This window comes from Kribbella sp. NBC_00382, assembly GCF_036067295.1.
Lineage (GTDB): Bacteria > Actinomycetota > Actinomycetes > Propionibacteriales > Kribbellaceae > Kribbella.
In genome coordinates, this window is the sequence record NZ_CP107954.1 from 561,825 (window position 1) to 617,011 (window position 55,187).

60 protein-coding genes (2 of these 60 cut by a window edge) are annotated in these 55,187 nt (G+C 67.5%); 21 read left to right on the plus strand and 39 right to left on the minus strand.

What is annotated here, in order from left to right:
- The 3 genes from OHA70_RS02760 to OHA70_RS02770 all read right to left on the minus strand — a co-directional run.
- On the minus strand, positions 1-780 hold the 5' portion of the coding sequence (locus OHA70_RS02760) for a sensor histidine kinase (protein ID WP_328328143.1). The gene continues 426 nt to the left of window position 1, outside the view; only the first 780 of its 1,206 coding nucleotides appear in the window; it begins with the start codon at positions 778-780; the stop codon falls past the left edge of the window.
- 10 nt (positions 781-790) lie between these two features.
- On the minus strand, positions 791-1,198 hold the full coding sequence (locus tag OHA70_RS02765; RefSeq protein ID WP_328328145.1) for a hypothetical protein: 408 nt from the start codon (positions 1,196-1,198) through the stop codon (positions 791-793).
- A gap of 467 nt (positions 1,199-1,665) precedes the next feature.
- Positions 1,666-2,175 carry an HAD domain-containing protein gene (locus OHA70_RS02770; protein WP_328328147.1) on the minus strand — a complete coding sequence of 170 codons (510 nt, stop codon included), beginning with the start codon at positions 2,173-2,175 and terminating at the stop codon, positions 1,666-1,668.
- Positions 2,176-2,233: 58 nt separating this feature from the next.
- Here OHA70_RS02770 and xseA point away from each other — a divergent pair, with 58 nt between their 5' ends.
- From xseA to OHA70_RS02785, 3 genes are all read left to right on the plus strand, one after another.
- Positions 2,234-3,448 (plus strand): exodeoxyribonuclease VII large subunit, encoded by a 1,215-nt coding sequence (xseA, locus tag OHA70_RS02775; RefSeq protein WP_328328149.1) that lies wholly within the window; start codon positions 2,234-2,236, stop codon positions 3,446-3,448.
- Positions 3,445-3,675 (plus strand): exodeoxyribonuclease VII small subunit, encoded by a 231-nt coding sequence (locus OHA70_RS02780; protein ID WP_328328151.1) that lies wholly within the window; start codon positions 3,445-3,447, stop codon positions 3,673-3,675. Before xseA ends, OHA70_RS02780 begins: the two co-directional genes overlap by 4 nt.
- Before the next feature lie 86 nt (positions 3,676-3,761).
- Positions 3,762-4,289 (plus strand): GNAT family N-acetyltransferase, encoded by a 528-nt coding sequence (locus OHA70_RS02785; protein ID WP_328328153.1) that lies wholly within the window; start codon positions 3,762-3,764, stop codon positions 4,287-4,289.
- 112 nt (positions 4,290-4,401) lie between these two features.
- Here OHA70_RS02785 and OHA70_RS02790 read toward each other — a convergent pair whose 3' ends face one another.
- Positions 4,402-5,043 (minus strand): TetR/AcrR family transcriptional regulator, encoded by a 642-nt coding sequence (locus OHA70_RS02790; RefSeq protein ID WP_328328155.1) that lies wholly within the window; start codon positions 5,041-5,043, stop codon positions 4,402-4,404.
- 41 nt (positions 5,044-5,084) lie between these two features.
- On the opposite strand from OHA70_RS02790, the gene OHA70_RS02795 reads away from it, so the two are divergent.
- A complete protein-coding gene (locus tag OHA70_RS02795; RefSeq protein ID WP_328328157.1) occupies positions 5,085-5,684 on the plus strand; it encodes a flavodoxin family protein in 600 nt (199 codons plus the stop codon).
- Positions 5,684-6,004 (plus strand): DMT family transporter, encoded by a 321-nt coding sequence (locus tag OHA70_RS02800; RefSeq protein ID WP_328328159.1) that lies wholly within the window; start codon positions 5,684-5,686, stop codon positions 6,002-6,004. The genes OHA70_RS02795 and OHA70_RS02800 overlap by 1 nt, the downstream gene beginning before the upstream one ends.
- Before the next feature lie 117 nt (positions 6,005-6,121).
- On the opposite strand, the gene OHA70_RS02805 is transcribed toward OHA70_RS02800, so the two are convergent.
- Together OHA70_RS02805 and OHA70_RS02810 are read right to left on the minus strand one after the other, a co-directional pair.
- Positions 6,122-6,796, minus strand: coding sequence for a nucleotidyltransferase family protein (locus tag OHA70_RS02805; protein ID WP_328328161.1), 675 nt, complete (start codon positions 6,794-6,796; stop codon positions 6,122-6,124).
- Between the two features lie 120 nt (positions 6,797-6,916).
- A complete protein-coding gene (locus OHA70_RS02810) occupies positions 6,917-7,534 on the minus strand; it encodes a DUF4245 domain-containing protein (protein ID WP_328328162.1) in 618 nt (205 codons plus the stop codon).
- Positions 7,535-7,596: 62 nt separating this feature from the next.
- Between OHA70_RS02810 and glpX the strand changes: the two genes are divergently transcribed.
- From glpX to OHA70_RS02825, 3 genes are read left to right on the plus strand one after another with little or no spacing between them, the layout of a single operon-like run.
- The gene (gene glpX / locus OHA70_RS02815; protein ID WP_328328165.1) at positions 7,597-8,631 is read left to right on the plus strand and encodes a class II fructose-bisphosphatase; all 1,035 of its coding nucleotides are present in this window, start codon (positions 7,597-7,599) and stop codon (positions 8,629-8,631) included.
- A complete protein-coding gene (locus OHA70_RS02820; RefSeq protein ID WP_328328167.1) occupies positions 8,628-9,578 on the plus strand; it encodes a carbohydrate kinase family protein in 951 nt (316 codons plus the stop codon). The genes glpX and OHA70_RS02820 overlap by 4 nt, the downstream gene beginning before the upstream one ends.
- Before the next feature lie 4 nt (positions 9,579-9,582).
- Positions 9,583-10,101: a hypothetical protein gene (locus OHA70_RS02825; RefSeq protein WP_328328169.1), complete on the plus strand. Its 519-nt coding sequence runs from the start codon at positions 9,583-9,585 to the stop codon at positions 10,099-10,101.
- Here the strand turns inward: OHA70_RS02825 and OHA70_RS02830 are convergent.
- Together OHA70_RS02830 and OHA70_RS02835 are read right to left on the minus strand one after the other, a co-directional pair.
- The gene (locus tag OHA70_RS02830; RefSeq protein ID WP_328328171.1) at positions 10,088-10,540 is read right to left on the minus strand and encodes a hypothetical protein; all 453 of its coding nucleotides are present in this window, start codon (positions 10,538-10,540) and stop codon (positions 10,088-10,090) included. The two genes, OHA70_RS02825 and OHA70_RS02830, sit on opposite strands and share 14 nt — an antisense overlap.
- 75 nt (positions 10,541-10,615) lie before the next feature.
- Complete coding sequence (locus OHA70_RS02835) at positions 10,616-11,317, minus strand: DUF1707 SHOCT-like domain-containing protein (protein ID WP_328328173.1); 702 nt, start codon at positions 11,315-11,317, stop codon at positions 10,616-10,618.
- 147 nt (positions 11,318-11,464) lie between these two features.
- Here OHA70_RS02835 and OHA70_RS02840 point away from each other — a divergent pair, with 147 nt between their 5' ends.
- Positions 11,465-13,135 carry a fumarate hydratase gene (locus OHA70_RS02840; RefSeq protein ID WP_328328175.1) on the plus strand — a complete coding sequence of 557 codons (1,671 nt, stop codon included), beginning with the start codon at positions 11,465-11,467 and terminating at the stop codon, positions 13,133-13,135.
- A gap of 2 nt (positions 13,136-13,137) precedes the next feature.
- A complete protein-coding gene (locus tag OHA70_RS02845; protein WP_328328177.1) occupies positions 13,138-13,350 on the plus strand; it encodes a helix-hairpin-helix domain-containing protein in 213 nt (70 codons plus the stop codon).
- A 44-nt stretch (positions 13,351-13,394) separates the two neighbouring features.
- Here OHA70_RS02845 and OHA70_RS02850 read toward each other — a convergent pair whose 3' ends face one another.
- The 5 genes from OHA70_RS02850 to OHA70_RS02870 form a co-directional block, all read right to left on the minus strand.
- Positions 13,395-13,559, minus strand: a complete 165-nt coding sequence (locus tag OHA70_RS02850) for a hypothetical protein (RefSeq protein WP_328328179.1) — start codon at positions 13,557-13,559, stop codon at positions 13,395-13,397.
- 79 nt (positions 13,560-13,638) lie between these two features.
- Positions 13,639-14,100 (minus strand): hypothetical protein, encoded by a 462-nt coding sequence (locus OHA70_RS02855; protein ID WP_328328181.1) that lies wholly within the window; start codon positions 14,098-14,100, stop codon positions 13,639-13,641.
- A 9-nt stretch (positions 14,101-14,109) separates the two neighbouring features.
- Positions 14,110-14,958 carry an SAM-dependent methyltransferase gene (locus OHA70_RS02860; protein ID WP_328328183.1) on the minus strand — a complete coding sequence of 283 codons (849 nt, stop codon included), beginning with the start codon at positions 14,956-14,958 and terminating at the stop codon, positions 14,110-14,112.
- Positions 14,959-16,295: 1,337 nt separating this feature from the next.
- Positions 16,296-16,985 carry a DUF402 domain-containing protein gene (locus tag OHA70_RS02865; RefSeq protein WP_328328185.1) on the minus strand — a complete coding sequence of 230 codons (690 nt, stop codon included), beginning with the start codon at positions 16,983-16,985 and terminating at the stop codon, positions 16,296-16,298.
- Complete coding sequence (locus OHA70_RS02870) at positions 16,982-18,385, minus strand: class II fumarate hydratase (protein ID WP_328328187.1); 1,404 nt, start codon at positions 18,383-18,385, stop codon at positions 16,982-16,984. The genes OHA70_RS02865 and OHA70_RS02870 overlap by 4 nt, the downstream gene beginning before the upstream one ends.
- A gap of 79 nt (positions 18,386-18,464) precedes the next feature.
- On the opposite strand from OHA70_RS02870, the gene OHA70_RS02875 reads away from it, so the two are divergent.
- The gene (locus OHA70_RS02875) at positions 18,465-18,863 is read left to right on the plus strand and encodes a DUF3224 domain-containing protein (RefSeq protein ID WP_328328189.1); all 399 of its coding nucleotides are present in this window, start codon (positions 18,465-18,467) and stop codon (positions 18,861-18,863) included.
- Here OHA70_RS02875 and OHA70_RS02880 read toward each other — a convergent pair.
- From OHA70_RS02880 to OHA70_RS02890, 3 genes are all read right to left on the minus strand, one after another.
- On the minus strand, positions 18,848-19,492 hold the full coding sequence (locus OHA70_RS02880; protein ID WP_328328191.1) for a hypothetical protein: 645 nt from the start codon (positions 19,490-19,492) through the stop codon (positions 18,848-18,850). The two genes, OHA70_RS02875 and OHA70_RS02880, sit on opposite strands and share 16 nt — an antisense overlap.
- 8 nt (positions 19,493-19,500) lie before the next feature.
- Entirely contained in the window at positions 19,501-20,199 is a 699-nt protein-coding gene (locus tag OHA70_RS02885) for a hypothetical protein (RefSeq protein WP_328328193.1), read from the minus strand.
- A gap of 174 nt (positions 20,200-20,373) precedes the next feature.
- Complete coding sequence (locus tag OHA70_RS02890; RefSeq protein WP_328328195.1) at positions 20,374-21,708, minus strand: PhoH family protein; 1,335 nt, start codon at positions 21,706-21,708, stop codon at positions 20,374-20,376.
- Positions 21,709-22,106: 398 nt separating this feature from the next.
- Between OHA70_RS02890 and OHA70_RS02895 the strand changes: the two genes are divergently transcribed.
- Both OHA70_RS02895 and OHA70_RS02900 read left to right on the plus strand, forming a co-directional pair.
- A complete protein-coding gene (locus OHA70_RS02895; RefSeq protein WP_328328197.1) occupies positions 22,107-22,412 on the plus strand; it encodes a hypothetical protein in 306 nt (101 codons plus the stop codon).
- 12 nt (positions 22,413-22,424) lie between these two features.
- Positions 22,425-23,201, plus strand: coding sequence for a hypothetical protein (locus tag OHA70_RS02900; RefSeq protein ID WP_328328198.1), 777 nt, complete (start codon positions 22,425-22,427; stop codon positions 23,199-23,201).
- Here OHA70_RS02900 and OHA70_RS02905 read toward each other — a convergent pair.
- Positions 23,158-23,937 carry an isoprenyl transferase gene (locus OHA70_RS02905; protein WP_328328199.1) on the minus strand — a complete coding sequence of 260 codons (780 nt, stop codon included), beginning with the start codon at positions 23,935-23,937 and terminating at the stop codon, positions 23,158-23,160. The genes OHA70_RS02900 and OHA70_RS02905 overlap by 44 nt on opposite strands.
- Before the next feature lie 221 nt (positions 23,938-24,158).
- Here OHA70_RS02905 and trhA point away from each other — a divergent pair, with 221 nt between their 5' ends.
- Entirely contained in the window at positions 24,159-24,890 is a 732-nt protein-coding gene (gene trhA, locus OHA70_RS02910) for a PAQR family membrane homeostasis protein TrhA (protein WP_328328200.1), read from the plus strand.
- On the opposite strand, the gene OHA70_RS02915 is transcribed toward trhA, so the two are convergent.
- Complete coding sequence (locus OHA70_RS02915; RefSeq protein WP_328328201.1) at positions 24,891-25,391, minus strand: MarR family winged helix-turn-helix transcriptional regulator; 501 nt, start codon at positions 25,389-25,391, stop codon at positions 24,891-24,893.
- Positions 25,392-25,510: 119 nt separating this feature from the next.
- On the opposite strand from OHA70_RS02915, the gene OHA70_RS02920 reads away from it, so the two are divergent.
- Positions 25,511-26,695 (plus strand): phosphotransferase, encoded by a 1,185-nt coding sequence (locus OHA70_RS02920; RefSeq protein ID WP_328328203.1) that lies wholly within the window; start codon positions 25,511-25,513, stop codon positions 26,693-26,695.
- Here OHA70_RS02920 and OHA70_RS02925 read toward each other — a convergent pair.
- A complete protein-coding gene (locus OHA70_RS02925) occupies positions 26,688-27,158 on the minus strand; it encodes a nitroreductase/quinone reductase family protein (protein WP_328328205.1) in 471 nt (156 codons plus the stop codon). The two genes, OHA70_RS02920 and OHA70_RS02925, sit on opposite strands and share 8 nt — an antisense overlap.
- 44 nt (positions 27,159-27,202) lie before the next feature.
- Here OHA70_RS02925 and OHA70_RS02930 point away from each other — a divergent pair, with 44 nt between their 5' ends.
- Positions 27,203-27,706 (plus strand): hypothetical protein, encoded by a 504-nt coding sequence (locus tag OHA70_RS02930; protein WP_328328207.1) that lies wholly within the window; start codon positions 27,203-27,205, stop codon positions 27,704-27,706.
- A gap of 3 nt (positions 27,707-27,709) precedes the next feature.
- Here OHA70_RS02930 and OHA70_RS02935 read toward each other — a convergent pair whose 3' ends face one another.
- The 4 genes from OHA70_RS02935 to OHA70_RS02950 form a co-directional block, all read right to left on the minus strand.
- Positions 27,710-29,128, minus strand: coding sequence for a M20/M25/M40 family metallo-hydrolase (locus OHA70_RS02935; RefSeq protein WP_328328209.1), 1,419 nt, complete (start codon positions 29,126-29,128; stop codon positions 27,710-27,712).
- Positions 29,129-29,203: 75 nt separating this feature from the next.
- Positions 29,204-30,784: a M4 family metallopeptidase gene (locus OHA70_RS02940; RefSeq protein WP_328335023.1), complete on the minus strand. Its 1,581-nt coding sequence runs from the start codon at positions 30,782-30,784 to the stop codon at positions 29,204-29,206.
- Positions 30,785-30,970: 186 nt separating this feature from the next.
- On the minus strand, positions 30,971-33,034 hold the full coding sequence (locus OHA70_RS02945; protein WP_328328211.1) for a M4 family metallopeptidase: 2,064 nt from the start codon (positions 33,032-33,034) through the stop codon (positions 30,971-30,973).
- A gap of 224 nt (positions 33,035-33,258) precedes the next feature.
- Entirely contained in the window at positions 33,259-35,298 is a 2,040-nt protein-coding gene (locus OHA70_RS02950; protein WP_328328213.1) for a thioredoxin domain-containing protein, read from the minus strand.
- Positions 35,299-35,429: 131 nt separating this feature from the next.
- On the opposite strand from OHA70_RS02950, the gene OHA70_RS02955 reads away from it, so the two are divergent.
- Positions 35,430-35,996, plus strand: a complete 567-nt coding sequence (locus tag OHA70_RS02955) for a Uma2 family endonuclease (protein WP_328328215.1) — start codon at positions 35,430-35,432, stop codon at positions 35,994-35,996.
- Between the two features lie 14 nt (positions 35,997-36,010).
- Here the strand turns inward: OHA70_RS02955 and OHA70_RS02960 are convergent, their stop codons facing one another.
- The 3 genes from OHA70_RS02960 to mca all read right to left on the minus strand — a co-directional run bounded on the left by OHA70_RS02960 (position 36,011) and on the right by mca (position 38,454).
- Positions 36,011-37,048 (minus strand): copper resistance D family protein, encoded by a 1,038-nt coding sequence (locus tag OHA70_RS02960; RefSeq protein ID WP_328328217.1) that lies wholly within the window; start codon positions 37,046-37,048, stop codon positions 36,011-36,013.
- 223 nt (positions 37,049-37,271) lie between these two features.
- Positions 37,272-37,550: a hypothetical protein gene (locus tag OHA70_RS02965; RefSeq protein WP_328328219.1), complete on the minus strand. Its 279-nt coding sequence runs from the start codon at positions 37,548-37,550 to the stop codon at positions 37,272-37,274.
- 40 nt (positions 37,551-37,590) lie between these two features.
- Entirely contained in the window at positions 37,591-38,454 is an 864-nt protein-coding gene (gene mca, locus OHA70_RS02970; protein ID WP_328328221.1) for a mycothiol conjugate amidase Mca, read from the minus strand.
- Positions 38,455-38,489: 35 nt separating this feature from the next.
- Between mca and OHA70_RS02975 the strand changes: the two genes are divergently transcribed.
- Together OHA70_RS02975 and greA are read left to right on the plus strand one after the other, a co-directional pair.
- Positions 38,490-38,966 carry a DUF4307 domain-containing protein gene (locus OHA70_RS02975; RefSeq protein WP_328328223.1) on the plus strand — a complete coding sequence of 159 codons (477 nt, stop codon included), beginning with the start codon at positions 38,490-38,492 and terminating at the stop codon, positions 38,964-38,966.
- A gap of 193 nt (positions 38,967-39,159) precedes the next feature.
- A complete protein-coding gene (gene greA, locus OHA70_RS02980) occupies positions 39,160-39,672 on the plus strand; it encodes a transcription elongation factor GreA (RefSeq protein ID WP_328328224.1) in 513 nt (170 codons plus the stop codon).
- 99 nt (positions 39,673-39,771) lie between these two features.
- On the opposite strand, the gene OHA70_RS02985 is transcribed toward greA, so the two are convergent.
- The 4 genes from OHA70_RS02985 to OHA70_RS03000 form a co-directional block, all read right to left on the minus strand.
- Positions 39,772-40,611: an ABC transporter permease gene (locus OHA70_RS02985; protein WP_328328226.1), complete on the minus strand. Its 840-nt coding sequence runs from the start codon at positions 40,609-40,611 to the stop codon at positions 39,772-39,774.
- Positions 40,608-41,630, minus strand: coding sequence for an ATP-binding cassette domain-containing protein (locus OHA70_RS02990; RefSeq protein ID WP_328328228.1), 1,023 nt, complete (start codon positions 41,628-41,630; stop codon positions 40,608-40,610). The genes OHA70_RS02985 and OHA70_RS02990 overlap by 4 nt, the downstream gene beginning before the upstream one ends.
- Positions 41,631-41,957: 327 nt before the next feature.
- Entirely contained in the window at positions 41,958-43,154 is a 1,197-nt protein-coding gene (locus OHA70_RS02995; RefSeq protein WP_328328230.1) for a hypothetical protein, read from the minus strand.
- Between the two features lie 230 nt (positions 43,155-43,384).
- Positions 43,385-44,887 (minus strand): MFS transporter, encoded by a 1,503-nt coding sequence (locus OHA70_RS03000; protein WP_328328232.1) that lies wholly within the window; start codon positions 44,885-44,887, stop codon positions 43,385-43,387.
- An 88-nt stretch (positions 44,888-44,975) separates the two neighbouring features.
- On the opposite strand from OHA70_RS03000, the gene OHA70_RS03005 reads away from it, so the two are divergent.
- Positions 44,976-45,401 carry a MarR family winged helix-turn-helix transcriptional regulator gene (locus tag OHA70_RS03005; RefSeq protein WP_328328234.1) on the plus strand — a complete coding sequence of 142 codons (426 nt, stop codon included), beginning with the start codon at positions 44,976-44,978 and terminating at the stop codon, positions 45,399-45,401.
- A gap of 14 nt (positions 45,402-45,415) precedes the next feature.
- Here the strand turns inward: OHA70_RS03005 and OHA70_RS03010 are convergent, their stop codons facing one another.
- Genes OHA70_RS03010 through OHA70_RS03030 form a run of 5 tightly spaced genes read right to left on the minus strand, consistent with a single transcriptional unit; the run spans position 45,416 to position 50,484 of the window.
- A complete protein-coding gene (locus OHA70_RS03010) occupies positions 45,416-46,222 on the minus strand; it encodes a carbohydrate ABC transporter permease (RefSeq protein ID WP_328328236.1) in 807 nt (268 codons plus the stop codon).
- On the minus strand, positions 46,219-47,097 hold the full coding sequence (locus OHA70_RS03015) for a carbohydrate ABC transporter permease (RefSeq protein ID WP_328328238.1): 879 nt from the start codon (positions 47,095-47,097) through the stop codon (positions 46,219-46,221). Before OHA70_RS03015 ends, OHA70_RS03010 begins: the two co-directional genes overlap by 4 nt.
- Positions 47,094-48,434, minus strand: coding sequence for an extracellular solute-binding protein (locus tag OHA70_RS03020; RefSeq protein WP_328328240.1), 1,341 nt, complete (start codon positions 48,432-48,434; stop codon positions 47,094-47,096). The genes OHA70_RS03015 and OHA70_RS03020 overlap by 4 nt, the downstream gene beginning before the upstream one ends.
- A gap of 12 nt (positions 48,435-48,446) precedes the next feature.
- Positions 48,447-49,652, minus strand: coding sequence for a threonine ammonia-lyase (ilvA, locus tag OHA70_RS03025; protein ID WP_328328242.1), 1,206 nt, complete (start codon positions 49,650-49,652; stop codon positions 48,447-48,449).
- Between the two features lie 37 nt (positions 49,653-49,689).
- Entirely contained in the window at positions 49,690-50,484 is a 795-nt protein-coding gene (locus OHA70_RS03030; protein WP_328328244.1) for a hypothetical protein, read from the minus strand.
- A 112-nt stretch (positions 50,485-50,596) separates the two neighbouring features.
- On the opposite strand from OHA70_RS03030, the gene OHA70_RS03035 reads away from it, so the two are divergent.
- Positions 50,597-51,874 (plus strand): aminoglycoside phosphotransferase family protein, encoded by a 1,278-nt coding sequence (locus OHA70_RS03035; RefSeq protein WP_328328246.1) that lies wholly within the window; start codon positions 50,597-50,599, stop codon positions 51,872-51,874.
- Here the strand turns inward: OHA70_RS03035 and OHA70_RS03040 are convergent.
- The 4 genes in view from OHA70_RS03040 to OHA70_RS03055 are tightly spaced (at most 51 nt apart) and all read right to left on the minus strand, a layout consistent with a single transcriptional unit that may run on beyond the window.
- Entirely contained in the window at positions 51,867-52,670 is an 804-nt protein-coding gene (locus OHA70_RS03040) for an ABC transporter permease (protein ID WP_328328248.1), read from the minus strand. The two genes, OHA70_RS03035 and OHA70_RS03040, sit on opposite strands and share 8 nt — an antisense overlap.
- Complete coding sequence (locus tag OHA70_RS03045) at positions 52,670-53,455, minus strand: ABC transporter permease (RefSeq protein WP_328328250.1); 786 nt, start codon at positions 53,453-53,455, stop codon at positions 52,670-52,672. The genes OHA70_RS03040 and OHA70_RS03045 overlap by 1 nt, the downstream gene beginning before the upstream one ends.
- Position 53,456: 1 nt before the next feature.
- Complete coding sequence (locus OHA70_RS03050) at positions 53,457-54,404, minus strand: ABC transporter ATP-binding protein (protein ID WP_328328252.1); 948 nt, start codon at positions 54,402-54,404, stop codon at positions 53,457-53,459.
- Positions 54,405-54,455: 51 nt separating this feature from the next.
- On the minus strand, positions 54,456-55,187 hold the 3' portion of the coding sequence (locus OHA70_RS03055; RefSeq protein WP_328328254.1) for an SDR family oxidoreductase. 21 nt of this gene lie beyond the right edge of the window; the window shows 732 of its 753 coding nt (coding positions 22-753); its start codon lies beyond the right edge, outside the window; it ends in the stop codon at positions 54,456-54,458.

Consider the following 55,187-nt stretch of genomic DNA (forward strand, 5'->3'; position numbering starts at 1 on the left):
CGCGTGCACGGATCGCCTTGCCTCGTTGAGACTTTCCCTGGCCAGGGCGATCGCGGCCTCCACATGACGGCTCGGCTCGTTCTCCGCCGCCTGCAACTGGGTGATGATCCCGGTCAGGCCTTGCGCGAGGGTGTCGTGGATCTCCCGCGCCATCCGCTGCCGCTCGTCCAGTACGCCGGCCTCGCGGGCCTGGTCGAGCAGTTGCTGGTGGAGTTTCGCGTTCTCGGCCAGCGTCGCCTCGAGCCGGCGATTGGCCTCGCTGACGTCCTGCAGGGCGTGGTTGCGGGCGTCGTTGCGTTGATCCTGTTGCCGGTCGAGCCAGGCGAAACCGGTCATCGGCAGGATGTTGGCGAGCAGTACGGCGAAGAAGATCGCGAGGCCGACCGTGGTGGTCTTGTCGACCGTGGAGGCCTGCGCGGCCCCGGCGACGGCCGCCACCGCGGCGACACCGAGCAACTTCCAGGGCCACGGCAACACCCCGAAGGCGTAGAAGTACCCGGCCGGGGTGAAGAAGCCGAACCAGGGGTCGCGATGGACCAGTACCCCGACGATCAACAGCAGACCGGCGACGAAGACCAGCATGTGCGGCGTCCGCTCCCGCCACGCGGGATGCAGGGTGAACATCCCCAGCATCCACAACGCAGCCAGGGCACACAGCCCGAGGTCGACCGCCAGCGAACGCAGGTCGTTGTGCTTGATGATCACCGTGCCGACCGTCAGCACGGCCAGCAGGACATAGGGCACGACGGTGACCAGCAAGGGCCAGCGTCGCTCCTCCATTCTTCGCACCCTACCTGCCGTTGAAGGCGGTCCGCAGGTGCTTGCCATTGACAACCAGTACGACGCCGAGCAGCAGCAGGCCGCAGACGCCCTGCTCGACCTTGAGCCAGACCGGGAAGTCGCCCGGGATGGCGATGATGACGGCGATCGCGACCAGCATGATCGCCGAGACGAGCCGCAACCGGAGGTACGAACGGCCGTGCCCGCGCGCTGCCCTGGCGGCGAAGGCTGTCATCAATGCGGCGCTGCCGACGACGATGACGGTCCGCACCCAGACGGCGTCGGTGACGACCGACGGATGATGGCGAAGGATGAAGACCGCCACCACCGTGAGAACGCTCAGCGCCAGATAGCCCGCGACCAGCGCCTTGACGGTCCGGAACGCGGCGGTGTGGGTTGCTTCGAGCTGTGTGGTCATGGTTCGAGCCTGACAGCCGGGCCGGCATGACGCATCGGCCAACACGCTGGTTCGCAGGCCAACCGACCGGCCGAGGGTCCGGATCAGCCGATCGGTTGGTTCATTGCCTACAGCAAGCAAAAAGGAATCGCCCGCCCTGTCCGGGCGACTCCTCTTCAGGAGGTGTTCAGGCCTCAAGAATGCGCCTCATCAACCTTCCACGCAAAGGATTTACCAGCCAGCCAGCCCGCCAGCCCGTCCACCCCGCCTCCGCGTCATCCTCAATCCGCCTCCGCGCAAGCTCGCTGTCCCGCTCGACAGGAGGTAGTACCCGACGCCATGCCGCCCCAGGCTGCGGCAGACGGCCACAAGCGCGCCGGAGGACGCTACCTCCTGTCGAGCGGGACGGCCCTCCCCTTTACAACACCCCAGGACATCCCCCGCACCCCGCTGATCGGCCACCGCCCGTCGGTGGCAATCCCAGCCCGTCAGCAGTTGGTGGCCGCCCATTCGGCGATCTGGGTGAAGTCCGCCGGCGCCAGTCCACAGTTGGCCTCGACCCGATGGAGATGGAAGGCGCTGATGCCGGGTGTCGATTCGAGGAACATCCGGTCGTACCGGTTGATCTCGTCGTCGATCCAGACGAACGGGCGACCGCCGACCCAGCGGGCGACATGTGGGGTCTTCCAGGAGCGTCGACTGCGCTCGGCGCCGGCCCGCGCACCGGGCGGCCACACGATGACCGGAAGATCGCTGGGCAGACCGATCCGCGGTGCGATCAGCCTGTTGGCGCCGTGCTCCCAGGTCGTTGCCCACACCAACTCGAAGAGATCGGTGAGAGCCGTCAGTTCTGCGCCGTGCTGTTGATTGAGCAGCAGCTTCCACGTCTTCTCGCCCTCCACGATCTCCTCCAGCCGGTAACCGGGCGGGACCGTCTTCGCCCGGTACGGGTTCAGAGGACCGTCGACGTCGAGCAGGAGGTACGGGCGGGGCTCCATGTCACGCAATGTACTGGGGGTTGCGGGGATTGTCGGTGTGGCACCGTAGAGTCGCCGGGTGGCATTGGAGACCTCACCGGATGCGCCTGCAGCCGTTCGCACGATCGCGAACGGCATTGCCGGCTGGATCAATCAGCTCGGCGCCGTCTGGGTCGAGGGGCAGCTGACCGACGTCTCGATCGGGCGCGGGACGACGACCGTGTTCGGCACGCTGCGTGACACCGACGCCGACATCTCGCTGCGCTTCACCTGCAACCGCCGCGTCTTCGAGGCGGTCGACCCGCCCGTCACCGACGGCTCCCGCGTCGTGGTCAACGCCAAGCCGAACTTCTTCGCCCGGCGCGGCACCCTCGCGCTCGCGGTCAGCGAGATCCGGCACGTCGGCATCGGCGAGCTGCTCGCCCGGATCGAGCGGCTGAAGCAACTACTCGCCGCCGAAGGGCTCTTCGAGTCGTACCGGAAGAAGAAGCTGCCGTTCCTCCCGCACACGATCGGGCTGATCTGCGGACGCGACTCGGCCGCGGAGCGCGACGTACTGGAGAACGCGAAGCGCCGCTGGCCGGCGGTCGCCTTCCGGATCGAGCACGCGTCGGTGCAAGGTCCGGCCGCGGCCGGCGAGGTGATGACCGCGCTGCGCAAGCTCGACGCCGACGAGTCGGTCGAGGTGATCGTGATCGCCCGCGGCGGCGGCTCACTCGAAGACCTGCTGCCGTTCTCCGACGAGGGTCTGATCCGCGCGGTCTCCCAGGCCAGTACTCCGATCGTCAGCGCCATCGGCCACGAACCCGATTCGCCGCTGCTCGACCTGGTCGCGGACCTCCGCGCATCGACCCCGACCGACGCCGCGAAACGGATCGTGCCGGACGTACGGGAGGAGCTGGACGGCGTACGGCTCCTGCGTGAGCGTGGTCTGCGCGCGATCCGCGGCTGGCTCGACCGCGAGACCCACGCCCTGGCCGCCATCCGCAGCCGCCCGTCGCTGGCCGCGCCGACGTCGGACCTGCAACGCCGCGCCGATGAGGTCACCGCCCTGGTCGACCGCAGCCGCCGCACCCTTACCCATCGCCTGGACCGCGCCAGCGACGACCTGGCCCACCGCCTGGCCAGCGTGCGAGCCCTGTCCCCCAAAGCAACCCTCGAGCGCGGCTACTCCGTGCTCCAACTGGCCGACGGCACCGCAGTACGAGAGATCGCGCAGGTATCACCCGGCGACATCCTCAACGCCCGAGTCAGCGACGGCCGCTTCGACGTAGAGGTAAAGGACACCAAATGACCAAGAACGCCGACCCGGCAGCCCGCCCCGAACTCTCCTACGAACAGGCCCGCGAGGAACTGGTCGAGGTAGTCCGCAAACTAGAAGCCGGCGGCACCACCCTCGAAGAATCCCTAGCCCTCTGGGAACGAGGCGAAACCCTGGCCACCACCTGCCAGCAATGGCTGGACGGCGCCCGCAAACGCCTAGCCGAAGCCCAAGCCGCCCACGAAGAAAAGCCCAACTGACGTTGGCCGAACCGGCCCAGGCCGGACGCCCATCTGAGATCCGACCGGCAGCGCGCTCATCGGAGGTCCAGTCGGCCGGACGCTCCTTGGAGATTCGCCCGGCCCGGTCCACGGACCTGTACGGTGCCGCGCTGACTCGGATCGCGAGCTGGCGCGCAGCTTTCACCGGCCTAGTCCCGCAGGACTTCTTGGACTCGATGGATGCCGAGACGATCTCCGCTGGCTGGGCAGCCAGCATCGCGGCAGGTCGCTCCCGCCTCTACGTCGCCGCCGCGACGGGCACTCAACCGGACTGCGGCCGAATCCTCGGCTACGCAGGTACCGGCCCAGAGCGCGACGGGCCAGCCCACGCGGGCGAGCTGTATGCGCTCTACGTCCATCCGGACGCCTGGGGCTCCGGAGTCGGCCGAGCGCTTCTCGACGCCGCCGCTCGCGACCTGCAGCAAGCAGGCTGCACCACGATCAGCCTCTGGGTGCTGGAAGCCAACGAGCGAGCCCGCGCCTTCTACCACCGCTACGGCTTCACCCAGACCCCCAACCGCACCCACTCCAGCCTCGGCCAGCTCCCGGAACTGCGCCTTTCGCTCGACCTGCGGACGTCCACCACTCACTAAGCCGCCAGATGCAGGCAATCGGGGTGCGCGCTGAGCGTGGGCGACAGCCTCGCTCAGAGTTTGGTGTGTGCTGGCGGTCCGGGACTCCTGCCGCGTAGCCCGGACTCGGGCATCAGCGCGCGAGGAGGGCAGTGGCGGCGGCGATCAGGCCCGCCTGCATACGGGGTAGGTCGAAGCCTTCTTCGCGGAGGGCTTGGTGGAGGTCGGCCGCCAGGGGCGCCAGGATGAGGTGGGCCGTGTAGTCGGCGTCCAGGTCTGGGCGTGCTTCTTCCACCAGCATCGCGATGTGCCGATGCCACAGCCGGTACGAACCGATGCGGTACCGGGCGCCGTCTGAGGCGTTCTCGCTGTCGGCGAACAGCTCGACGTGCCGATCCAGCAGCTCCGTGTACGCCGTCAGGAACGCGGTGACCCGGTCGACGGCGGGTGCGCCGGGGCCGAGCGGCGGTGGGCCGCTCAGCAGCTTGGCCTGGAGTTCGACCTCCCGCTCGTCGAGCAACGCGACCGCCAGCCCGGCCCGATCGCCGAAGCGCCGGAACACCGTCCCCTTGCCCACCCCGGCCGCCGCCGCGATGGCGTCGAGCGACACGTTCTTCACGCCATGCTCGGAGAACAACCGCTCGGCCGCCTCCAGGACCTTCAACCGGTTGCGGCGGGCGTCGGCGCGTTCCGGGCGTGGTTCACCCAGGACCGGCAACGCCCGCTGGGCCGATGTCTGTTGTGAACCGGACTGCGGTCCGCTATGGTCGTTCATAAGACGGACTGTAGTCCGCTCAAGACCTTGGAGGAAGCACCATGAGCAACACCACCGCCCGGATCGCGGTCGCGTACCACTCGGGCAACGGCCACACCGCGAGGCAGGCGCAAGCCGTCGCGGCGGGGGCTGCCGAAGTACCGGGAGCTGTCGCCGACCTGGTATCGCTGGACGAGCTGACCGATGACGTGTGGGAGCGGCTCCAAGCGGCCGACGCGATCATCTTCGGTACGCCGACGTACATGGGCAGCCCGAGCGCCGTCTTCAAGGCGTTCGCCGAGGCCAGCGTGAAGGTCTGGGCCGCCGACCTGGGCTGGCGGGACAAGATCGCCGCCGGCTTCACCAACTCGAAGGCGATGTCGGGCGACAAGCTGAACAGCATCGTCGACCTGGCCGTGTTCGCCGCGCAGCACGGGATGATCTGGGTCGGCCTGGACATCTACCCGGGCTGGGCCGAGTCGACCGCGAGCATCGAGGACCTCAACCGGCTCGGCAGCTGGCTGGGCGCGATGGCGCAGTCCGACGCCGACCTGTCCGCAGAGAAGGCACCGCCGGAGACGGACCTCCGTACTGCGGCAGCCCTCGGCGCCCGGGTCGCGACCATCACCCTGCGGCACCAGCGCGGCTCGCTGGCGGCCTGATGGCCTGGCTGGTGCTGATCGCGGCGGCCGCGTTCGAGATCGCGTTCGCCGTGAGCCTCAAACCGAGCGACGGGTTCAGCCGGTTCTGGCCGACGGCCGGCGTGCTCGTCTTCGGCGTCATCTCGGTGGTACTGCTCTCGAAAACCCTGGACCGGCTCCCAGTCGGCACGGCGTACGCCGTCTGGACCGGCCTGGGCTCACTCGGCGTCGTCACCCTCGGCGTCCTCTTCTTCAACGAGCCACTCACCCCGGCCCGGATCGCCTGCATCGCCCTGATCGTCGCCGGAGTCATCGGCCTCCGCCTCGCCGGCGCCGACTGAACCTCCGAGGGTGGATCGTGAAGAGGTGACGATCGACGACCTGGCCGCACACGCCGTCCTCATGCACGTCGGCTTCCACTGGCGACTTCGCCTGGCCAGAGCCGAGGAAAACAAGGGTTAGACGCGGCGGCGACGCAGCGAACGACGGTTGATCCGGCCGCGGGTGGGCACCGCGGCCGGCGGTACTACGGGAGGGTCGACGCCGAGCGAGTCCGGCTGGGCGACGAGGGACTGGTAGTCGTCCCAGCTCTCCACCCGCAGCGGAATGTTGCCGACGGCATCGACCTCGGTGACCGGGTGCCGGCCGGTGCCGATCACGCCCCAGATGTCCTGATCGTTGCGCAACTGCCGGAGCTCGCCGAACAGCTCCCGCCCGAACCAGCACGGGTTGCCCCGGCCGTTGTCGTACCGGCTCACCCCGATCGGCGTCGACGGCCCGGCCACCTCCGCGACCAGCGACCAGACAGTGGCCGATGTCACTCCGGGTTGATCGCCGAGCATGATCACCAAGCCGTCGGTACGCCGGTCCACCACATCCAGCGCCGGCACGATCGACGAGCTGCCGGTGTCCGCGTGCGGCGACTCGACCACCCGCGCGCCATCCAGATCAACGCGCTCCCGTACCTGCTCAGAAGCCGTCCCGAGCGTCACGATCAACTGGTCGAACCCACAGTCCCGCGCCGTCCCCAGCGATACCCCGAGCAGCGTGTCGCCCTGAAAGGCCAGCAACTGCTTCGGTACGCCGAGTCGCGGCGACCCCTCGGCGGCGAGCACCAGTCCGGTGACGAACACGCGGCATCAACCCCCGACCTGGCCAATGCGATTCATCCCAGGCCCTTTCGTCGATGCCAATCCGACGATTGCACCCCGGCGGGGCCGCGCATGTCAACGGGTTGAATAAGTTCCGGGAATTCAGCGCAGGGTGGCCGCAAACGTTTCAAGTGCTTGATATCCGGCATTCCCGGTGACGATCGTGGTGACCCCGGAGCCGACCAGCACCAGCGCCTGCTCCCCCTTGCGCTCGGTCAGGGTTTTGCGCTGCCAGACGACGCCGCCGACGGTCGAGGTGCCATCGTCGGCGGTACGACCGAGTTTGTCCGCCGGAAAACCTTTGCTGGTGACGTTGGACTGCTCCAGCCCGACGTATTTCTTCTGGTCGGTGACAATTCCCAGGTGCCAGCTGATCGGGCTTTGCTGCGGCGCCCGGAATTCGACGCTGGTCGCCTTCCAGCCGGCCGGCATCGGCTCCGGCCCGCGGATCCAGGAGGCCTCCTTGCGGGCGTCGGCCAGCTGAGCCGTGTACTCGACCTCGTTGACCTTCTCCGACTTCGGTCGCCAGGTGACGATCATCAGGAACGCGACCACGATGAAACAGGCCAGCAGTGCCCAGAACATGTTGGTCAGCGTCCGCGCCTTGGCCCGGTCGATCTTGTTCTGCGCGCGGTAGGCCAGCGCCTCCTCGCGCGCCCTGACCTTCTCCGCCTGGGCCAGTGCCTGCTCCCGGGTCGGCCCTTCACTCGTCGAACTCATGGCACCAGTGTCCCCCGAGACCGCCAACAGGCGGACACCGGTCGTTGGCTACGATCCGTGGCATGAACGACCCGTCCACTCCCCCTGCCCATCTCGAGGTCGACGAGCACGCCCCCGACCGCAACCTGGCCCTGGAGCTGGTCCGGGTCACCGAGGCAGCCGCGATGGCGGCGGGCCGGTGGGTCGGCCGCGGCGACAAGAACGGCGCCGACGGCGCGGCCGTGAACGCGATGCGGACCCTGATCGGCACGGTCGGGATGAACGGCGTGGTGGTGATCGGCGAGGGCGAGAAGGACAACGCCCCGATGCTCTACAACGGCGAGCGGGTCGGATCCGGCGAGGGCCCGGAGTGCGACGTCGCGGTCGACCCGGTCGACGGTACGACGCTGGTCGCCAAGGGGATGGCGAACGGGATCGCCGTGATGGCGGTGGCGCCGCGCAACACGATGTACGACCCGTCCGCGGTCTTCTACATGGAGAAGCTCGTGGTCGGCCCCGAGGCCGCCGACGTGGTGGACATCCGGCTGCCGGTCGGCGAGAACATCCGCCGGGTCGCGAAGGCGAAGGGCTCATCGGTCGACGACGTCACCGTCGTCCTGCTCGACCGGCCCCGGCACGACGAGCTGGCCGCGCAGATCCGGGCGACCGGCGCGCGGATCAAGTTCATCAGCGACGGTGATGTCGCGGGCGCCGTCGAGGCTGCGCGGCCCGACACCGGCCTGGACATGCTGATCGGCATCGGCGGTACGCCGGAAGGCATCATCGCGGCCTGCGCGATGAAGTGCATGGGCGGGATGATCCAGGGCCGGCTCTGGCCGAAGGACGACGACGAGCGGCAGAAGGCTCTGGACGCGGGCCATGACCTCGACCGGGTGCTGTCGACCGACGACCTGGTCAGCGGCGACGACTGCTTCTTCGTCGCCACCGGCATCACCGACGGCGAACTGCTCCGCGGCGTCCGCTACCGCAGCTCGATCGCCCGCACCCACTCGCTGGTGATGCGCTCCCGCAGCGGCACCATCCGCAGCATCGAGAGCGAACACCAACTCTCCAAGCTCCGCGCGTACTCCGCCATCGACTTCGAGCACGCCCGATGACAGCACCCGTCCTCGTCATCGGCGAGGCTCTCGTGGACATCGTCTCCAACGGAAACGGATCCGGCGCCGGCCGGAACGGGAAGAACGGGTCGAAGGCGACGCCGGGTGGGTCGCCTGCCAACGTGGCTGTGGGGTTGGCTCGGCTTGGGTTGCCGACGGAGCTTGTCACCCGGTTCGGCACCGACCCGTACGGCGATCAGCTCGGCGCTCACTTGTTCGGCAACGGGGTCCAGCTCTCACCCGGTTCGGTCGACCCGAGCTTCCGAACCAGTACTGCGACCGCCACGCTCGACGCCGCAGGCGTTGCGTCGTACCAGTTCGACATCACCTGGGAGCCGCCGGCACTCTCGCTGCGACGCGGCTGCCCTGCGGTGCATACCGGCTCGATCGCGACGGTGCTCGAACCTGGCGCGGCGGCGATCCGTACGTTCCTTAGCTCGCTGGCCGACCAGCCGGTCACGGTGACGCTCGACCCGAACGCGCGGCCGACGATCACGCCCGACGCGGAGAGCACGTGGGCCGCAGTACGGGTGCTGGCAGCGTCGGCCGACCTCGTGAAGCTGAGCGACGAGGACTGCGAGTTCCTGCGCCCTGGGATGACGCCCGACGAAGTAGCCGCCGAGCTCCTGTCAGTAGACCGAACCAAGTGCGTCGTGATCACCCGGGGCGGCGAAGGCGCAATCGGCATCACCCGCACCGCCCGAGTCGAGGTGACCGCCCCGTCGATCAAGGTCGTCGACACCGTCGGCGCCGGCGACTCCTTCATGTCCGCCCTGATCGCCGGCCTGCAATCCCGAGGCCTACTAGGCGACGTCCGCCTAGAAGGCCTGGACGAACAAACCCTCCACGCCGTGGTCGACTACGCCGTCAAGGCAGCCGCCATCACCTGCACCCGCCACGGCGCCGACCCACCCACCGCCGCCGAGCACACCGCGACCTGGGGCTGAGTCGGTGAGTACTGCGGACACCTGGTCGGCCGAGCTCGAATCCACCGGCCAGGTGGTTTTTCCTCAACGCCGCAAGCGGTTGTGGATCCGTGGCGCGATCGCCGCGCTCTTCTTCGGCAACTCGCTCTGGTCGCTGATCGCCCACATCCGCGCCGACGACATGAGCGGCGTGGTCGCCGTACTACGCATCACCTCGCTGGGCGCCTTCGTCTACCTGCTCGGCATAACCGCCTGGCAGCTGGTCACCCTCCGCCCGACGCTGACCGTCGACCACACCGGCATCCGACGCGGCAAGAGCACCAGAAACGGCTACACCTGGCAACAGATCGCCAGCATCGACGATCCCTCAGGCACCTTCGGCATCAGCGGCAGCCTCGGCCTCCGCACCGTCCAGGTCCAGCCCGTAGACCGCCACCGCTCAACGGCCCTCGGTATCACCCACGACAACGTCCTGAACCTGGCCGAACTCTCAACCTGGCTACGCACCCTCCACGCCACCCAAACCCGGCCTACCGACGCCTGACGCGTCGCGCACCGATCACGTAGCTGGTTCCGAAGAACAGCGCGAGCACCCCGAATCCACCGCCGATGTAGCTGCTGATCCGGGTCGTGGAATGCATTCGGTCCACGAACCAGACAGCGCGACTCCGGTCCGGTCGCGCCACGGTGTACTCAATCGGTACGAGCTCGTTCAGCTGCAGCTTGTGCCGTTGAAGAACCCAGTCGGTCTTCAGTTGGTGCTCCGAGCCGTCGGCGGAGTAACGGATGTACGCGTAGCCGGCGTCGTCGTACAGGTCCTTCGAGGCGCGGAGCTCGACCACCGTTCCATTGACCACCGCGGTCGGCTCTGTCCACGGCCGCCCGGTCCACCAGGCCCCCACCGCAACCACGCCGGCGACCAACGCCCCCACCGCGCACAACCACCCCAACACCTCACGCCACCGCTGACGCGGAACCCCCATCCACCCCATCCCCACAGTCTCCCAGACCGCACCCTTCGCTGCGCGGTGGTCGACGCGATCGACCGGTCGGGCTGATCAGCTCAGGCCGAGGCGTTTGCTAAGGCGGGGGCCTCGTTTGATTTTGATTTCGCCGAGGATGGCGGTGCCGCGGATGTGGAAGATCTTGGGGGCCGACGGGGGTTCGTCGACGGAGCCGAGCGGGGAGTCCTGTTCGGAGACCGAGCCGAGGATGGGGTTGCTGTCGAGGTGGACGATCGCGTTGCGGGGGACGCGGATCTTCACGTCGGCGAGGATCGACTTCACGTCGATGTAGATCTCGTTGTACGGGACCTGCGCCTCGGTGTAGTCCAGCGTCACGTCGCCGAGGACCGCGTTGACCTCCTGGCGCTGCGGCGCGAGCCAGTTGCCGATGCGCTTCTGGTCGGACAGGAAGACGTTGATGACCGGAGCGTGGACTGTCATCCCGGCACTGGGCTGACCGACCGGCGCGACGGCGGCCGCTCCGGCGGCGAGGGTTGGGCCGTTGGGGAGGTCTGAGGCGATCTCGACCAGCTCGCCGTAGGTCTTGGCGGAGTACAGGGTCTCCAGCCGGTCCTCGAGTTCGGTATAGCTCAACCGGCCCTCGCCCGCGGCCTCGCGGAGTACGTCGGCGACCTCTTCCCGCTCCAGATCCGACACCCGTCTGCGCAGCGCCAGCTCATCACCGGTCGGCTGAGCTGCCGGCTTCGGGACACTGTCCTGCGGGCGGTTCGGCTGGGGGAACTCGTCATCGGCCACAGCAAAACTCTACGTCCGTACCGGCCGACCCGCAGATAAGGAATGACCCCGGCCGTCCCCTGAGCGCCCCACCCACAGGAGGCGGGGTCCGGGCCGCCGTTCTAGGCTGGTGGGGTTCTGAGACCACTTGCCCTGGAGGTACGCCCGGTGTCCGCCGACTTCAACTACTCCGAACTGCTCCCGCTGGGTGCCGACGACACGGAGTACCGGCTCCTCACCACCGAGGGAGTGAGCACGTTCACCGCGGGCGGCCGCACCTTCCTGCAGGTGGAGCCCGAGGTGCTGCAGCAGCTCACGGCCGAGGCGATGCACGACATCTCGCACTACCTCCGTACCGCGCACCTCACCCAGCTCCGGCGCATCATCGACGACCCGGAGGCGTCCGGCAACGACCGGTTCGTCGCACTCGACCTGCTGAAGAACGCGAACATCTCGGCCGGCGGCGTACTGCCGATGTGCCAGGACACCGGTACCGCGATCGTGATGGGCAAGAAATCCGAGGGCGTGCTCACCGGCGCGGTCGACGAGGAGTGGATCAGCCGGGGCGTGTACGACGCGTACACCAAGCTCAACCTGCGCTACTCGCAGATGGCGCCGCTGACGATGTGGGACGAGAAGAACACCGGCTCGAACCTGCCGGCCCAGATCGAGCTGTACTCGACGCCGGGATCGGCCGCGGCGGATCCGGCGTACAAGTTCCTCTTCATGGCCAAGGGTGGCGGGTCCGCGAACAAGTCGTTCCTGTTCCAGGAGACCAAGGCGGTGCTCAACCCGGACGGGATGATGAAGTTCCTGGACGAGAAGATCCGCTCCCTCGGTACCGCTGCCTGCCCGCCGTACCACCTGGCGATCGTCGTCGGCGGCACCTCCGCGGAGTACGCGCTGAAGACCGCGAAGTACGCGTCGGCGCACTACCTCGACGCGCTGCCGACGACGGGATCGCCGCTGGGCAACGGGTTCCGCGACGTGGAGCTGGAGGAGAAGGTCTTCGAGCTGACCCAGGAGTTCGGGATCGGCGCGCAGTTCGGCGGCAAGTACTTCTGCCACGACGTCCGGGTGATCCGGCTGCCGCGGCACGGCGCGTCCTGCCCGGTCGCCATCGCGGTCTCCTGCTCGGCGGACCGGCAGGCGCTGGCGAAGATCACGCCGGAGGGTGTCTTCCTCGAGCAGCTCGAGCGCGACCCGGCCCGCTTCCTGCCGGACACGACCGACGAGCACTTGTCAGATGACGCCGAGGTCGTACGGATCGATCTGAACCGGCCGATGGCGGAGATCCGCACCGAGCTGTCGAAGCTGCCGGTCAAGACGCGGCTGTCGCTGAACGGGCCGCTGGTGGTCGCCCGCGACATCGCGCACGCCAAGATCAAGGAGCGCCTCGACGCGGGCGAGCCGATGCCGCAGTACCTGAAGGACCACGCCGTGTACTACGCCGGCCCCGCGAAAACCCCCGAGGGCTATGCCTCCGGGTCGTTCGGGCCGACCACGGCCGGCCGGATGGACGCGTACGTCGACCAGTTCCAGGCGGCGGGCGGCTCCTTCGTGATGCTTGCCAAGGGCAACCGCTCGGCCAAGGTGACGGCGGCCTGCAAGGAGCACGGCGGCTTCTACCTCGGCTCGATCGGCGGACCCGCGGCCCGGCTGGCGCAGGACTGCATCAAGTCCGTCGACGTGATCGAGTACGCCGAACTCGGGATGGAAGCCGTCTGGAAGATCGAGGTCGAGGACTTCCCCGCCTTCGTCGTGGTCGATGACAAGGGCAACGACTTCTTCACCGACACCCGCAAGCCGGTCCCGCTGACCGTCCGGCCCCGCAGCTGAGGATGAGCACCAAGGACGGGCCGGCCCAGGTCGGCGACCTGCCTGCGATCGGCCGGCCGGCGACCAGCGCGCTGATGACCGCCGGGATCTCTACCTTGGCGCAGGTCGCCGCTCTGAGCCGCAAGGAGCTGCTCGCCATGCATGGCGTCGGTCCGAAGGCCGTCCGTCTCCTCGAAGCCGAACTCGAGGAGAACGGCCTGTCCTTCGCCGGCTGAAGGCGACGCAGGCTGTGGCGTGGCGGGCTAGCTGAGGCGGCGCGCTAGCTGGCGTTGGCGGCGGTGGTCGCCGGGTCGGGGAGTTTGATCATCAGGTGCTTGGCGGCACGCAGCAGGTCGGCCTCGTTGTGACCGAAGGCCTGGAGGTAGGAGCGCAGGGCGGATCGCAGCAGCCTGAGCTCCTCGTCGTTCAGTTCGATGGTGTGCATATTTGACGGTAAACCCGCTGCTGCCAGAAAGCGCCGCCCGTGATCGAGCCGTTGCGTCGGCCGCCTCACCAGGCGACTGTCACGCCGTCGGCCAGCCGGCGATCTCCAGAATCTCGGTGGCGACCTTGGCCAGCTTGCGATCGTTCACCACGGTGAAGTCCTCCACCTCACCATGCCCGTCGTACTCCACCCGCGCCCGCTCCAACCGCACCATCTGTACGTCGCAGCCGGTCAGGCAACCCTCGTACGACTGCCTCAGCTCACGCGTCTCGACGACCCCACTGACGACCACGAACCGCGCACCCGCCGCTCGGTAGGTCCCCCAAACGGCCTTGAGGTTCCGTACCTTCAACCGATCATGAAAGCCCCGCTGATTGGCCGGAGCCGGCCCATACTGCGCCAGCGCATCCAGATCAACCACAGCAGTCGGCAGCAACCGACCGGTAAGGATCCGCCCGATCGCCTGCCCGACAGCCGTCTTCCCCGCTCCCCCGCCACCGCTGATCAACAAACCCCGGCACCCGGTATCCATGATCGCCATCTGCCCAGATTAGGAGCCATCACCTCGTTTGAGGACATAAACCGTCGGCCGAAGTTTCCCGAGAAACTGGTAAACCTCCCAATGCAGGTTCGCCTCAACGTGCTGATAGACGTCCTCACCATGCTCGGCGACCACTGCTTCCCTGGTACGCCGAAGCCGCGCCAGCCGCAGCATCGCCCGCGAGACGGGCTGGGTGCGCTCCTCGGCGTACTCTCGCCACTCGGTGCCGATCACATCCTTCTCGTCGATCACCAGCCCCGCATCGGCAAAGGCAGCCTCCAGCGTTGCCTCGTCCAGATTGCCGATCACGTTCCCGAGATGCCGCCTCAGCATCTCCGTCTCACCAGCCGTGAGCAGCTCCGTCGCCGTCTGGGTGAACACCACCATCCGCCCACCGCTCTTCAGCACAGAGGCGGCCCCCGCCAATGCCCCCGCCAAATCCTCCAACTGCGGCACCACGTCGCGACACCAGATCAGATCGAACCGCCGCTCACTCCCGGCAAGCTCCTCCATCGCCAACCGCTCAACGCTGATCCGCTCCCCCAACCCAGCAGCCGCCACAGCCTCCCGAGCCTGCCGCACATGAAGCTCCACCGGATCAATCCCGTACCCCGTGACATCCCGCTCCCCCACCAACCGAACCAACTGCGCCCCATCCCGGCACCCCGCATCAAGCACCACCGCTCCCGGTACCAACCACTCCGCAGCCCGATCCACCAACTCCTCAGGCCCCCGCGGCTCCAAACTCCGATCCAACTGCGCATACAGGTCCCAGGTAGTTGGCCCGTATACGCGAGCCAACTGCTCCACATGCGCCGTACCCGATCCACCGGTCCGCTCAACCCCACTGGTCTCCACCACCCCACCCCAGCAGCACCCACCCACAAACTCCACCGACTTTCACCCGCCCCTCTGCACGGCGCGCTGGATGCGGAGCGTCGTGGCCGGGTGCTGTGGGTTCGGGGTTGGCGCGTGGTGAGGGACTCTGGATCGCGTCGCCGGGCTGCTTGAGTGTCCTAGTCATGGTGGTGGGCATCAAGGGCGCTTCGCGTCCCTTCGGGATCGAACAAGTTCGACCCTTGACACCCACCACCACGACCAGGGAAAGACGCAGCTATCCCGGAGCCGCTGACAAGACCGGCCACAAATGAAACATTCACCCCAGTCCCGGGCGCACCCGCCACCCGGGCCCGGACGAGCACGGCCGGCCCCGACGGGTAGGTCACTAACGGGTGGGCCGCTAGCGGTGGTTCTGCCCACGACAGATCCGGCGCAGCCAGTTCACTCACCCACTGGCAGGTTTTCTACCGATGGCGCCAAGCATCACCCCAGCGGCACCAAAACCCGCCACCGAACACCGCTTCTTCGCCCACCGCCGCTCTACAAGCCGCCACCGGCCGAACAACCCACCAGCCAACCTCCGATCAGCCCGAATCAGCTCGGACGAGGCCATCTCCGGCCGATCCGTCGCCGCGCGACAGCACCATCCCCAACACACCTGCCGCACCGCGATGCGGAGCACCGGCCGGACCGCCACGCATACACAACCCCCACGAACATCCCCGACGCGCCGAGGCAACCGCTTGCCGACCGGGTTTGGTGTGCGCTGGCGGACCGGTCCGAGCGCCGGGCGACCGCCAGCCCATCAAACGCCCCGCAAACCACCCCGACACGCCGAGCCAGACGTTGCCCTCCGGGGCTTTGGTGGGCTGGCGGTCGCTCGTTGCCCTCAGCAACCAATCTCAGCCACCCCGGCGACCGCGGCACCGCCGCACAAGCCACCTTGCCATCGTCACCCCGCAACACGGCCCACCTTGCCATCGGCACCCCGCAACTCGACCTGGCTTTGCCGTCACCACCCCGCAACTCGACTGGCTTTGCCGTCACCACCCCGCAACACGATCCGCCTTGCCATCGGCACCCCGCAACACGAGCCGCCTTGGGCAAGGTGACCCTTTGGCCCAGACCCTTCCGCGGGATCCGCGTAGCTGCGTCTTTCCCTGGTCGAGAGGGTGTGGGTCAAGAGTCGAACTTGTTCGATCCCGAAGGGACGCGAAGCGCTCTTGACGCACACCCTCTCGACTAGGACACTCACGCGGCGGAGACCGCGCACCGCGGCCATCCTTGCCGGAGCACCCCGCAACCACGACAGCCCTCGCAGCACACAGCCGTCCTCACCCGAGGGCCTGGACCGGTCAGCCGAGGAGCTCTTCTGCTATGTGGGTTACGGCGTAGCCGGTGGGGGCTTCGGGGAGGCGTAGGTGGGGGTCGGGGCGCCAGGATTGCCAGTTGTCGGAGAAGGGGGTGGTCCACGCCTCGATGTCGCGGATGGCGGTGTGGGCGGTTGCGGTGATGCGGTCTGCTTCCGCCTGGGTGTAGCGGCCGGCTGCTACCGCGCCTTCTAGTTCGTCTTCGTCTTTCCACTCGATTCGGCGGTCGGGGTGGATCCAGAGGTCCAGGACGTAGTCCTGGGAGGTGGTGCGCTTCGCCTCGAGGTCGCGTTGGTGCTCGGACTCCAGGTTCACGTACCAGCCGAGGAAGGTGTCGTCGGCGGACCAGAAGTGCCAGACGGACCAGGGCTTGCCGGTCGGGGCGACCTTGAGGATGCCGGTGCCGTGCCAGATGTCGAGCTTGAGCACTCGGTCCTCGGTGAACATGCCTTCCGGACCCGCATGGCGCATCTCGCGACCGTCGACGAGCACGGGCTTGATCACCGGCGTACCGGGCGCGAGCCAGGCGACCAGGCCGTCCTCGTCGTCGCGGACGACCGTCATCGGCCGGACGTTCGGCAGGTCGCTGAACCGGCCGGTTCCTTCGTAGACCCACTCGATCCTGGTGCCGGGTGCCCAGTACAGGTCGACGCCGGTCGTCGTCTCGGCCGTCATGAGCCGGCCGGGCGGGTCATCGAGAGCACGTCGAGGGCCGCGTCGAGTTGCTCCTCGGTCAGGTCGCCGTTGCTGACGTGACCGTTCTCGATCACGACCTCCCGGATCGACTTGCCCTGCTTTAGCGCACTCTTGGCAACGGCAGCAGCATTCTCATAGCCGATGTACTTGTTCAGTGGCGTGACGATCGACGGCGACGACTCGGCCAGCGCGCGGGCGTGCGCGACGTTCGCGGTGATGCCGTCGACGCAGCGGTCGGCGAGCAGGCGGGACGCGTTGCTCAGCAGCTGGATCGACTCCAGCAGGTTGCGCGCGATCACCGGCAGCATCACGTTGAGCTCGAAGTTGCCGCCGGCGCCGGCCACCGTGATCGTGGTGTCGTTGCCGATCACCTGCGCCGCGACCATCAGCGTCGCCTCGCAGATCACCGGATTCACCTTGCCCGGCATGATGCTCGACCCCGGTTGCAGGTCCGGCAGCGCGATCTCGCCGAGCCCCGCGCGCGGCCCGGAGCCCATCCAGCGCAGGTCGTTGCAGATCTTCGTCAGGCTGACCGCGATCGTCTTCAACTGCCCCGACAACTCCACCAGCGCGTCGCGAGCGCCTTGCGCCTCGAAGTGATCGGCCGCCTCACTCAACTCCAGCCCGGTACGCCGATTGAGCTCGGCGATCACCTTCCCCGCGAACCCGGCCGGCGTGTTGATGCCGGTGCCGACGGCAGTCCCACCAAGCGGCAACTCAGTCACCCGCGGCAGCGTCGCGCGCACCCGATCCGCACCCCGGCTGATCTGCGCCGCATACCCGGTGAACTCCTGCCCGAGCGTCACCGGCGTCGCATCCATCAAGTGAGTCCGCCCCGACTTCACCACGGAAGCGAACTCAGATCCCTTCCGGGACAGGGATTGCACCAGGTGCTCCAGTGCCGGCAACAGGTCTTGCACCACACCGGCCGTCGCGGCAACGTGGATCGCCGACGGGAACGTGTCATTACTCGATTGGCTCGCGTTCACGTGGTCGTTCGGGTGCACCTCGGCGTCGAGCGCCCGGGTCGCGAGCGTGGCGAGCACCTCGTTGACGTTCATGTTCGTCGACGTGCCGGAGCCGGTCTGGAACACGTCGATCGGGAACTCGGAGTCGAACTCGCCGGCCGTCACCCGGTCCGCCGCCGCCACGATGCCGTCGGCAAGCTTCTGGTCCACCACGCCCAGCTCGGCGTTCACGACCGCGGCCGACGCCTTGATCTGGGCGAGCGCGTGCACGAGGGCCGGCGCCAGCGGTTGGCCGGAGATCGGGAAGTTCTCCACCGCGCGCTGGGTCTGCGCCCGCCACAACGCGTCGCGCGGCACCTTGACCTCGCCCATCGTGTCGTGCTCGATCCTGAATTCCACGTTGTCTCCCATACCTGCAGAGTACGTCGATCCGCGCTGTCCGCCCGGACTGGTAGAACCGTTGTGGACAACGACACACGAGGGAGCCGCTATGCGTTTGACCCAGGCATTCGAGATCACCAAGTGGGACCAGTCGACCTACGACGAGTCCGGCGATCTCACCCTAGGCCGTGCCGCCGTCGGCAAGACCTTCAAAGCCGTCGGCGACGAGCTGGACAGCGCCGGCCTCGAAGGCACCAGCACCGCCGAGCTGCTGATGGTCGGCACGACAGCCGGCCCAGCGGCGTACACGGCAGTGGAGCGTTTCACCGGCACGCTGAACGGGCGCGCGGGCTCCTTCGTGATCGTGCACGGCGCGAGCGCCGACCAAACCTCGTCCCCCGGCAAGATCGTCGCCGCAGACGGCGACCTGACCGGCCTCACCGGCACCGTCGTCTACGAGCACGACGACAAGGGCCCGCGACTGACGGTCGACTACGAGCTGCCCTGATAGACGTAGTACGTCTCGGCCCGTCCTTGCAACGCAACAGGGACGGGCCGCACCACACACGCGCCGAAAATGAAGCGGATCGCCGACTCCAAAGCGGCCGACGCCGACGACGACCACACCGTCAACACCCCACCCGGCGCCAGCCGAAGCCTGCATTCCCCCAAGAAATCGCTCTCATACAAAGCAGAATTCTCGTTGTAGACAAGGAAGTCCGGCCCGTTGTCCACATCCAGCAACACCCCGTCCAACGAGGCAACAGGCTGAGCCAGTACGACGTCCCGCACATCCCCCACCACCACCGAGACCCGCGCATCGTCGAGCACCGACGGCACCAGCCCGGACCGCATCCACTCGACCACAGCCGGCTCGATCTCCGCGACCACCACCGACTCGACACGCAAATCGGTCAGCAGCGCACCCACGGTGTACCCGAGCCCCAACCCACCCACCAGTACCCGCGCAGGCCGCAGTACGGCATCCAGCGCCGCAGACGCCAGTAATTCCTCGCTGGACGTCTCGGCGTCGTCCATCACGAACACGCCGTTGACCCGCAACTCCAGGGCCCCGTCCGTTCGGCGGCGGAGCAGGAGTTCACCCCGCTCGCTGACCGCCCGTGCCACCTCACCCACGCTTGAGCTCAGTACCAGCCCTTGTTCTGCGAGTGCGCCCAGGCGCCGCAGGGGGAGCCGTAGGTGTTGTCGATGTAGTCGAGGCCCCACTTGATCTGCGTGATCGGGTTGGTGCGCCAGTCCGAGCCGTACGCCGCCATCCGGTTGCCGGGCAGCGCCTGCGGAATGCCGTAGGCGGTCGAGGACGGATTGTCGGCGTCGACCCGCCAGCGCGACTCCTTGTTCCACAGGCTCTCCAGGCAGCCGAACTGGCTGTCCTTCCAGCCGTGGTCGGCGAGCAGGTTCTTCGCGATCTGCTTCGGCGTGCCCTCGAACTTCTTCCGCTCGGCGTCGCGGCTGGCGCGCTCCTCGCTGGAGCTGCGCTGCGTCTTCTGCAGCGCCTTGTACCGGGCCATCGCGGTGTTCTTGGCCTTCTGCCGCAGGTCCGACTGGTCCTGGGCGGCCTTTCGGGCCGACTCGACGGCCTCGATCTGGTTGCGGAGCTGGACCACTTCCTGGGCCTGCTCGGCGGCGGTCAGTTCCTTCGGCTTCGGCGACTTGGCCGCCTGCGCGCGCTCGCTGTTCAGCACGGCCATCTCGGCGCGCCCGGAGACCGGGTCCGAGGCATTGGCGCTGCCAGGCGAGGCGAAGAGGTCGAGGCCTGCGACAACGGAGACGACGACGATCCCACTGACCGCGAGGATCGCGACGGAGCGCTTGGCTTTCATCTGTCCTTCCGAATTACCCGACCCCCGTCGGCTGCAACAGGAACATACTCTGGCCTAATCAGAGCGTGATCACAACAACGTCACAAAGAACGGTGCGGCCACATGACGTGTGGCCGCACCGGGTAACGCGAAATCCTTACTCTCGCCTTACAGAAACAGTTCCGTCAGAGACAGTTACAGCTGTACGTCCTCCAGCATCTCGGTGACGAGGGCGGCGATCGGCGACCGCTCCGACCGGGTCAGCGTCACGTGGGCGAAAAGTGGGTGACCCTTCAGCTTCTCCACCACCGCGACCACGCCGTCGTGCCGGCCGACCCGCAGGTTGTCGCGCTGCGCGACGTCGTGGGTGAGCACCACCCGCGAGTTCGCGCCGATCCGGGACAGCACCGTGAGCAGCACGTTGCGCTCCAGCGACTGGGCCTCGTCGACGATCACGAACGCGTCGTGCAGCGACCGGCCGCGGATGTGGGTCAGCGGCATCACTTCGAGCATGCCGCGGTCCATCACCTCGTCGATCACGTCCGGACTCGTCAGCGCGCCCAGCGTGTCGTGCACCGCCTGCGCCCAGGGCGCCATCTTCTCGGACTCCGAGCCGGGCAGGTAGCCGAGCTCCTGACCGCCGACCGCGAACAGCGGCCGGAAGACGACGACCTTCTTGTGCTGACGCCGCTCCATCACCGCTTCGAGCCCGGCGCACAGTGCCAGCGCCGACTTACCGGTACCGGCGCGCCCGCCGAGCGAGATGATCCCGACGTCCGGGTCCAGCAGCAGGTCCAGTGCGACCCGCTGCTCGGCCGAGCGGCCCCGGAGCCCGAAGGCCTCCCGGTCACCGCGAACCAGCCGGATCCGCTTGTCCGGCATCACCCGGCCAAGTGCACTGCCGCGCTCGGACAGCAGCACCAGTCCCGTGTGGGTGGGGAAGTCCCGCCCCTCGGGGATGTCCAGTACGCCGTCCTCGTAGAGCGAGTCGACGTCGCTGGTCGGCACCTCGATCTCGTCCATCCCGGTCCAGCCGGACTCCAGCGTCAGCTCGGCGCGGTACTCCTCCGCGTCCAGGCCGCAGGCCGAGGCCTTGACCCGCATCGGCAGGTCCTTGGAGACCAGCGTGACGTCGCGGCCCTCGGCCTGGAAGTTGCAGGCCACCGCGAGGATCCTGCTGTCGTTGTCGCCGAGCCGGAAACCGGCCGGCAGGCTCTCGGGGTCGGTGTGATTCAGCTCGACCCGGAGCATTCCACCCTTCTCCCCCACTGGCAGGGGCGCGTCCAATCGTCCGTGCTGGATCCGGAGCTCGTCCATCAACCGCAATGCCGTGCGAGCGAAGTAGCCGAGCTCAGGGTGATGCCGTTTTGCCTCCAGTTCGGTGACGACGACAACCGGGATGACGACCTCGTGCTCGTCGAACCGCAACATCGCGTGCGGATCGGACAGCAGCACGGAGGTGTCCAGCACAAAAGTGCGCTGGTCCGGCGTGGATGAGGGGTTTGACGCCTTGGCGTGGGTGGCAGCCATGTCGCACGTCCTCTCGGACCGCAGCGTGCACCACGCCCGGCCCACCAGTGGTTAGGTGTTGGACCGGGTCCGGACCCGGAGGTCTGGTGCAGACCCCCTCCGTCCCGCAGCACGCGCGGAACCGGAAATCAGTGAGGGTGAGACCGTGGGTCTCGGGCACTCCGTTCGGCGCCTCATGGGGCTACCGCTGAGCAATTGCGTCTCATCTGATCGGGCCTCCCGGACAGCCGGCTTCCCCTCCGACCGTCACTAAGGACTGTAGGTCTGTCGCGCGAACGCCGCAGCCCGACACGCCCGGCCACGGGGTTAACGGCTTGTTACACGTTTCCCCCTACCGGACGACACCGTTCACCCCGCAGAGTGAGCTGTACGACGGTCCGCCGCCGCACGCTGTTCGCATGCTGAAATCCACGCTCGGTTACGTGACAGCGCTGTGGTCGCTGACGTATGGAGTTCTCGGGATCTACTGGGCCACAGGCGGCTCCGGCTACCCGTTCGCACGGGTCGACGACGACCACGCGACCGCCTCGATCCTGGAAGGCGCACCAGCGAGCGTGGTCGCCCCGGTGATGGTTGCCCTAGGCCTGCTCGGCGCAGTGGTCGCCGTACTGATGACACGGCAAGAACCCCGGGGCGGTGGTCAGGTGCTGCTGGGGTTCGCCGTGGTGATGGCTGTACTGCTGGCACTCGTCATCCCCGACTAAACGCCCCTGGCCATGCTCGCCCTGTCCCCCGCGCTCGTGGTCTTCGCCTTCACCGGCGTGCCCGGCGCCCAGGACGGCGTCGGCGACATCCTGTACTGGCACCGGGTGAACGTCCTGATCATGTTCGTCGGCGGCCTCCTGTGGGCCGCTACGGCCGTCAGCTACCACCGGCGGCTCCGTCACGCCTGCACCAGCTGCGGACGCGACGACAGGCCGCTCAGGGCCTGGCAGACGCCCGAGGGCGCCCTGCGATGGGGACGCCGGGCCGTACTGATCGCCGTCGTCGCCAATCTTCCCTACGAGCTCACCCGGGTCGCCTGGTACTTCGGCTGGGAACTGGGCATCACCCACGAGTTCCACCAGATGATGGCCGACACGCCAGGCATGCTCGAGATGGGTCTCACGATGGCCGCGATGGGCGTCGCCGGCAGCATCCTCACCCACGGCCTGGTGCACCGCTGGGGCGAGGTCTACCCCCGCTGGATCTGGTTCAAGGCGGGCCGCCGCGTCCCACCCCGCCTCGCCATCATCCCCGCGTCGATGGTGGCGGTCGTGCTGATCCCCGCCGGTCTGATGAACATCCGGCTCCCCGGCGACCACGCAGGCTTCGAGTGGGGCCTCGCGCTGCCCGGCACGCTCTGGGTCGTCTGGGGCGCGGCACTGGGCGCCGCCACCTACGCCTACTACCTCAGACGCCGTACTACGTGCCGCCGGTGCGGGCGGGGTGCGCCAGCGGCCGCAGTACTCACGTCCCGAAGCGGCGCTCTCGTTGGGCATAGCTCCGAATAGCGCGGAGGAAGTCGACGTGCCGGAAGTCCGGCCAGAGCGCCTCGCAGAAGTAGAACTCGCTCAGCGCGCTCTGCCAGAGCAGGAAGCCGCCCAGCCGCTGCTCCCCCGACGTCCGGATCACCAGATCTGGGTCAGGCTGGCCCTTCGTGTAGAGGTGCTCGGCGATGTGCTCGACATCGACCCGCTCGGCCAACTCCTCGATCGAGATGCCCTTCGCAGCTTCCTCGAGCAGCAACGACCGGACGGCATCGGCCAGCTCGCGCCGGCCGCCGTACCCGACGGCCACGTTGACGAGCATGCCGTCGACGTTCTGCGTGGCAGCCTCGGCGCCCTTCAGTACTTCGGCTGTCGCACCCGGCAGCAGGTCGAGCGCGCCGACCGGATGGATCCGCCACTGGCCGATCGTGGTCAGCTCCTCGACCGTCGACTCGATGATCCGCAGCAGTGGCTCGAGCTCCTCGGCCGGGCGGGTCAGGTTGTCGGTGGACAGCATCCAGACCGTGACGAGCTTGACGCCGACCTCGTCGCACCAGTGCAGGAACTCGGTGATCTTGGTCGCGCCGGCCTCGTGGCCACGTGACACCGGATCACCGGTCGCCCGGGCCCAGCGCCGGTTGCCGTCGATGATCACGCCGATGTGGCGGGGCATCCGGTCCGGTGACAGCGAGCGCGCCAGCCTGCGCTCGTACAGCCCGTAGACCACGTCGCGCAGCTTTGCCTTGCCAGGTGTCCGCATGGGCAGGTGCTCTCCTCAAAGCTCTCCGGCTTCTGAGGCTAGCCGAGATTTCCGGTTCCGCAGAGTGATCGAACTTTTACCGCTGTTCGTGCGTCAGACACTCCGGGAGGCCTGTTCGCGGCGGTGATCTGGCCTACATTCATCCTTCTGGACGATGTGAACCTACGGATCCGTAGGTTACGGTTGCGTAGGTAAGCCTGTGCGCACACGAGAGGATGGCGATGACGGCCAAGCCTGCGATCACCACCCCGACCGACGTTCCCTCGAGCGAGCACGAGCAGGGACACGAGCACGGGCACCGGCTGACCGACAGACTCTCGCCGCTCAAGCCGAAGCTGCGCGGCTGGCTGCACGCCGGCACCTTCCCGTTCGCGACCGCGGCCGGCATCGTGCTGATCTGCCTCGCGCCGAGCACCAGCGCCCGCTGGGCCGCGGCCGTCTACACGTTCGGCTCGATGCTGCTGTTCGGCATCTCCGCGCTGTACCACCGGTTCTACTGGGGCCCGACCGGTGAGGCGATCCTGCGCCGGCTCGACCACAGCAACATCTTCCTGCTGATCGCCGGCACCTACACCCCGCTGGGGGTGGTGCTGCTGCGCGGCAACGACCGGATCCTGCTGCTCAGCCTGGCCTGGGGCGGCGCGCTGATCGGCATCCTGTTCCGGATCTTCTGGGTCGGCGCCCCGCGCTGGCTCTACACCCCGATCTACCTGGCGCTGGGATGGGTCGCGGTCTTCTGGATGGGCGACTTCTACCACCTGGGCGGCGCGTCCGTGGTGACGCTGCTGGCGATCGGCGGCGGGCTGTACTCGATCGGCGCGGTCATCTACGGCACCAAGCGGCCGAACCCGTCACCGTTGTGGTTCGGCTTCCACGAGATCTTCCACGCCTGCACGGTGGCCGCCTTCATCTGCCACTACGTCGCCGTCAGCATCGCGACGTACCGGAGCTAGCTAAGGCCTGGAGAGCCACTCGAGCTCTTCGTCGAGCGGGCCGCAGACCTCCACCAGCGTCTCGCGGAACAGCTCGAACTTCTCCGCGCCGAGGCGCCGCTTCCACTCCTGCTCGACCCGGTCGATCGACGCCCGGCTGTACTCCATCGCCCGATCCCCTGCCTCGGTACGCCGGACCAGCCGGACCCGGCGATCCCCGGCCACCCGCTCGGATTCGGCGTACCCGCGTTCCTGCAGGTAGTCGACGTGCTGCCCGAGCCCCTGTTTCGTCATCCCGGCGATCTCGGCGAGGTCGGTGATCCGCGCCCCGCTGTCCGGGATCAGCTCCAGCAACCGGAAGTGCGACACCCGCAACCCCGGGAAGTGCTGCTCGCCGTCGACCAGGATCTCCTCGCGCAGCCGCTTGAGCGCGAGTCCGAGCAGTCCGGCGATATGCAGCCCGCGGAGTCCCTCAGCATGGCCCGACAGTGCCGTTTTCTGGGGGCCGTTGACGGAAGTCATAAGGCAACTTTACTATCTGGGTAGTAAGGCTGCTTTACTTCTTCGGCGGGTCGGATCTGAAGGCCACCTGAAGGGCCGCACTCAAGATCGAAGCACTACCGATTGACCGGGGGGGACCCATGAACACCACCACCGTCAGCGACGGACTGGCCGAGCTCGGCCGGGACGCACCCGACGAGCGCGCGCTCGCCTGCCTGGTCCGCGACGTCACCGGCCTGCCCGGCGCCGTACCGGTCTCGGCCCGGATCGAGCCGGTCGACTACGAGATCGGTACGCCGAGCACCGAGGCCCTGCTGCGAGTCGTCGGCACGGCCGAGCTGCACTCCGGCGAGAGCATCGACTGGTCCGTCTTCGTCAAGAAGCTCGCGTCGGTCCGGCACTGGCCGATGATGCACCTGGTTCCGGCGGAGTTCCGGGAAGCCTTCATCCAGAACCTGCCCTGGCAGCTGGAGATGATGGTGCACCGGAGCCCGATCGCGACCGTGCTCCCGGACGGCCTGCGGCTGCCGGTCATGCACCGGATCAGCGAGTACGACGACGATCGCGCGACCCTGTGGATGGAAGACATCGACCAGGCGCCCGGCCCGTGGACGCTCGGACGCTTCGAGCGCGCCGCGAACCTGCTCGGCCGGATGTCGGCCCGCCGCCAACTGCACCTGGTCGAGCCGCTGTTCCCCCGCGGTGATGTCCACGTCCCGGGAATCGGGCTGCGGTACTACACCGGCGGCCGCGTGATGACGAGTGCGGTCCCGTTGCTCGCCGATGACCAGACCTGGCAGCACCCGATGCTGGCCGAGGCGGTCTGCTCGACCGGCGACCACGGTCTCCGCGACGAGCTACTCGAGCTGGCGAACCGGCTGCCCGCAGTACTGGATCGGCTGGACACCTTGCCGCAGACGTACCAGCACGGGGACGCGAGTCCGCAGAACCTGCTGGTACCGAAGGACAAGCTGGACGAGTTCGTCGTGATCGACTGGGGCTTCGACTGCCCGCAGGCGATCGGGTTCGACCTCGGCCAACTGCTGGTCGGCTTGGCGCACGCCGGCGAGCTCGCGCCGGAGGAGCTGCCGACGATTCATACCGTCATCGTCTCGGCGTTCATGGAGGGGGTGGCCGCGGAGGGGATGACAGTCACCGAGGACGAGGTGCTGTACGGCTACCTCGGCTCGCTGATGGCCCGGGCGACCTTCACCGCGTTGCCGTTGGAGCAGCTCGGCAAGACCACCGCGTGCGGGGCGGAGCTCTTCGAGCAACGCGTCCGGCTTACCCGCACCTTGGTCAATCTGGTCTCGACCATCAACTAGGCGTCAGGACGAAGACCCGGATCGCCCGGCCGCTGCGTTCGACGTACGTGTCGTACGCGGGCCAGACCTTGGTGACGAGTGGCCAGACCCGGTCCCGCTCCGTTCCTTCGGCCAGGACGGCGCGGACCGGGACGTCCCGGCCACCTTCGAGCGAGATGATCGCCTCACTGGAGGCGAGCAGGTTGCCGGACCATGCCGGGTGGTGCTCCTGACCCCAGTTCGACGCGGTGACGACATAGCCGTCGCCGTCCGGCGCATAGATCAGCGGGACGGTTCGGGGCAGTCCGGACTTCCGCCCACGAGTCGTCAGAAGCAAAGTGGGCAAGGCGGATCGGCCGAGGATGGTGATCCTCCCACCGGTCCTTCGTTGCAGCCAGCGATCGACCGGTACCATAGTGCGACCGACCAGGGCGAACCACCGTCGATGCCCTAACGAGCGAATGACATTCGTGTACCAGCCCATGCACGAAGTCTGCCGTCACCCTCAGGACGGGTATGTATGAGGGTGTGAAAAACATTCGGTTCGTAGTACTGGCAGCCGCCGCCGGTCTGGTTCTGGCCGGATGTGGCGATGAATCCGGCGCGGGCGGTACGCCGTCCGCCTCCACCAACCCGAGCACGCCGATCGCGAGTCTGCCGTCGCCGAGCACGGCCCCCAGCGGACTGCCCCTGACTGTCAGCCGGACCGGCGGTTTCGCCGGGTTCAACGACCAGGTGGCCGTCGGCACCGACGGCATCGTCACCGCCAGCTCGATGGGCAAGGGACCGTCGAAGTGCGAGCTGGAACCCGGGTTCCTGACCACCCTCACCGATGCGGTGAAGCAGGTCGACTGGGCCTCCGTCGGTGTCACCAAGCCGACGGTGCGGCACCCCGACGACATGATCATCGCAGTGGCGGCCGGCGGTGGGCTGGCGCGGCTCGACGACCCGAAGCTGAAGCCGTTGGTGGCCCCGGTGGGCACGCTGCTCACCGAAGCCACCAAACCCGGCAGTCTGTGCAAGCCGGTCTAGCTCTCAGCTCGTGGTGAGCGCCACGTCGTCGATCACGAAGCTCGTCTGCAGTGACGAGTCCTCGGCGCCGAGGAACTTGACGGTCACCGTTTTGCCCTTGTAGGCAAGGACGTTGAACGTCTTCTGGGTGTACGTCGTGTTCTTGTTCAGGTTCGAGTACGTCGCCAGCGTGGTCGTGGTCGACCCGTCGACCACCTGCACCTTCACCGTGTCGTACACGGTCGAGGTGGTGGTCTCAGCGGTGTCGATCCGGATCCACAACGAGAGGGCCGCGGCGGTCGCCGTCGACGGGATGGCCACCGACTGGCCGGTGTTCTCGGTGCTGGTGCTGCCATTGCCTTGCAGCCAGGCCTTGTAGGTGCCGGCGTGCGCGGGCTTCGAACTGCTGTTGGTGATGACACCGTTGGTACCGGTCCAGTTCGCCGCGCCCGACTCGAAGCCGGGGTTCTGGATCAGGTTGGTGCCGGTCGGCGGAGTGACCGGGCCGTAGTCCTTCTGGGCGTAGTTCCAGATCATGTAACCGATCGCGTCGATCTGACGGTCGAGCGACGTCAGATTGAGGTTGTTGATGGTGTCGCAGGACCGGTGGTAGCAGGCGTCGAACGCGGTGTTCGCCGTACCGCCCCACTTGGTCGCCTGGGCCGACGTCTTGATCTCCTCGGCGCCGGAGAAGGTCCCGGCAGTCGGGATCCCGAGTGACCGGAAGGCCGCATGGTCGGACCGGCCCTGCACGTCGATGTACTCGGTCTGAATGCTCTTGCTGGTGAAGTAGTTCTTCAGATCGTCGCGCGCGCCGTTGCCGGCCGGGTTGTCGTCGTAGACGAAGTAGCCCGGGTTGGGCGAGGCGATCATGTCGAAGTTCAGGTACAGCTCGATCTTGGCGCGCTCGGCCGCGGGCAGGTTGTTGACGTAGTACTTCGACCCGAGCAGGCCGAGCTCCTCGGCTCCCCAGAAGCCGAAACGCAAGCGATTCTTGGGTACCTGGCCGCTGGCGGCGTAGGCGAGTGCGGTCTCCAGGACGCCCGCACTGCCGCTGCCGTTGTCGTTGATGCCCGGCCCGGCGCTGACGCTGTCGAGGTGCGAGCCGGTCATCACGACGTGGTTCGCGTCGCCTTGCGGCCATTCGGCGATCACGTTGTACGACGTACCGGCCGATGTCGAGAACGACTGCAGCGTGGTGGTGAAGCCGGCCGCGTCGAGCTTCGACTTCACCCAGTTGGCGGAGGCGAGGTAGCCGGGGCGGCCGGTGTAGCGGTTGCCGCTGTTGGCGGTGGCGATCGACTGGAGCTGGTCCAGGTGCGCCTTGGTGTTGGTGACGGAGATGTCGGGTGAGTCGACGGCCTGGGCGGGGCCGCCGGGGACGAGGACGGCGGTGGCGACCAGAGCGGTGCCGAGTACGCCGTACAGAGGGGACTTGAGCATGGGCGGATACTCCTTTGCCTCACAAAGGAAAGGCCCCGGCGCGGATCCTGATGAGACCCGCGCCGGGACCAAGTGTTAGCAGGCTGCTGAGCCTGCCGGTACCGAGATGCCGCTGAAGGCGGCCTGAATGCCCTTGCACTGCGCGGAACCAGCGCCGTAAAGCTCCTTGGCGGAGGTGATCGCACCGTTGCGGGCGTCCTTGTAGGTCGAGCCCGAGCTGAGCTTCGTGCTCAGCGTGCGGTACCAGACCTTGGCAGCCACGTCCCGGCCGACGCCGGCGAACGTGGTGCCGTTGCAGGCGGTGCTGTTGTAGCTGACACCGTTGATGGTCTTGGAGCCGGTGCCCTCGGAGGCCAGGTAGAACCAGTGGTTCAGCGGGCCGGAGGAGTAGTGCGGATCCAGACCGCCGGTGCTGGTCGTCCAGCAGTCCTTGCTGCGACCGTCCTTCGACGGCTTGTCCATGTAGCGCAGCGGGGTGCCGTTACCGTTGATGTTGATCTTCTCGCCGATGAGGTAGTCACCGACGTCGGACGAGTTGTTCGCGTAGAACTCCACCATCGTGCCGAAGATGTCGGAGGTGGCCTCGTTGAGGCCGCCCGCGTCGCCGGAGTAGTTCAGGCCGGCGGTCGCCTCGGTGACACCGTGGCTCATCTCGTGCCCCGCGACATCGATGGCGGTCAGCGGGTGCGTGTTGCCCGAGCCGTCGCCGTACGTCATCTGGGTGCCGTCCCAGAACGCGTTCACGTACGCGTTGCCGTAGTGCACGCGGGAGCGGGCGCCCTGACCGTTGTTGAAGATGCCGTTGCGGCCGTGGACGTTCTTGTAGTAGTCCCAGGTCAGCTGGGAGCCGTAGTGCGCGTCGACGCCGGCGGTCTGCCGGTTCGAAGCCGCACCGGTGCCCCAGGTGTTGTCCGCGTCGGTGAAGGTGGTGCCGGCGCCGGACGATCCACCGTTCAGGTCCGTGGTGTAGTTGCCGCCACGGGAGGTGTCCTTCATGACGAAGTTGGGCGCGCTGCCCGACGTACCGATCGTCACCGTACCGGCGTACATCGACTTGCCGGTGCCTGTCTTGACCTCGTCGTCGGAGGCCAGCAGCGCACCGGTGTTCGCGTCGATGAACGAGTGCAGCACCGACGGGGTCTGGTCGGCCTTGACCCCGGTGGTGACGACCTCATAGGCCAGTACCGGTTTGGCCGGCGTCACGTACACGACCAGCGTGCCCTTGTTGCCGGTGGCCTTGAAGCCGGCCGCCTTCGCACCCTTGGCCAGCGCCGCCGACTGCGACAGCGTGGGCTTGGTCGACTTGACGCCGACCCCGGTCGCGTTGCGGTTGTAGGTGACGCCGCTGATCGCACCGTCACCAGCGCGCTTCACGATCATGTCGCCGCCGGCGACCTTCAGCCCGTTGTACGTCCGCTCGTACCGGACGAACTCGGTGCCGTCGGCATCTTTCACCACGTCCTTGACCTGGAGCACCTCACCCTTGCCCAGGCCGAGCGCGGCCGCGGTCTTCGCGGACAGCGTCTGCTCGGACTGGACCGCGGCCGGCTGGTCGAAGCCGGAAGCGGGCAACGGGGCGGAGCGAACAGACGCGCCGGCGGGCGCGATGGCCAGGCCCGCAGCCGCCAGAACGGCGACTGCGGCTACAGATGTCATTCTCTTCACAACAGCACTCCTCACGGTTTCGTCGCTGAATGGGCGCAGCGATCGTTTTTCGCTTGGTACACGTGCTTCGCGGCAGGGATCACTCCCGCGCAACGGGAGGAAACTGGGGTCGGTCCGGGGGCAGACCAGGGCGGCAGCCGCCCCCGGACCGGTGATTCGGGACGAGCAGGGTGCTGACTAGCCGATCAGCGACACGTCGTCGACGACGAAGCTGGTCTGCAGCGAGGAGTCCTCGTTCTCGAGGAACTTCACCGTGATCGTCTTACCGGCGTACGCGCCGACGTTGAACGTCTTCTGCGTGTACGTCGTGTTCTTGTTCAGGTTGGAGTACGTCGCCAGCGTCGTGGTGGTGGAGCCGTTCACGACCTGGACCTGCACCTTGTCGTACACCGTCGAGGTGGTGGTCTCGGCGGTGTCGATCCGGATCCACAGCGACAGCTGGGCCGAGGTGGCACCGGCCGGGACCGCGACGGACTGGCCGATGTTCTGCGTGGAGGTGGTGCCCTTGTTGCCGAGAACGGCCTTCCAGGTACCACCGTGAGCCGGCTTCGTGCCACCGTTGACGATGACACCCGACGTACCGGTCCAGCTGGCGGTGCCGGACTCGAAGCCACCGTTCACGAGGCGCTCGGAGCCGGTCGGCGGGATGACCGCGCCACAGCTGGCAGCGCCGGCCGGGACGGTGATGGCGTTGAACGCGGCCTGGATGCCGAGGCACTGCGACGAGTTGTCGCCGTACAGGGCCTTGGCGACTGTGATCGCGCCTTCACGGGCGTCCTTGTAGGTGCTGCCCGAGGTCAGCTTGGTGGTCAGGGTCTGGTACCAGACCTTGGCCGCCACCTCACGGGTGACACCGGTGACGGTCGAGCCGTCGCAGGTCGGGCTGTTGTAGGAGACGCCGTTGATCGTCTTGGCGCCGGAGCCCTCGGAGGCCAGGTAGAACCAGTGGTTCAGCGGGCCGGAGGAGTAGTGCGGGTCGAGCCCACCGGTGCTGGTCGTCCAGCAGTCCTTGCTGGCACCGTCCTTCGACGGCTTGTCCATGTAGCGCAGCGGGGTGCCGTCGCCGTTGATGTTGATCTTCTCGCCGATGAGGTAGTCACCGACGTCGCTGGCGTTGTTGGCGTAGAACTCGACCGAGGTGCCGAAGATGTCCGAGGTGGCCTCGTTCAGGCCGCCCGCGTCACCCGAGTAGTTCAGGTTGGCGGAGGCCTCGGTGACACCGTGGCTCATTTCGTGGCCGGCCACGTCGATGGCGGTCAGCGGGTGGGTGTTCCCGGAACCGTCGCCGTACGTCATCTGGGTGCCGTCCCAGAACGCGTTCACGTACGCGTTGCCGTAGTGCACGCGGGACCGCGAGCCCTGGCCGTTGTTGAAGATGCCGTTGCGGCCATAGACGTTCTTGTAGTAGTCCCAGGTCTCCTGGGTGCCGTAGTGCGCGTCGACGCCGGCGGTCTGCCGGTTCGAGGCCGCACCGGTGCCCCAGGTGTCGTCCGGGTCCGTGAAGGTGGTTCCGTTACCGGAGGTCGCACCGTTCAGGTCCGTGGTCCAGTTGCCACCGCGGCCGGGGTCGGTCATCGAGTAGTTGCCCGAGCTGCCGGACGTACCGAGGGTGACCGTGCCGGAGTACATCGAGTTACCGGTACCGGTCTTGATCTCGTCGTCCTGGTCCAGCACCGCGCCGGTCTTGGCGTCGATGAAGGAGTGCAGGACCGACGGCGTCTGGTCGGCCTTGACCCCGCTGGTGACGACCTCGTAGGCGAGGACCGGCTTGGTCGGCGTGACGAAGACGACCAGCGTCCCCTTGTTGCTGGTGGCCTTGAAGTCGGCGGACTTCGAACCCTTGGCCAGGGCGGCGGCCTGGGACAGCGTCGGCTTGGTCGAGGTGACCCCGACGGCCTTCGCACCGCGGTTGTAGGTGACGTTGCTGATCGCCGCGCCGTCGCGGTGCACGATCAGGTCGCCGCCGACGACCTTGAGACCGTTGAAGGTCCGGTCGTAGCGGACGTACTCGGTGCCGTCGGCATCCTTGACGACATCGCGGACCTTGAGCACCTCACCGCCGGCCAGTCCGAGAGCGGTGGCGGTCTGCGCGGTCAGCGCGGACTCTGCCTGCACAGCGGCCGGCTGGTTGAAGCCGGACGCGGGAAGCGGAGCCGTACGGTTGGCGGCTCCTGCGGGCGACATCGCCAGCCCCGCGGCTGCGACGATGACCACCGCCCCTGCTGATGTCAGTCGTTTCAAGACAACATCTCCTCACGGTGTGGTCGCTGTTTGGGCGCAACGACCAGTTCATTGGGGGGACGCCGGATATCTGGCCCAGCAGTGCCACTGCCTACTTGTGACACTGTGTGTCAGCACATGCGAGTTCTGTTACATCCGACTGAGGGAGGACTCTGTCCTCCGTCGGAGCCGCAGTCAAGTGATTCCGCCGAAATGACAGGGAAAACCCGCACTTCCGCAAGGGGTCAGCGAGTGGTCTTCAACTCACGCCGAAGGTCTTCCGGCAACACAACCGGCAACTTGCAGGTAAACCGCTGACACACGAACGCGGCCGCCTCCCCACCCACCAGCCCCCGCCCCTCAAGCAACGGCACCCCACTCCCAGCCAGACCACTTGCGATCGCGGTCCCCCACGGCGAATCCTTCACCGCAACCCGCAACAACCCAGCAAAGTCACCGCCGCCGACCGGGGCGACTTCGCCTTCCGGCTCGCCGTCGACGCGGCCCGCAGGGCCGCGGATGACGGCTACCTCCAGGGGGCCTGCGGCAATCGTCTCCGCCACCGCGAGAGCTCTCCCCGCGAAGCGGGGAGCTCGAGTTGCGATGGCTGCGGACATTTGCAGTGCTTGCTGGGCGGCAGCCTCGTAGCGGGCCGATCCGGTCAGGGAAGCGAGGGTGCTGAATGCTTCGGCTGCTAGGGAGACTCCAGAGGGACTGGCGTTGTCGGTTGCGTCTTGGGGGCGCCAGACCAGCGTCTCGGCATCGGCCGCCGTGTCATAGAAGATGCCGTCGGCAACAAACTGCTCAAGCACCCGGTCCAGCAGGCTTTGCGCAAGCTCCAGCCAGGCAGCTTCACCAGTCACCCCGACCAGCGTCAGACACGCCTGCGCATACGCCGCATAGTCCTCCAGCACCCCATGCGCCGACCCGACCACTCCATCGCGCGACGTCCGCCGCAGGATTCCGGACTGATCCAGATGCACGGTCCGGACCAATTCAGCCGCGGCGACCGCAGCCTCGACGTACTCCGGCTTCGCCAGTACGACGCCCGTCCGCGCAAGCGCCGTGATCGCAAGACCGTTCCACGCCGCCACCACCTTGTCATCGCGGCCGGGATACGTCCGGCCGCGTCGCGCGTCCCGTAGTACCGACTGAACCTTCTGCCAGCGAGCCAGATCATCCGGATCGCGACGCAACTGGAGCACCGAGGTGCCGTGCTCGAACGTGCCGGTGACGTCGCAGAGGTCTATCACCCAGTCGGCATCCGCACCGAGCAACTCGTGCAGCTCAGCGGGCGACCATACGTAGTACCGGCCCTCTTCGCCCTCGGTATCAGCGTCGAGCGCCGAAGCGAACCCACCCTCGGGTGTGCGCAACTCCGCGAGCAGGAAGTCAGCCGTCTCGAGAGCGATCCGCTCGGCGAGCGGCTCCTCCGTGATCGCCCACCATTGCGTATAGACGTCCAGCAGCAGCGCGTTGTCGTAGAGCATCTTCTCGAAGTGCGGGATGACCCACTGCCCGTCGACGCTGTACCGCGCGAACCCACCGGCCAGCTGGTCGTACATCCCACCCCGCGCCATCCGCTCACACGTCTGCGCGACCATCTCCAACGCCTCCGTGGAACCGGTCCGCCGATGGTTCCGCAACAGGAAGTCGACCGCCATCGACGGCGGGAACTTCGGCGCCCGCCCGAACCCCGCGTCCACCGGATCGAAGTCCACCTTCAGCAACGCGACCGCCCGCTCCAACGTCGCGTCGTCCATCACCCCTTCGGCGACCGCCCCGCGCGCCCCCAGCTGCTCGACGACCGACCGCCCCACCTTGTCGATGTCCTCCCGCTTGGTCCGCCACGCGTGGACCAACGACTCCAGTACCTGCCGGAACGACGCCATCCCATGCCGCGGCTCCGACGGAAAGTACGTCCCACAGAAGAACGGCTCCGCATCCGGCGTCAGGAACACCGACATCGGCCACCCACCCTGCCCGGTCATCGCCACCGTCGCCTGCATGTAGATCGCATCCACATCCGGCCGCTCTTCCCGATCCACCTTCACACAAACGAAGTTCTCGTTCAGATAAGCCGCCGTCGCCTCATCCTCGAACGACTCGTGCGCCATCACATGACACCAATGACAAGCCGAATACCCCACCGACAAAAACACCGGCACATCCCGCTCCCGAGCCTCCGAGAAAACCCCCTCAGCCCACTCCCGCCAATGCACAGGGTTGCCGGCGTGCTGCCGCAGATAAGGCGAAGTGGACTTGGCTAGCTCATTGGAGGCCATGCCCCCACACTAGGGAGTCCGTGAAGACGGCTCGGCAGGACCAACCGCGCTGTGGACACCATCTATGTCGCCGCCCCGAGTATCCTGAGTCCTGCACCACCGGCCCGTCGCTGACCCAGGGGAGGTACACCGTGACCGCGGATATGGTCGCTCCGGCGTGGATGCATTCCCAGATCACCGCTGAGCAGTACGACTCCTGGTCGGCCGAACAATGCGCCGGCATCGAGATCGTCGACGGGATGGTCGTAGTGACCCCGAGCGCTTCCAAGCGACACAACCGGCTGGCACGGATTCTGGCGAATGGGCTGGATCTCGCAGCCGGCCAGGACTGGAACGCCGACACGGATTTCGACGTCCGGCTCCAGGACGTCCCACTGACCAATCGGCGCCCAGACGTCGTGGTCTACCGGGCGGACACCATCGATGTCGCGCCCACCCGACCCGAGCACGTACTACTCATCGTCGAGGTGGTTTCGCCCGGATCGGAGACCACCGACCGGATCGTCAAGGCCGACCAGTACGCGAAGGCCGGTATCGCCTTCTACTGGCGTGTTGAGCAGGCAGTTACCGGCGTACCGGTGGTCTATACCTACGTACTGGACCCAGCGAGTGGCGTCTACCGCGATGGCGACGTCTGCACCGGTGTCATCAAAACCTCCCTGCCGTTCCAGCTGGAAATCGACCTCGGCGCGCTCTGATTCCACCAGCAGTACTAGATGGTCTGGGCCAGGGCTATGGAGAGGCCTATGGCTACGGCCATGATGAGGAGTTCGCCGGCTACTAGCTGCCAGAAGCGGTTGCCGGGGGTGTCCAGGTCGCCGATGGTGTGGCGGCGGTGGAACCAGCCGCCGATGATGAGGATGAGGAAGGCGACGGTTTTCACCAGGAGCAAGGCGCCGTAGGCGTCTGAGGTGAGGATGTCGGGGATCTTGCCGAAGCCGCCGCCTTTGGCTGCCAGGCGGCCGGCGGCACTGATCAGGCCGCTGAGTAGAACAGCGATCGAGGACAGTAGTGCCACCTGGCTGAAGCGTTCTAGGACTAGCGGTAGGCCGTTGCGGCTGGCTCGGCCGTAGCGGACCAGGCCTGCGAGGCCGCCTACCCAGCTGGTCGCGGCGATCACGTGGATGACCAGGGCCGCGCCCGCGAGTACGACGTATGACTCGTTGCGTGGGAAGGCGGTCAGTGCTGGTGGGACCAGGGCGGCGATCGCGACCAGTACGCCGAGTCCGGCGGCTGAGGAAGTCTCGGCGCGGCGGATGCCGACCGCCAGCGCGACGACGAGGATGCCGGTGATCAGCAGCGACTTGACCTCGGGGACGGCGAGCGCGTCGTCCAGCCGGAGACGCAACAGGTTGACCGGGGTGGCGAGCAGGATCGCCGCGGTCAGTACCGCGCCGGCGAAGGAGCAGACCGCCCAGATGATGGCGGAGTTGCTGGCGTCGCGGATCGCCCGTCGCCCTTGCATACCGAGCGGTCCGCCGTCGGTACGCAGCAACACGACTGCTGCCAACAGGGCACCGGCGCACCCGACGGTCGCCATCGTGGAGAGCAGCCTGAACAACGGCAGCAGCCATTCGACCAGCAGGCCGGGACCGCCGAGCCCGTCATCCCCGGTCTTCGGTTCGCTGCCGGCGGAGTACAGGGCGATCACCATCGCCACGGCGGCCACCGCGACGGCACTCGCGCCCCCCGCGACCAGGCGGCCGGGCATGCGGTGCCGGGCTACGCGGGTGGCGCGGGTCGTAGTCACAGAGCGTTCCCGCCCTCGGCACCATGGATGGACACGCGCACACTATAGGTGAGCTATCTAACAGATAGCTGCGCACGACACCATCTCGTGACCACTGGGAAGCAAACGGTTGCTCCACCGTGACTTTCGGCGATCGCAGACGCCGTCCGCGACCCCACCCAACCGTCAACCCGTTGCTCAAGGCATCGACTCGGGGCGCCATTCACCCCGAGTCACCGGATGCCTACTTCTTGGGTGGTTCCGAGGTTTCAGCCGCCTGCTCGGCAGCGCCAGCCGGGCTCGCCGAGTCGGCCGTGGCCGTCGGGACGTCGGACGGTGCTCGGTCGCGAGCACCGGCGTCCGGGTCGAAGTCGATCCGCTTCAGCTGCTTGCCCATGTTGCGCCACAGCAGGACGGTGGCGCCACCAAGTACCAGGACGATCAGCAGCGCGACCCAGCCGGGCCTGACCGAGTTCGGATCGATCTCGGTCATCGGCGGGCTGATGGTCAGAACTCGGGTCATCGCTGTCACCTCTCCAGTCTCTCACCGGCTGCTCCCGCCCTCAGCGCAACCCCGCGAAGAGGTCGTCTTCAGGCAGTTCGGAGTCCACCAGCGTGCGGGCCAGCTCGTAGTCCTCGGTCGGCCAGGCCTGCTGGTGAACCTCCAGCGGTACTGCGAACCACGCGCCGTCCGGGTCGATCTGGGTCGCGTGGGCGAGCAGGGCGCGATCGCGGAGCTCGAAGTACTCGGCGCACTCGACGCGGGTGGTGATCCGCTTCTCGTTCTCCGGGTCCGGCTTCCAGTCCTTCAGCCGGTCGGCGTACGGCGATTCGAGGCCGCGCGCGATCATCGCGTCGTGCAGCGCCTTCATCCGCTCGCGGTGGAAGGTGTGGTGGTAGTACAGCTTCAAGGGCTGGTACGGCGTACCGAGCTCCGGGTACGCGTCCGGGTCGCCGGCCGCCTCGAACGCCGCCACCGTGATCTGGTGGCACATCACGTGATCGGGATGCGGATAGCCGCCGTTCTCGTCGTACGTCGTCACGACCTGCGGACGGAACTCACGGATCAGCTTCACCAGCGGGGCCGCGGCGTCCTCGACCTTGAGCGACGCGAAGCAGCCCTCCGGCAGCGGCGGCAGCGGGTCGCCCTCGGGGAAGCCCGAGTCGATCCAGCCGAGCCACTCCTGCCGGACACCGAGGATCTCGCGGGCCGCGTCCATCTCCTTGCGGCGGATCTCGGTGATGTTCGCCAGTACTTCGGGCCGGTCCATCTTCGGGTTGAGGATCGAGCCGCGTTCGCCGCCGGTACAGGTCGCGACCATCACGTCGACGCCTTCGGCGACATACCGGGCGGTCGATGCGGCGCCCTTGCTGGACTCGTCGTCAGGGTGTGCGTGGACATGCAGTAGGCGAAGATCTTCAGTCACAAGACACAATGGTCCTCCAAGCCCGAGGAGAACCAGTGACCGACCCACGACCAGCCGGTACCAGCACCAGTTCGAGCACTGGTACGAGCGCCGGTACCGACGCCGGTACGAGCGCTGCGCTGGATGCCCGGTACGGGCGGACCGGTCCCAGTCGCCGGGTTCTCCTGATCGCGGGCGTGGCCGTAGTCGCCGTGATCGGGCTGGTCTGGCTGATGTGGGCCGCGTTCATTTCGTCCAACCCGCCGGTCTCGTCGCGGCTGATCGGCTTCAAGATCGAGTCTGCGACCTCGGCGTCCGCGACCATCCAGGTCGACCGGAGCAAATCGGTCGAGGCGCAGTGCCGGCTGCAGGCGAAAGCGGCCGATTTCTCGATCGTCGGCGAGGTGACCGTGACGGTTTCGCCGGACTCTCCGCGTCAGCAGACCGTCGACGCCAAAGTGACAACCCAGCGGGCCGCGACTGCCGTCGTACTGGTCGGTTGCACCACTGCTGACGCGCATCGGCCGAACTAGTCCGTATACCCGGTTTCCGGGCGGGGCAAACGATTGCCTCGCTGGCGATGGTAAGCGTTTGCCAAGTGTTTGAGAAAGCGAAGAACTGTGGGGTTCTGAGCGCTGTCTTGCTACGCTCAGTGGATTGGTCGCCGTCGACGACGGCGGCCTCAGCCTTTTTCTACGCCCCCATCCCATCGACAAAGGAGCAGCCATGACGCAGAAGATCGACGAGGACAGCGTTGTCTGGCTGACACAGGATGGTTACGACCAGCTGAAGTCCGAGCTCGAGGAGCTGAAGGGCGCCGGCCGGACCGAGATCACCCAGCGGATCAGCGACGCGCGCGACGAGGGCGACCTGAAGGAGAACGGCGGCTACCACGCCGCCAAGGACGAGCAGGGCAAGATGGAGGCCCGGATCCGGCAGCTCGAGGACATCCTGCGCCGCGCCCGCGTCGGCGAGACCCCGAAGGCCGGCGGCAAGGTCGAGCCCGGCATGAAGGTCTCGATCAAGTTCGCCGGTGACGACGACGTCGAGACGTTCCTGCTCGGCTCCCGCGAACTCCTCGCCCTGGACACCTCGGTGGACATCGACGTCTACTCGCCGCAGTCCCCCCTCGGCTCAGCCATCCTGGGCAAGAAGAAGGGCGAGAAGGCCACCTACGAGGCCCCGAACGGCAAGCCCGTCACGGTCGAGATCGTCGCGGCGGTCCCCTTCAAGGGCTGACCCACGTGTAGTGGGCTTGAACAACCACCGGCGACCTTGAACAAGTTATTTCTTGTTCAAGGTCGCCGTTTCATGTTCAAGGTCGCCAAACCTGGCGGGTCAGTGGCCGGTTGCGCGGCGGTACTTGTTGACGGCTAGTGGGGCGAAGACGGCGATGATGGCGGTGCACCAGATCAGGGAGAGCCAGACCGGGTGCTGGGCCGGGAAGCCGTCGGGGCTGGCGAACGGGCTGGGGTTGCCGAAGAGATGACGGCAGGCAGCCACGATCGACGAGATCGGGTTCCACTCGGCGACCGGTTGCAGGCCGCTGGGCAGGTTGGGCGTGGGGACGAAGGCGTTCGAGAGGAACGTCAGCGGGAAGAGCCAGATCAGACCGGCTGAGGCGGCGACTTCGGGACCGCCTACGGACAAGCCGATCAAGGCGCCCACCCAGAGCATGGCGAAGGCGAACAGCAGCAGGATCGCGAACGCGGCAAAGGCATTGCCGATGCCGTTGTGCCAGCGCCAGCCGACGATGAAGCCGCAGATCACCATGATCAGCATCACGAACGCGTTGAAGATGACGTCCCCGATCACCCGCCCGGCGATCACCCCCGAACGCGCCATCGGCAGCGACCGGAACCGGTCGATCAACCCCTTCGACATGTCGTCGGCCAGCCCGACGCTGGCCGAGGCGACCGCGAACGCCATCGTCTGCGCGAAGATCCCGGACATCAGGAACTCGCGGTACGCCCGTGCCCCCGGGAAGCCCGGGATCGGGATCGCGTTGCCGAAGACGTACGCGAACAGCAGCACGAACATGATCGGCTGGATGGTGGCGTAGATCAGCATGTCCGGTGTCCGCGGAATCCGCTTCAGACTCCGCCAGGCCAGGATGCCCGCGTCCGACACCGCGCGAGCGAGCGGGCTCACCTTCACCGGAGTACCGGTCGTGCTCATGCCTTCACCTTCTTCGGGTCGGTACTACCGACCGCCTCGTCCGCGGCCTGGCTGTCCTCTTCGGTCGCGTGCCCGGTCAGGCTGAGGAACACGTCGTCGAGCGTCGGCCGGCGCAGCCCGATGTCGGCGATCCGGATCCCGGCGCCGTCGAGCGTGCGGATCACCGCGACCAGCGCCTCCGAACCACCCGGCGCCGGCATCGTCAGCCGCTTGCTGTGCTTGTCGAGTGTGGTCGACTCCGGATCGGTGACCTCCAGCGCCGCCATCAGCAACTCGAGCGCCCGGTAAGTCTCGTCCGGCTCGTGCACGACGACCTCGATCCGCTCGCCACCCACCTTCGCCTTCAGCTCGTCCGCGGTGCCACGCGCGATCACCGAGCCGTGGTCGACCACCGCGATGCTGTCAGCCAGTTCGTCGGCCTCTTCCAGGTACTGCGTGGTCAGCAGGATTGTCACCCCTTCGCTGACCCGGTCGCGGATGATCTTCCACAGGTCGAGCCGGCTGCGCGGGTCGAGCCCGGTCGTCGGCTCGTCCAGGAACAGCACCTTGGGATGGGCGATCAGCGAGCCCGCGAGGTCGAGCCGCCGGCGCATGCCGCCGGAGTACGTCTTCAGGATCCGGTCGGCCGCGTCGGTCAGGTCGAAGGTCTCGAGCAGCTCGTCGGCTCGTTGCTTGGCCTGCCGGCTGTTCAGGCGGTACAGGCGGCCGAACATCCACAGGTTCTCCCGGCCGGTGAGCAGCTCGTCAACAGCGGCGTACTGTCCCGACAGCCCGACCAAACTGCGGACGGTGTCGGCCTCCTTCACCACGTCATGGCCGAGCACCCGCGCACTGCCCGCGTCCGGCGGCATCAGCGTGGTGAGCACCCGGACGGCCGTCGTCTTGCCCGCGCCATTCGGCCCGAGCAGGCCGAGCACGGTGCCTTCGGGGACCTCCAGATCGATGCCGTCGAGCGCCTTGACCGTGTTCTTGCGGGACTTGAACGTCTTCACGAGGCCGCTCGCCTCGATTGCAGCCATCGCAGCCGCTCCTTCCAGAATGTGATGCAGGTCATCCTGTCGGAGCACACCGACAAATTTCGAGAGGTTTACCGCCCGACTTCCGCCGCCTCTGGATCGCGGACCTGCTGAGCCAGCTCGGCAGCCGCCTCGGCATGATCGCCGCTCCCCTGCTCGCCTTGGCCGCGTCCGGTGCCTGCCAGCGCTCGTCGCTGCGGACCTCGGGCGGGCGGTCGCGGACCCCCGCCACACACCAACTCGCCGATCGGCGGCGAACGTGATGCCCGCTGAGCCTGCAAGCGCTCGGAGCGCGGAGGTTGATGTGTGGTGGCGGTCCGGGTGCAGCGGTTAGTCGGAGGTGATCTGGGCGCTGCCGACGAGGACCTCTACGTCTAGGGCGGCTCGGCCTCGGCCTATTTCTACGTCTTTGGATTGGCCGGAGACGGCGCCGGTCCAGGAGACGCGGCCTAGCTGGGCCTCGGTGTGGACTCGGACGTCGGAGCCTCGGCGGAGGGTGACGTTGGCGGAGCCGGACTCGACGCGGACGCGGGAGCGGCCCTTGGTGATCTGGGCGTCGAGGGTGGCGGTACCGGCCTGGACGAGCAGGTCGATCGGGCCGTCGACGTCGGTCACCTTGGCGGTACCAGCGGTGACGCGGACCCGGGACAGGCCGGGGAGGCGCTCGGCGTGAACGCTGCCGCCGGTCACCTCGATCTCCACCTGGAGCATCGGGTTGACCCGGATGGACAGCTCCTTGGCGAAGCCGTTCACGTGCGACTTGAGATCGGTCGGGTTGCGCAACATGCTCAGCCCGTCGATCGAGACGCCCATGTCGCCTTCGCTGTTGATCGCCAGGGTGTCGCCGTCGCGCTTGATCACATGCGGGCCGTCCACGGCGACCCCGGTCACCGCAGGCTCCCCGATCAACCGCACCCGGCGGCCGATCGCCCGGATGGTCACCCGCCGCACACCCGAAGGCACCACCAGATCGCTGTGGAGGGTCTCCTCCTCAACCACCGGCTCAGCGGTAGGCGCATGCACCGGCTCGGCAGCCGCCGCAGGCTCGGCGGCTGGCGCGGGCGCGGCGGGCGCGGCGGCAGGCTCGGGCTCGACAGCGGGAGCAGGCTCCGGTACTACGGCAGCGTCGTCCACCACACTCCCCTGGCCCTCGGAGGCAGCAGCCGCGTGCTTCGGAGAGCCGTTGGGGGCGGGAGTGTCGACGACCTCGGCCCAGACGGACGGCGAAGGCGAGTCATCCGCAGCCGCCGCGTCGGCCGGTGCCGGTGAACCAGCAGGAGCCGAGTCAGCTGAGCCCGCGAAACTCCGGTCAGCGGGAGCCGAGTCGCTGGGCGCCGAGTCGGCGGAGGCCGCTGAGTCAGCGGGAGCTGTCGAGGTGGGGGCTGTGGAGTTGGTGGCTGTGGAGTTGGTGGGGAGGGCAGCGATCAGGGTCGCGGCTTCTTCGGTGGTGAGGTGGCCGGCGGCGACTCGGTCGAGGATGGTTCGGACCCGTCGGTCGTAGTCGCTCTGATTGCTCTGATCGCTCATGTACCCCAGTCCAGCACCCGGAAGGTCCGAAACCAATCGGGGAAGGCCCCCAACTCCCCCCGGGCTCGGGGGTGAGCGGACCGCCAGCCCATCAAACCACCGGGTTCGCCGCGAGGCCCAGGCGTGTCGGCGCCGGGGCATGGGGTGATTGATGGGGTGGCGGTCCTGGCCGCAACCCGAGGTGCGGGCCCCGGCGGAGTAGCCCGGGACCCGCACCGTTCATATGTGTTTCAGGCGGCCGGAGTCATTTCCTCGTCCGCCAGTTCTTTCTGTACTGCCTCCAGCTCAGCGACCTCCGCCGCCTCGGCCGCCCGCCGCGCCGCCAGCCCACGCAGCCCCGCGAACCCGACCAGCGCGCCCAGCACGGTGATCCCGATGATCACGACCAGAGCCGGCTTGTACGCCGAGAGCATCCCGCTCGGCGCCGTGATGCCGTGCGACTGGCTGCCGATCACCGCGGTGGTGATGGCCAGCACGATCGCGCCGCCGACCTGCGCCGAGGTGTTGAACAGACCCGACGCGAGCCCCTGCTCGTTGTCGTCGACCCCGTTCGTCGCCTGCATGTTGGCCGCCGGGAAGCTGATCGCGAAGCCCAGGCCGATCAGCACCATCGTCGGCAGCACCGTCGACAGGTAGTCCGACGTCGGCCCGATCCGCAGGAACAGCGCGTACCCGGCCACGAACAGCACCATCCCGGTCGCGAGCATCCGCTCGGTACCGATCCGGTCGGCCACCTTGCCGGCGTTCGGCGAGAGGAAGGCGACGATCAGGCCGGCCGGCAGGAAGCCGAGCGCGGTCTGCAGCGACGACCAGCCGAGCAGGTTCTGCAGGTACAGCGTGCCGATGAACTGGAAGGACACGTAGGCCCCGAACACCGTCATGATCGCCAGGTTCGCCCGCCGCAGGTTGCCCAGCCGGAAGATGCCGAGCCGGACCAGCGGGTGCTTGGTCTTCAGCTCGATCAGCACGAAGGCAGCGAGCAGGACCGCAGCGAGAACGAAGAGCCCGATGGTGCGGAAGGAGGCCCAGCCGGCCCCTTCGGCGCCGACGACGGCGAAGACCAGCGACAGCATGCCGGCCGTGACGGTGACGGCACCCGGTACGTCGTACCCGCCGGCGCTCTCGTCCCGCGGGCTGTTCGGGATCAGCTTGAGCGCGAACAGCAGCACGATCAGCGCGACCGGGCCGGGCATCAGGAAGGTCCAGCGCCAGCCGACCTCGGTCAGCAGGCCACCGAGGATCAGGCCCATCGAGAAGCCGCTGGCGGCGCAGGTGGTGAAGACACTGAGGGCGCGGTTGCGATCCGGGCCCTCGTGGAAGGTGGTGGTGATGATCGAGAGCGCGGCCGGCGCGGTGAACGCGGCGGCGATGCCCTTCACGAACCGCGCGGCGATGAGCAGTTCGGGGTTGGTGGCCAGTGAGCTCAGCATCGAGACCACGGCGAAGACGGCGAGCGCGATCAGGAAGACGCGGCGACGGCCGAGCAGGTCGGCCGTGCGGCCACCGAGCAGCAGGAACCCCCCGTACCCGAGAACGTAGCCGGTGACGACCCACTGCAGGGACGACAGCGAGACGCCGAGGTCGGCGCCGATGGACGGCAGCGACATACCGACCATGGACACGTCCAGGCCGTCGAGGAAGATCACGCCGCAGACCACGAGGAGGGCGCCCCAGAGGCGCGCGTCCCAGGTCAGGCGAGCCGGAGATGTGGTGTGCGTTGTTGTTTGTGTCACGAGAAGAGAGCATTGCATGCACTTGCATCTAATGTCTACTCATTAATTGCGCTTGCATTGAATGCAGTTGCATGATAACGTCACCTCCATGACCGAGACGAAGGTCAGCGCTGAGACTGGTGAAGTCAGCGCCGATGTCCGCATCTGGCGCGAGCTGTTGGCTCGACACGCCGATATCGGCTGTGCGCTCGATCGCGAGCTGCAGCAGCACGGGCTGGGCATGAGTGAGTACGAGGTGCTCGAGCGGCTGGCTGAGCTGCCCGAGCAGTCCGCGAAGGTCCAGACGATCGCCAAGTCGGTCCACCTGAGCCAGAGCGCGCTGTCCCGCGTGATCGGCCGGCTGGAGACCGCCGGCCTGGTCGAGCGGCTGATGTGCCACGAGGACCGCCGCGCGGTCAACGTAAAGCTCACGGACGAAGGCCTGCTCCGGCAGACCGAGGCAGCTCCAACGCACCGCCGAGTGCTGGCCGAGCGCCTGCACTCGCCGCTGCTCAAGTCGTGCGAGCCCCTCTAACTACTCCCGCAGCGTCATTCCCGTAGGGCGCCCTCCAACATCCCCGCGATGAAGTGGCGTTGCAGGAACGCGTAGACGAGTACCACCGGTGTGCCCACGATGACCGCGCCGGCCGCGAGCAGCGTGAACCCGGACGTGTACTGCCCGGAGAAGAACGCCAGCCCCAACGGCGCGGTCCGCAGCGACTCGCTCGTCACCATCACCAGCGGGATCAGGAACTCGTTCCACGTCCACATGAACACGAGCACGATCAACGTCACCAACGCCGGACGCGCGGGCGGCACCAGTACCAGCCACAGCGTCCGCCAATGCCCCGCACCGTCCAGCCGGGCAGCCTCCACCAGCGACCGGCTCGACGACCGGAAGTACGCCCGCATCCAAAAGGTGCCAAAGGCAACCGATTGCGCGACCTGCGGCAACGCGACGGCCCAGAACGTGTCGGTCAACCCGAGCGAGCGCAGATCGAAGTACAAGGGAACGACGATCGCCTCGGTCGGCATCATGATGCCGAGCAGGAACAGGTAGAACAGCACCCCGGCGCCGCGGAACCGCATCGTCCCGAAGGCATAGCCGCTCAGGATTGAGAACAGCACGCTCACCAGAACCACGAAGACCGAGACGAGCACGCTGGTCCGCAGGTAGCTGCCGAAGTGCCCGATCTCCCAGGCCTTCCCGAAGTTGCCGAACCCACTGGACCCACCGCCGCCGTCGTCCGGCCCCAGAGCAGACACCACGATCGTCACGATCGGCCCGAGCGCGAACAACCCGAAGACCGTCAAGAGCAGGTAGTTGCCCACCCGCTCGGCCAGCGGCGCCCTCACGAGGTACTCCGATCCGCCAGCCGATTGACCCCCAGCGTGATCACGAAGATCAGTATCGTCAGACAGACCCCGATCGCCGCCGCCGAGCCGACCTGCCCGAGCTCGAAGGCCCGGTGATACACCTCATACGACGGAACGCTGGTCGAGTTCCCCGGTCCCCCACTCGTCGTCACGTAGACGAGGTCGAAGGTCCGCAGCGCCGCGATCACCGTCAACGTCACCGCGACCGCGATCTCACCCCGTACCGCCGGCAGCACCACCGCGAAGAACTCAGCCACCGCACCGGCCCCGTCGAGCCGCGCGGCCTCATACCGCTCAGCCGGAATCCGCGCCATCCCCGCCAGCAACAACACGGTGACCAGCCCGGTCTCGAACCACGTCCCGATCACCCCGACGGCCGGCAACGCAAACGTGTAGTCCCCCAGCCATCCCCGAGCAACCGAGTCGAGCCCAAGGAACCGCAGTACGTCGTTCAGCGGCCCGTCAGGCGCATAGATGTGCCGCCACGACACCGCGACGACCACCATCGCGATCACCTGTGGCAGGAACACGACGGTCCGGAAGAACCCCATGCCGCGAACACGAGCCCGCTGCAGCACCGACGCCAGCGCCAGCCCGATCAGCACCGGAAGTACCGAGTAGAAGACGATCAGCACCAGCGCATGCCCGAAGGCCGCGCGCAGCCCGCCGTCCGCGATCACGTCCGCATAGTTGCTCAGGCCAACGAACTTCCCGAGCGTGATCCCGTCCCACTCGAACAGCGACAGATGCACGGCCCGCCCGAGCGGATAGAGCAGAAACGCCGCATAGACCAAAAAAGCAGGCAGGATGTAGAGATAGCCGATCTTGCGCGGCTCGCCGGGAGGTGAACTCACTTTCCGGCGAACTTGCTGTAGTCGGCCTCGATCTTGTCGACGAACTGCGCCGGGGTCGCCTTCTTCGCCAGCAGGTCCTGGAGGGCGGCGCCGAGGGTGTCGTACATCGTCGGCGTCGCGTAGTCGAGGTACGGGACCAGGCCCTCCTTGCCGACGGCCGTCCCGAAGGCGTTGAAGATGTCGGCCGCGAGACCGGCAGGCGCCTGCTGGGCCGAGGTGTCCGCGATCGGCAAGTTGCCGGTAGTGGTGAGGACCTTCATCGCATCCGGGCTGGTGATGAAGTTGATGTACGCCGCGGCCGCGTCCGGGTTCTTCGCCTTGTTGGTGACGGCGAACGGCAGCCCCGTACCACCGGTCACGACCGGCTTCTCGTCGGCCGTCGCGCCCGGCGGGAGCATGAAGCCGACCTTGTCGCCCAGCGCCTTCTGCAGATCGGCTTGCAACCAGGTACCGGCGATCAGGAAGACGCCCTTGCCCTTGCCGAAGTCCTGCCAGGCCGGGTCGTACCCCTGCCCGTTGAAGCCCTGGTTGAAGTACCCCTTGTCCACCCAGGACACCAAGGTCTCAGCGGCCTTCGTGTTCTCCGTCGTCTTCCACGACGCTCCCGCCCGTCCGAAGGCGAGCGTGGTGATCTGCTCGGCCGGCACGTTCTTGTCCTGCACCGTGCCGAAGACGTGGATAGCCGGCCACTTGTCCAGGTTGCCGAACTGCATCGGCAGCTCGCCGGCCGCCTTCGCCTTGCCCAGCGCGTTCTCGAAGTCGCCCCAGGTCTTCGGCGGCTCGAGCCCGAGCGCGGCGAGCTTGGTCTTGTTGTAGTAGATGCCGACGACCTCGCCGACCTGCGGCATCCCGTAGAGGTTGCCCTCGCCGAAGGTCTTGCCGTCCGCCGAGTACCGCGAGTACTGCAGCACCGAAGCCGGGTACCGGCTCTTCCAGTTGTACGCGTCCGCCCACTTGTCCAGCGGCACCAACTGCCCGGCCTTGACGAACTCCCCCATGTCCGAGCGCCCGTTGTTCGCCTGTACTACGTCCGGCGCATCATTGCCGGACAAGGCGAGCCGCAGTGTCGTCTTGAGATCGTCGAAGGACCGCGAGACCCGCTTGAGCTTGATGTTCGGGTACTTCGCCTGGAACTGCTTGTTGAGCTCGGCCATCTGCGCCGCCTGCCCGCCACGGACCTCCTGGTCCCAGACGGTCAGGGACACATCGCCCAGCGCGCCCGCGTCGGTCTTCACCGAGCTCGGCGCGCTCGCACCGCCACTCGGGTTGTCGGCGCCCGGAGTACAGGCTGCCGTGAGCAACAAAACCGCTGCTGTAGCCAGTGCGACGACCTTCACGGGGAGCTCCTTCTAGTTCAAGGTGTACGTGTATCCGTTGGTGCTCAGGCTCGCCAGTACCCGTGAGCGGTGGTCCTCACCCCGGGTCTCGAGCTGCAACGCGACCTCGACCTCGTCCAGGTTCAGCGTTTCCGAGATGCGCTCGTGCAGCACCTCGATGATGTTGGCCTCCACCTCGGCGAGCCGGCCGAGAAGGGTCGCCAGCCCGCCAGGGGTGTCGGGAATGCGGACTCGCAGGGACAAGTACCGGCCTGCCGCGGCCATGCCGTGACGGATCACTCGCATCAGCAGCAGTGGGTCGATGTTGCCGCCGGACAGGACGACGACGACCGGCGGCTTGAACCGCTTCGGGTTGTCCAGTACTGCGGCGACGGCGGCCGCACCGGCGGGCTCGACGACCAGCTTGGCGCGTTCGAGCACCAGCAGGAGTGCCTTCGACAACGAGTTCTCATCGGCGGTCAGTACGTCGCCCACGTACTTCTGGATCGCGCCGAACGGGACGGTACCGGGCAGCCCGACGGCGATCCCGTCCGCCATGGTCGCCATCTTCTCGAGCTGCACCGGCATACCGGCTTCGAGCGAGGCCGGGTACGCCGCGGCGCCCTTCGCCTGGACGCCGACGACCTCGATCGGCATCCCGTCACGTTGCATCGCGAGCGCGATCCCGGCGATCAGGCCGCCGCCACCGGTCGGTACGACGACGGTCCGGACCTGCGGGCACTGCTCGACGATCTCCAGCCCGGTGGTCGCCTGGCCGGCGACGATGTCGCGGTGGTCGAACGGGTGGATCAGGATCGCGCCGGTCTCCGCCTCGAACGCCCGCGCCGCGATCAGGCAGTCGTCGATCGACGTACCGACGAAGCGGATCTCGGCGCCGTACGCCCGGGTGGCCTTCTCCTTGGGGATCGGCGCGCCGTGCGGCATGAACACCGTCGCCTTGATGCCGAGCAACTGGGCCGCGAGCGCGACGCCCTGCGCGTGGTTGCCCGCGCTGGCCGCGACGACTCCGAGGGCCCGCTCCTTCTTCGACAGCCGAGCCATCCGGACGTACGCGCCGCGCAGCTTGAACGAGCCGGTCCGCTGCAGGTTCTCGCACTTGAGGAAGACGTCGCCGCCGACCAGGTCGCTCAACCACCGCGAGTACTCCAGCGGGGTCGGCGCCACCACGTCGTGCAGCAGATCCGCTGCCCTGGCAATCTCAGCCGCAGTGATGCTCACCTTGTCCACACTAAGTGCGACAGAGCGTTGTGGGTGCTTATTTACCCGGCTGAGCCGCGTCTTGTAATTGTTTCAGGCGGGCGATCAGGCCGGAGCGGACCGGGCGGTCGAGTTCGTCCTCCCAGGGTGGGACGCCACGGGTGCCGCGGCGGAAGGCGTAGTACGCGAGGGCGTCGCTGAGCGCGCGCTCGCGGAGGTAGGACATCGCCATCGTCCCGTTGCGGTCGCCGCCGGGCAGTGGGCCGAACGAGGCGTTGGCCACGAAGATGCCGAAGCCCTGGAAGACCGAGAGCAGATCGGTCAGCGACTCGTGATCGGGCCGGTCGGACGTGATCCGGCCTTCGCCGATCAGCAGCTCGTGACCGATCTCGTGGGCGAAGTTCGCGACCAGCACCGACGGCTCGCCGAGCAGCCGTCTGCTGGTGAAGACGGTGTTGCGGTTCCGGCCCGGCACCCACAAGCCGAACCGGAGCCTGGTGGCGCCGGTCAATTGCCGCTGCGCCTTGGTGTGGATCACCGCCGGGTCGATGTCGTCCAGGTCGAAGCGCAGCACCAGCCGGCCACGCGGTACCCCCATCCGCTCCCGGACCTTCTCGAACAACTTCCGGGCCGCCGCCTCCGAGCCGTCGTACCCGGCGGGGATGAAGGCTGACGGCCGGACGATCGGACGGTTGAACACGTCCGATCCGAACTGCTCGATCAGCCACTCCATCGAGTCCTGGATCCACTGCTCCTGACCACCGGGCAGCTCTTCCAGCGGCACTCTCAGCTGCTCCAGCAAGGCCAGCTGATCCTTGATCCGGCGCATCCGCGCTCTGAAAGCTTTGAACATCCTTGTCAGACGCACGCCGTGCCCGATCGGTTGCAGCCAGCTACGGCCGACCGTAAATCAGTGGGTTGTTCACCACCCGCCAGCTACGCTGCGGCCGGTGACAGGAGGTGCTGTGAGAGTCACGGCCGTAGTGGTGCATCCGGACGACGAATCCCTGCTGGTGCTGCCGTCCGGGCTTCCCGAAGTATCGGTTGCCGATGAGTTCTGGTTCTTCGATGTCGAGGCCCCGGTCCGGGCGTTGCGCGAACAACTGGGGATCGAGGCGTGCGTTCTGACCTGTCTCGACAGCCAGCCGGGCGCGACGTCCTATCTGATGCTGAGCATCGGAGCGCTTCCTCCCGACGCTCGATTCGTCCCGGCCTTCGACCACCCTTTGGTCGAGGCGGCGCGCGAACACCTTGCCTTACCCGCTGACGCTCCCGTGACGCCGGCCTGGACCAGACCCGGCTGGTACGCCGAGGCGCTGCCGTGGATCGACGAGCGGCTCGCGGCGGCGGGCACCCCGCGGACCGGCGTACCGGATCAGGTGCGGTCGTGGGGGTTGTCGAACGTGCTGCGCTGCCCGACCAGCAAGGGCGACGTGTACTTCAAGGCGCTGGCCCATTCGAGTACGGTTCGGCCGGCTCGGGCCGATGCGTTGCCGCTGCTGTTCGCGCATGAGCCACTGCTGCTCCAGAAACTGTCCGAGGCCCGGCCCGGCGAAGTACCGGCGCCGTTGGCGATCGACCAGGAGCGGGCCTGGATGCTGCTGCCCGATCTCGGTCCGGCACTGGCTGCCGAGACCGACGTCTCCTTGTGGATGGACTCGTTGCGGGGCCACGCGCGGCTGCAGCGCGGCTTCGCGGATGAGCCGGAGCGGTTGCTGTCGTTCAGCTGTGTCGATCGCCGGCTGACCGTGCTGGAACGCGAGCTCGACCGGCTCTTCGGGCCGAACCCGGCGACCGAGCAGCTGGAGCCGGCCGAGCGCGCGAAGCTTCCGCGCCGCGCCGATCAGTTGCGTGAGGCAATCAACGAGCTGGCGGCGATCGGGATCCCGGAGACGCTCCTGCACGGCGATCTGCATCCGCGCAATCTCGCCGTCCGCGAGGGCACCGTGCTCGCCTTCGACTGGACCGACGCGGCGGTGGCGCACCCGTTCCTCGACCTGGTCACCTTCGTCGAGAAGCGGTCGCCGATCTCTACCGATCCCCGCGTGAAGGACGCCTACCTGGCCGAGTGGGAGGCGTACGCGTCGCCGGCCGCACTTCGCCGCGCACTCGAGCTGGCAGAAGAGCTGGGCGCGCTCCACCAGGTGATGACGTCGCTGCATCTGTCCGACCACGTGTCGAGGCTGACCGCCGAGTCCATGGTCCGTGGTGCCACCTTCTGGCTGCGCAGACTGGTTACTTGAGCAGCAGTTTCCCGAGGCGGCGGGAGGCAACGTACATACCGGCTGTTCCCATCACCGCGAGGTACAACGCGTTGATGAGCAGGGTCCAGCTGACCGCGCCTGTCGTGAGGGCGCGTTCCAGTGCGACACCTTGGTACAGCGGGGTGATCTCGACGAGCCAGCGGATGTAGCCCGGGTAGGTCTCGACCGGGTAGAAGGTCGCCGAGAACAGGAACATCGGCATCGTCGCCAACTGGACGAACTCGAAGTCCTGCCAGCTCCGCATAAAGGTCGTCAGCGCCATCCCAGCACCGGCGAACGCATAACCGAGCAGCACCGCCACCGGCAGCGCGAGCAACGCCCACCACGATTGGATCAGCCCGAGCACGAGCATCACCAGGATGAACATCGCCGAGTAGCAGGCGCCCCGCAGCAACGCCCAGGTCACCTCGCCGGTCGCGACATCCCACGGTCGCAGCGGCGTCGCGAGCATCGAGTCGTACAGCCGCGCGTACTTCATCCGGAAGAAGATGTTGTACGTCGAATCGAAGATCGCACCGTTCATCGCCGAACTCGCCAGCATGGCCGGCGCGACGAACGCGGCGTACCCGATCTTGGTGCCGTCGGCGAGGGTGAAGTCGCCGACCAGCTGGGCGACGCCGATGCCGATCGAGAGCAGGTAGAAGACCGGCTCGAAGAAGCCGGAGACGAAGACGATCCAGGATCGCCGGTAGACAAGGAAGTTCCGCTCGACCAGCGTGCGGCCGTTACCGGGCTTGATCGGCAGCGGGATGACTCGGGCGGTCAAGGTGGCCATCAGCTGATCAACCTCCGGGTCAGGGCGCGCACGGCGAGCCAGGTGCCGACGACGAACCACGCCGAGAGGTAGGCGAGGTTGCCGAGCGCTGGCAGCAGCTCGACCGTGCCGAGGCTGAGGTCACGCGACAGCTCGACGCCGTGCCACAGCGGACTCAGGTACGCGAGCCACTCGATCCAGTTCGGCAGCTGGGAGACCGGGAAGAACGCACCCGAGAACAAGAACGCCGGGATGACCCCGAATCGGAAGACCATCGCGAAGCCCGAGTCGTTGTCGAGCGTCGCCGCGTACGCGCAAACCGGCGCCGAGACCGCCAGCCCGACAAGTAGCGCGACCGGCAGCCCGAGCACACCCCAGGCCGTCTTCAATCCACCGAAGGCGGCGATGACGGCGACGAACACCGCGCACGTCGTGACCACCCGGAAGGCGATGAACGCCAACTGCCCGTACATCACATCGGCAGGCCGGAGTGGCGTCGAGATCATCGAGAAGTACGTCTTGTGCCATTTGATCCCACCCATTACCGGGTAGGTCGACTCAGCCACGGCGATCTGCAACGCGGTCGCGGCGAGCAGACCGGGTGCGATGAACTGCAGGTAGCTGACCCCGCCGAGTGCCCCCGTCCCGTTGTCGTCGACGAACGAGCCGAGCCCGATCCCCATCGCGGCCAGGTAGAGCAGCGGCAGCAGGAAGCTGCTGACCAGGCTGCCCTTCCAGGTGCGTTTGTAGACCGTCAGCCAGTAGTCGAACTGGCGACGGCCGTTCTCCACCGCGAGCACGGCCATGTCAGTCGACCAACGTCCGGCCGGTGAGCCGCAGGAACACGTCCTCCAGCGTCGACCTGCGCACCAGCACCGCAGCCGGCTGCAACCCGCGCTCATGCACGGCCGCGACCGCACGCTCCCCGTCATCGGTGTAGAGCAACAACCGATCAGGCAGTACTTCGATCCGCTGCGCGAGGTCCTCCACCTTGCCGGCCAGCGCGTCGTGATCCGCGATCATCACCTCGGGCCCGAACCGGAGCTCGGTCACCTCGCGAGTCGAGTAGTCCCGGATCAACTCGGCCGGCGACCCCTCAGCCGCGATCTTGCCCGCGTCCATCACGACCAGCCGGTCGCACAGCTGCTCAGCCTCGTCCATGTAGTGGGTGGTGATGATGAGCGTGACACCGTCCTGCTTGAGCCGGAACAGCTTGTCCCAGAGCAGATGGCGCGCCTGCGGGTCGAGCCCTGTCGTCGGCTCGTCGAGCAGCAGCAGGTCGGGCTTGCTCACCAGCGAGCGGGCGATCGTCAGCCGCCGCTTCATCCCGCCCGACAGTTCGTCGACCTTGACCTTGGCCTTCTCGGTCAGCGCCACGAACTCGAGCAATTCGTCGGCCCGCTCCCGGCACTCGGCCCGGCTCAATCCGAAGTACCGGCCGTAGACCGTCAGGTTCTCGTGGACGGAGAGCTCGACGTCGAGGGTGTCGTCCTGTGGGCAGACGCCCAGCCGGGCCCGGATCGCCGGTCCGTCCGTGCCCGGATCCATCCCGAGGATGCGCAGCTCACCGCCACTGACCGGAGAGACCGCGCCGATCATCCGCATCGTCGACGACTTGCCCGCCCCGTTCGGCCCGAGGAAGCCGAAGGCCTCCCCTTTCCACACGTCCAGGTCGATCCCCGCGACGGCCTCGAAGTCCGCATACGACTTCCGCAACCCCCGCGCCCGCACCAACGACTCCCGCTGTTCCTCCACCCCACGACCCTAAACCGGCCCGCCGACAATCCTCTTGTCGCTTTGGGCGCGCTATCCGCGGCCGGCGTACGGCATGCCGGCGGCCATCACCATCAGGGTCGGGACGGCGACGTCGGTCGGGAGCTGGGCGATCTTGACCACGAAGTCGGCGACGACCTTGGGGTCGAAGGTGGGCTCGACCTCGATCGAGCCGTTGGGCTGCAGGACGCCGGCGCCCATCTTCGCGGTCATCGAGGTGGCCGCGTTGCCGATGTCGATCTGGCCGCAGGTGATGCCGTGCGGGCGGCCCTCCAGCTCCAGCGCCTTCGTCAACCCGCTGATCGCGTGCTTCGATGCCGTGTACGCGATCGCCTGCGGCCGCGGTACGTGCGCCGAGATCGACCCGTTGTTGATGATCCGCCCACCCGACGGCTTCTGCCGCAACATCAGCGCGAACGCGGCCTGCGCACACAGGAACGACCCGGTCAGATTGGTGTCGACCACCCGCCGCCAGTCCTCCTCCGTCACATCCTGTACTGCGGCCGCCGGCGCCCCGGTCCCCGCGTTGTTCACCAACAGGTCGAGCCGCTCCAGGCTCCCGAAGAACGCGCTGACTTCAGCACCATCCGTCACATCCAGTACTGCGGTCCGCACCTCCCCCACGCCAGCCGGGCCGACGGCAGTCACCGCGGCGTCAGCCGTCTCCTGAAGCTTCGCCTCGGTCCGGCCGGTCACCGTGACCTGGAAGCCCGCCGCCGCGAGTGCCAGCGCCATCTCCCGCCCGAGCCCCGAACCCCCGCCGGT

Coding starts and splice junctions, on each gene's coding strand:
- OHA70_RS02870 (WP_328328187.1), bottom strand. CDS start 18,385: ATGGGAGACAACGTGGAATTCAGGATCGAGCACGACACGATGGGCGAG.
- trhA (WP_328328200.1), top strand. CDS start 24,159: ATGACGGCCAAGCCTGCGATCACCACCCCGACCGACGTTCCCTCGAGC.
- OHA70_RS02845 (WP_328328177.1), top strand. CDS start 13,138: ATGAGCACCAAGGACGGGCCGGCCCAGGTCGGCGACCTGCCTGCGATC.
- OHA70_RS02795 (WP_328328157.1), top strand. CDS start 5,085: ATGAGCAACACCACCGCCCGGATCGCGGTCGCGTACCACTCGGGCAAC.
- OHA70_RS03030 (WP_328328244.1), bottom strand. CDS start 50,484: ATGTTCAAAGCTTTCAGAGCGCGGATGCGCCGGATCAAGGATCAGCTG.
- OHA70_RS02855 (WP_328328181.1), bottom strand. CDS start 14,100: ATGGCGATCATGGATACCGGGTGCCGGGGTTTGTTGATCAGCGGTGGC.
- OHA70_RS02920 (WP_328328203.1), top strand. CDS start 25,511: ATGAACACCACCACCGTCAGCGACGGACTGGCCGAGCTCGGCCGGGAC.
- OHA70_RS02875 (WP_328328189.1), top strand. CDS start 18,465: ATGCGTTTGACCCAGGCATTCGAGATCACCAAGTGGGACCAGTCGACC.
- OHA70_RS02950 (WP_328328213.1), bottom strand. CDS start 35,298: ATGGCCTCCAATGAGCTAGCCAAGTCCACTTCGCCTTATCTGCGGCAG.
- OHA70_RS02780 (WP_328328151.1), top strand. CDS start 3,445: ATGACCAAGAACGCCGACCCGGCAGCCCGCCCCGAACTCTCCTACGAA.
- OHA70_RS02985 (WP_328328226.1), bottom strand. CDS start 40,611: ATGAGCACGACCGGTACTCCGGTGAAGGTGAGCCCGCTCGCTCGCGCG.
- glpX (WP_328328165.1), top strand. CDS start 7,597: ATGAACGACCCGTCCACTCCCCCTGCCCATCTCGAGGTCGACGAGCAC.
- OHA70_RS02890 (WP_328328195.1), bottom strand. CDS start 21,708: ATGGCTGCCACCCACGCCAAGGCGTCAAACCCCTCATCCACGCCGGAC.
- OHA70_RS02820 (WP_328328167.1), top strand. CDS start 8,628: ATGACAGCACCCGTCCTCGTCATCGGCGAGGCTCTCGTGGACATCGTC.
- OHA70_RS02885 (WP_328328193.1), bottom strand. CDS start 20,199: ATGAAAGCCAAGCGCTCCGTCGCGATCCTCGCGGTCAGTGGGATCGTC.
- greA (WP_328328224.1), top strand. CDS start 39,160: ATGACGCAGAAGATCGACGAGGACAGCGTTGTCTGGCTGACACAGGAT.
- OHA70_RS03045 (WP_328328250.1), bottom strand. CDS start 53,455: ATGGCCGTGCTCGCGGTGGAGAACGGCCGTCGCCAGTTCGACTACTGG.
- OHA70_RS02905 (WP_328328199.1), bottom strand. CDS start 23,937: ATGCGGACACCTGGCAAGGCAAAGCTGCGCGACGTGGTCTACGGGCTG.
- OHA70_RS02965 (WP_328328219.1), bottom strand. CDS start 37,550: ATGACCCGAGTTCTGACCATCAGCCCGCCGATGACCGAGATCGATCCG.
- OHA70_RS02830 (WP_328328171.1), bottom strand. CDS start 10,540: ATGGGGGTTCCGCGTCAGCGGTGGCGTGAGGTGTTGGGGTGGTTGTGC.
- OHA70_RS02850 (WP_328328179.1), bottom strand. CDS start 13,559: ATGCACACCATCGAACTGAACGACGAGGAGCTCAGGCTGCTGCGATCC.
- OHA70_RS02770 (WP_328328147.1), bottom strand. CDS start 2,175: ATGGAGCCCCGCCCGTACCTCCTGCTCGACGTCGACGGTCCTCTGAAC.
- OHA70_RS03005 (WP_328328234.1), top strand. CDS start 44,976: ATGACCGAGACGAAGGTCAGCGCTGAGACTGGTGAAGTCAGCGCCGAT.
- OHA70_RS02865 (WP_328328185.1), bottom strand. CDS start 16,985: ATGACGGCCGAGACGACGACCGGCGTCGACCTGTACTGGGCACCCGGC.
- OHA70_RS03040 (WP_328328248.1), bottom strand. CDS start 52,670: ATGGCCACCTTGACCGCCCGAGTCATCCCGCTGCCGATCAAGCCCGGT.
- OHA70_RS02790 (WP_328328155.1), bottom strand. CDS start 5,043: ATGAACGACCATAGCGGACCGCAGTCCGGTTCACAACAGACATCGGCC.
- OHA70_RS02900 (WP_328328198.1), top strand. CDS start 22,425: ATGCTCGCCCTGTCCCCCGCGCTCGTGGTCTTCGCCTTCACCGGCGTG.
- OHA70_RS02995 (WP_328328230.1), bottom strand. CDS start 43,154: ATGAGCGATCAGAGCAATCAGAGCGACTACGACCGACGGGTCCGAACC.
- OHA70_RS02810 (WP_328328162.1), bottom strand. CDS start 7,534: ATGAGTTCGACGAGTGAAGGGCCGACCCGGGAGCAGGCACTGGCCCAG.
- OHA70_RS02800 (WP_328328159.1), top strand. CDS start 5,684: ATGGCCTGGCTGGTGCTGATCGCGGCGGCCGCGTTCGAGATCGCGTTC.
- OHA70_RS02990 (WP_328328228.1), bottom strand. CDS start 41,630: ATGGCTGCAATCGAGGCGAGCGGCCTCGTGAAGACGTTCAAGTCCCGC.
- OHA70_RS02940 (WP_328335023.1), bottom strand. CDS start 30,784: ATGACATCTGTAGCCGCAGTCGCCGTTCTGGCGGCTGCGGGCCTGGCC.
- OHA70_RS02895 (WP_328328197.1), top strand. CDS start 22,107: ATGCTGAAATCCACGCTCGGTTACGTGACAGCGCTGTGGTCGCTGACG.
- OHA70_RS02915 (WP_328328201.1), bottom strand. CDS start 25,391: ATGACTTCCGTCAACGGCCCCCAGAAAACGGCACTGTCGGGCCATGCT.
- OHA70_RS02935 (WP_328328209.1), bottom strand. CDS start 29,128: ATGCTCAAGTCCCCTCTGTACGGCGTACTCGGCACCGCTCTGGTCGCC.
- OHA70_RS02925 (WP_328328205.1), bottom strand. CDS start 27,158: ATGGGCTGGTACACGAATGTCATTCGCTCGTTAGGGCATCGACGGTGG.
- OHA70_RS02765 (WP_328328145.1), bottom strand. CDS start 1,198: ATGACCACACAGCTCGAAGCAACCCACACCGCCGCGTTCCGGACCGTC.